The sequence below is a fragment of the Psychrobacter sp. BF1 genome (genome assembly GCF_019279065.1).
In the GTDB taxonomy this organism is placed as follows: domain Bacteria; phylum Pseudomonadota; class Gammaproteobacteria; order Pseudomonadales; family Moraxellaceae; genus Psychrobacter; species Psychrobacter urativorans.
Genome location: NZ_JAGYWV010000005.1, coordinates 115,651 through 173,321, shown reverse-complemented (window position 1 = coordinate 173,321; position 57,671 = coordinate 115,651). Strand labels below are relative to the sequence as shown.

Genomic DNA, 57,671 nt, shown 5'->3' with positions numbered 1-57,671 from the left:
GCTGATAACTGGCACAAACTGGCGCGTTATGACACTAATATGCAAGGTGAGCTGCACGCCAATCTGCTACGTAACAATGGTATTACGGTCTCTTTACAGCCGCTTAGCGCTATTCCAGGTATGAACTCTGGCATGGTGTTATGGGTAGAGAATACAGATTTTGCTCAAGCGCAGCGTATTCTAAACGGAGTCAATAATGAGGGTGTTGATGGCGCCAGTTTACTCGCCGAAATGAGCGATGCAGAATTAGGTATTATCTCAGAAAATCCATCAAACCAAATAACGAGTGATCCTAGCGCTCCAACTAACAAAGGCGGTACTCTTTAAATGTGTCAACTCTTAGGCATGAACTGTAATATTCCAACTGATATAGGGTTTAGCTTTGCAGGTTTTCGTCGCCGTGGCGGTATGACTGATAGCCACGAAGATGGGTTTGGTATTGCCTTTTTTGAGCGCAGTGACTGTAGTAATGTTGACGGCACAGATAATGCATCAACCGGATTACGCTTATTTCATGACAATCGTCCTAGCCATGAGTCACCTGTTGCTGACTTAATCAATAGTTACCCGATCAAAGCAATGAACGTCATCGCACATATCCGTAAGGCTACTCAAGGTCAAAACTGCTTAGCCAATACTCATCCTTTCGTGCGTGAAGTATGGGGCGAGCAGTGGGTATTTGCTCACAACGGTCAGATGAATAAAGAATTTATAAAACGCTGTCAGCGCTTGCAGGATAATGGCAATGCCTCACATTGTCAGCCTGTTGGCTCAACCGATTCTGAAATGGCGTTTTGTTATTTGATTAACCGCCTAAAGAGCAGCTTTAAAAGCCGCCCTGATGATCAAACGCTATTTAACTTTTTAACCACTCAATGTCGTTATTTATCTGCTAATGGCTTGTTTAATTGCTTGATCTCTAACGGCTCTTGGCAGTTGGCTTATGCTGGCAGCTTATTGTTTTATCTCACACGCCAAGCCCCATTTGGTGATGCGCAGTTGGCTGATGACGAGATATCTATCAACTTTGGTGAAGTGACTACGGATAAAGATAAAGTCACCATCTTGGTAACTATACCATTAACCAAAAATGAAAAATGGCAACAGCTAGCCGTTAATGAGTGCCTGATATTCCAAGATGGCGACATTCTATATAAAGACAGTCCGAGCCAGCGTAAGTTCTTAACTATAGATGAAGGCATTGCCATTGCACGGGCAGTTGGGGCGAGTGTTTAGGATAAATATCCACCACAACAACGCTTAAACTTCTCCCCTGAGCCACACAGACACGGCTGCTTTTGACTAATGGTCATAGCAACCGTCGGGTCTAAAAAGTACCAGCGCTCAGCTATCTTCACAAAGCTTGATAACTCATGATGCGCTTTGATGCCTTCTGCGGTATGGTAATAAGCCTTAAACTCAACTTGTGCATGACGCTTAGCGAGTTTTGGCGTATGACTCAGTATTTCTAATCCTGCCCAATTAGTCTCCTGCGCCCATGATTCAATATCCTTGATATCGAGTAATGGCTGCTGGGCGGGCACTGTAGTCTTGACGATATAACCTGCCTTTTGTAATACAAAAGCACTGTAGCGAGTACGCATTAAGCGCTCAGCGCTATCCGCTTTGGGGGTATTAGAGTCAGCGCTGTGATTCACGTCAACAGCATCGTGATAAGGCTGACAGCAGTCGCTATACGCTATCGGCGTAGTCAACAAACTCAATGAAGGCGAGACTCGGCAGGGGCATAGTGGCATATAGTCTTGGCTCTACTGATTAGTTGATAAAGTTTAGCTAATGATATTTAGCTAATAAAGTTCGATTGATAAAGTGTACTGATGGCGCAGGTTTACCTAAGTAGGTCTTCCATCATAGCTGGCAGCATATCTACTCTAAGCTGTGCCCAAGGTGCTGGATCACTTACTTGCTGTAAAAATGTCTCAAAGGGCGGAGCAAAATATACCAATACAGCCAGTAGAGCATATAAAAGCAAGTACCACCAACGGTCTTTATGCTGATAAAACTTCATTGCAGTACCCGATGAGCGCTTCATGCGCATGCCTGATAGATTGACACTATACAGCTCATCTAAGCTCAGATGCACAAGAGCACCACCGAATAAAAACAACCCGTAAAACCAGCTGGCTGTGAGCGGATTGTGCATTATATAATAACTTATATAAGTGAACCCTAAGCCTAATATAGCCATGTAGGGCACTGAATGGATGACGCCACGGTGCACAGTCATAGTAGTGAAAACATGAAATACTACATAGCGCATAAAACCATAGCCTGCCAACCATAATGCCATCAGCGCTAGCAAGCTAAGGTCGCTGCGCCAGTGCATCACTAAGCCAAAAGCAAATATAAATGAGGCTAAGTTAAAGCCAAGCTTGATCGGGGTAGAGTGATCTGAATCTAGGTCGGGTAATAGACCGCCAGCAGTACCTAAGGCTACGCACATCAAAAACCCCGAATCATCTATCAATCCTGTCTTATAGATAGTCAAAGCAGTGATACCACTAACGGCAAATGCGACATTAAGGTGAGTGTTAAAATTGGCCATAAATAAAAGGTACTCTGCTATTGCTATAAATAGGGGGTAATCTGCTGCTAAAAAAGCGCCCTATGATACCATGAGCTTAACCGCCAAATTTAATCCAATTTGCATAATAAGTTCACATAATGAAGGCTTATATCTAATAGAGATCGTTATCATGACTAGCACTACCTTTTCATCTGTAGAGTCACCTAAAACGCTGTCTAAACTAACGGTGGACTCAACGATACCTAGCCCCCTAAGCTTAGATAAAAGCTTTGCCGCTATCGATTGGCAGGCACCTTGGTTATGCCATCTAAGCGAACTAGACTATTTGAGCCAGCAGGTGCAAGAGCTCAGTGAGTCAAAAGATAATGACGACAGTTCTGGTAAACAACCAGCAACTCAGAGTAATACTGTTATTGCACAATTATTAAACACGGCACTGTTGCAGCGCCTAAAAAATGAGCAAAATCAGCCTGCACAGACCAAACCTAGTATAGGCCAGCGAGCGCACCTGTTAAAGTTTGTAGCCCAAGATGCACTGCCAGAAGGGCAGGGTTATGAGCATTTTATTGCCACTACAGGCAACATTCCGACTCGCAATAATTTGCATGACTTATTTAATGGCAGTATTTGGCTGACTTTCCCTAAGACAAAGGCATTACTTAATTATTATCATATGGATGAGCTTGCTAAGCAGGGGAATGGCGATAGTCGTGGGCGAGTGCGTGACACTATCACCGTCTTCGATGAGAATGGCGCTGTATTAGTCACTGCTAACCCTAGTATTGGCGAGGCTCTGATCGATTTTGATTGGCAGGGCAGCTTAGTGACGCCACGTGATGATTTTGATCATCCTTATCAAGCAAAACCTCAGGCAAAGGCTGCGGTCTATATCTTTGGTCATGCGTTACTAGAGCAGTTGATACAGCCGCGCAAGGCTTTGTGCGCGCATAGTACGGTTATCCACGTTGAGGCTGAGTTCTTTGCTTTGCCACTAGCCGAGCGCTTAGCCTGTCTAGATCAATATCTAGCAGATAAGATGGACGAACTCCTATCACAACAGGCCGTTACCCCACGTCAGCTTGCCCCTTTGCCTATTTTGGGTGTCCCACATTATTGGGCGCAGAATGCTGATCCTAGCTTTTATGAGGATAGCTATGTGTTTCGTAGTGGTCGTCAAAACCGTGGTTAAAACAATATGATTCCCCTACTAAACAGCTGTTTTATTTGCTATTTTGTTACTATTCACTACTTATCTAGGGTTAACAACGGTAAGGTTAATTGTTATAGTAAAAGGCAGTTGCTGTAAATCACTACGCTGGTACGGGTAAATTTTTTTAACCAGCTTATGAAATAAAGATAGAAAGTTTAATAGTAATATGTCGTTAATATATAGCCACCTGTCATAACAATAAATCATAATAATCTATGCCCTAGATTCTAAAAGTTAGAAACTATAATGTAGATAAGGAAGCTACCATGAGTGATATTTTCAACGTAAAAGATACCCTTTCGGTCAATGGCAAGGAACATGCTTACTATAGTTTGCCTGCCTTGGCTAAAACCTACGAGAACATTAATAAACTGCCATTTTGTATGAAAATCGTACTAGAGAATCTATTGCGTAATGAAGATGGTGGCCAGTCTGTCGGCAAAGCTCATATTGAAGCCGTTGCTAATTGGGATGCTGGTGCTGAAGCGTCAAAAGAGATTGCCTTTATGCCGGCACGTGTAGTGTTGCAGGATTTTACTGGCGTGCCTTCTGTGGTCGATTTAGCCGCGATGCGTGATGCGATAGTTGAGCTTGGCGGCAAGGCCGAGCAAATTAATCCGTTTATCCCTAGTGAGCTGGTGGTTGACCACTCAGTACAAGTTGATGCCTATGGCCGTGAAGATGCGTTAGATCTAAACGAGAAAATCGAATTTAAACGGAACAATGAGCGTTATGAGTTTTTGCATTGGGGCAAGAACGCTTTTGAAAACTTCGTGGTCGTACCGCCAGCGACTGGTATTGTGCATCAAGTAAACCTCGAATATCTGGCCCGCGTAGTGATGGCTGTTGCTATCGATGGTGAGCTAACCGCTTATCCTGATACGGTATTTGGCACTGATAGTCATACCACTATGATTAATGGTATCGGCGTACTTGGTTGGGGCGTAGGCGGCATTGAAGCTGAAGCCGCTATGCTTGGTCAACCGTCATCGATGCTTATTCCACAAGTGGTTGGTTTTGAGCTGACAGGCAAGCTCAATGAAGGCGTCACTGCTACGGATTTGGTACTACGCGTGGTTGAGATGCTACGGGCTCATGGCGTGGTTGGCAAGTTTGTCGAGTTTTATGGTGAAGGCTTACATAGTATGCCGCTTGCGGATCGAGCCACCATTGCCAATATGGCACCAGAGTATGGCGCAACGTGCGGGATTTTCCCAATTGACAAAATGGCGATTGATTATTTACGCTTATCAGGTCGTGAAGAAGCCCAGATTGAGCTGGTTGAGGAATATGCTAAAGCGCAAGGTTTATGGCATGATGCTGATACGCCATCTGCGACCTACTCAAGCAAGTTAGAGCTAGATTTATCTTGTGTTCAGCCAGCGCTTGCTGGGCCTAATTTGCCGCAGCAGCGTATTAATCTGTCTGATATGCACGAAAAATTTGGCGAAACTTTAGCGAAAATGACTAAAGATCGTAAATCGGAAATTAAAGGCAAAGAGCGTTTTGATGAAGAGGGCGGTGAGCAAGAGCAGGCTGATAGGCTCTATGCTAAGCCAAATGTATACTCTGATGTCAATATTAATGAGGAAAGCCACCAGTTACGTGATGGCTCAGTCGTTATTGCTGCTATTACCTCTTGTACTAATACCTCAAACCCTGCGGTAATGATTGGCGCAGGCTTAGTCGCTAAAAAAGCGGCCGCAAAAGGCCTAAAAGCTAAGCCTTGGGTTAAGACCTCATTAGCCCCAGGTTCTAAAGTCGTCACTGACTACTTAGAAAAGAGCAAGCTGATGGAAGAGCTAGAAAAAACTGGTTTCTACTTAGTTGGCTACGGTTGTACCACTTGTATCGGTAACTCAGGGCCCTTACTTGAAAGTATCGAAAAAGGCATCGAAGACAAGGACTTAGTTGCCGCTGCAGTGCTCTCAGGTAACCGTAACTTTGAAGGTCGCATTCACTCGCATGTCAAGGCAAGCTACTTAGCTTCGCCGCCTTTAGTGGTAGCTTATGCGCTGGCAGGTACTGTTGATATTGACTTGACGACGCAGCCTCTAGGGCAAGATCAACAAGGCAATGACGTTTTCTTAAAAGATATTTGGCCGACATCGAACGAGATTAATGAGCTGATTGCTAATAACATCGATGCTGATATGTTCCGCAAAAACTATGGTGAAGTCTTTGACGGTAGTGAAGCATGGAATGCCATTAGTTCAGCCGATAGTCAGTTATATCCTTGGAGCGAGGAGTCGACCTATATTAAAAATCCGCCGTTCTTTGATGGGATGACTATGGAGCCAGAAGGCATCCTAGATATCGAAGGCGCCCGTATTTTAGGTCTATTTGGTGACTCAATCACTACTGACCACATCTCACCTGCTGGCAATATCAATCCGGAATCGCCTGCTGGCAAATACTTGCAAGAGCGCGGTGTGCTACAAGCCGACTTCAATAGCTATGGCTCGCGCCGTGGTAACGATGCGGTCATGACTCGTGGCACCTTTGCTAACATCCGCATCAAAAATACGATGATGGGTGGTAAAGAGGGCGGTTATACTTATTACTTCAGTGGGGATAAAGCTACGTTACAAGACGGTCAAGAGATGGCCATCTATGATGCAGCGATGAAGTATAAACAAGATAAGCGTCCGCTGGTAGTGCTTGGCGGAGCAGAATATGGCTCTGGCTCTAGTCGTGATTGGGCAGCCAAAGGAACTATTCTACTAGGCGTAAAAGCAGTATTGACTAGCTCGTTTGAGCGTATTCACCGTTCAAACTTAGTCGGTATGGGTGTGTTGCCCTTGACCTTTAAGGAAGGCGAGAATGCAGCAACTCACAACCTTGATGGTTCAGAAGTGCTTAGCATTACTGGTCTAAATAATGGAGAGAGCAAGACGGCAAAAGTTACTGCCACTCGTGCTGATGGTTCGACTGAGAGCTTTGATGTCAACGTCATGCTACAGACGCCAAAAGAGCGCGAATACGTCCGTCATGGCGGGGTGTTGCACTATGTGCTACGTCAGTTAGCTGCCGAGAGTAAAAACGCGGCTTAATAGTTAATTCAGCTTAGTATGATAGAAAGCCCAGTCCCAGTCAAAGTAGGGGATTGGGCTTTTTTATGGCATGACCTTTACTAGTTGCCTTCAAGGGGTAGCTAATCGCACCTTTTGCTTGTCTGTGTATACCTGATAGGGGCCAAAGTATGCATTACTCATTAGGTTGGACACAGCTTGCGACCACCATCGGCTTACTATGCAATAACTATAGTTTGTAGCAATAAATAATTTTTTGAATACTTCGGTGCGCGGGTTGCACCCTACACCTTACTATCGAATGGTATTTAAACATTCAGCTTTTATTCTCAGCGAAAATTCTCGTTCCAGCTCTCATTAAAGATCTTATTTAAAAACTTTTCTTTATCAAGACTGCCGTCACTATTTATGCAACACTTATCAGCAAAAACATAATTCATCCAATTGATATCGGGAGACAGCTCATTAATCTCATTTACCATATCAACTTCACTAGCGTTAGAGAAATCTCTAGCGATCAGCTGTTCAACGAGCTTTATAATTAGAGTCTTGGTTTTATACTCAGAAGAATTTGGGTACTCAGCAATCTTCTTAAACAACTTGTCATAATTTAGGCTGACCTTTTTATTTTCGTCTTCGTCTTCATTTTCGTTGTCATTTAAATAGTCGTTACTCCAAAAGATATAGTCACTCCAAAAAGGGTCGGGAGATAACTTATCGACTTCAGCATTTATTTCTTCTTGCCTTGACTCTGAGTTTGCAGTGGTGAGTAACTCTTCAAGTAATATTGTAAGTCTTTTTTTAGTTTCATCGTTCATTGTGAACTCCTATTATTGCTTACTTGCGTCGATGGTTGTGCTGATTGAAGTGCTTATTCTGCTGGCATTTATTGAACTATTTTTAATGGTTTTAAACCGTATCTTAGTAAATAATCCTTCGATACTCTATGATAAATCCATGATTTCTTTGTTACGCTTAAGGCATATTAATGGCCATCTGCGGAGCAACAGCCTTGTCAAAAATACCTAGATTTCGTTTGCATGTTGGCTATTTGCTGTCAGCTATAGTTCTATTTTTGCTCGAAATAGTGATAGCTAACTATAGCACTGGATGGGTGAGAAGTTATTTTGGTGATATTTTAGTCATCATGCTGATATATAGTGCCCTAATGACTGTTGTTAAGCTAAATAAGCAGTTAGTGGTTTTGTTTACCCTTATATTTGCCTTTAGCGTCGAGTTTAGCCAGTATTTTAAACTGGCAGAGTTACTCGGTTTTAAACAAGGAGGTGTGGCCTATACGCTATTAGGCAATACTTTTAGCATAGAAGACTTAGGGTGCTATCTGATCGGAGGTATTATAATTTTGCTATTTGAAACTGTTTTTGTAAAAAGCACTGCTTTAGCTAGTAGTACTAATCGCCTTTTTACAAGTTTCCGTAGTTAAAGTCACATCTGCAATAGCTTTGTCGTCTATATCACGATAAGAATAAACCAGTTTATGGTTATTTGCTTGCATATACTTAGCAGGATAAAAGGATTTTATACATAAATTCTTTAGGTTGTCGGTTGAGGATAGCCATTGTTTCATTTCTGCTAATTCATCGGCAGGCAAGGCGAGCGTTAGACGGTAATCAAATCGACTATAGAAAGGGGTAGTCACTACAGCCGTATTTTCGACCAAAATATTGACTTTAATTGGTAAGGTACTAGCGAAATTATCTTCTGCAGTTTTAAAGAAATCGTTAACCAAAGTCATGTCTTTATAAACGTAATTGGCATCAACAGCATTTATCCTAACTAAGCCTTGATCAAAAGCTGAATCGGCGAATACTTGGCTAGACAGAAGCAGTCCTATCGTTATCACTAAGACTTTATTCATATAAACCTCGCTATAAATTTGCAATAAAGTAAGCATCGACAGTAATAATGCTATAAATCCATGCTGATAAATACTTGGTTTTGTAAAAATGCTGCTAGCAGAGGGGCAAATACTAACGTGGCTAGAGTCATTCACGTAGCTAAAATAGCTAAGTGCTTTTTTAAAATGACCATCTAAATGAATAGCTTGAACTTAGTGTTCTTGTCAGCTGTTTCATAGTGTTAGCAGATCAAACAATTAGGCGCGATGCCAGCATAAATAGTTCAATTAAATTTAATCACGGATCAGAGGAGCGGCTGACTTTCTATACATAAATAACAACACCTCAATTGCCGTTAAAACGTTATCATCATCGTATTTCTATAAACTAGCAGATAACAGCCAAACCGCTATCGTGCTAACTGTCTAAGTTGAGTGAGCAATGAGCAGACGCGACCTGATTATATTTTTAACTCTGTCCTTTATGTGGTCGATATCCTTTATATTTTATCGAATAGGTGTCCCTGAATTTGGCTCGTTGGCTTTTGCCGGTCTACGAGTAATATTTGCAGGGCTAGTGATGATAGTATTTTTATTCCTGAGTCCAAAAGATCGAATAGGTATCCGCAAAAAGTGGAAGGTGCTTACCATTGTAGGTCTATTCTCTGCGGCTATCCCCTTTATGCTGTTCTCTTTTTCAGCCCAATCAGTGAACGCAGGGGTATTAGCGGTACTCAATGCTGCTGTACCGATGATGAGCGGCTTTATTGCGAGTACTTTTTTTAATGAGAAGCTGGCTAAAAAGCAAATATTAGGGCTAATTATTGGGGTTATAGGTGTAGTGATTTTGATGAGTGAGAATCTATTTGCTGAGCAAGGAGCAAATGGCTTAGGCTCAAAACTGCTACCGATGGGCTATGCTTTATTAGGTGCAGTAGGCTACGCAGTAGGAGCCAACGTCACTAGAAATTACTTAGAGGATATCTCACCAGTAGCTATCACCGCAGGGTCGTTAATTATTGCCAGCTTAGTGATGCTACCCGTAGCTATTTACAACTTTCCCTATGGGGCAAGTATTAGCTTAAAAGCGTGGGGTTCAGTGATTTGTATTGGCGTATTTTCTACCGCAATTGCGCTGGTATTTATGAACCAGCTTATTAAAAGTATCGGCCCAATGCGTGCTACTAGCATTACGTTAGTGATTCCTATTTTTGCCATTATCTTAGGTTATTTTCTACTAGGTGAAGCACTAGATATTGGCGCTATTATTGGTTCAGTAGTGATATTGATTGGTACTTATTTGTCGCTTAACTTATCTTTTAACAGTTTGGCTAAGTCGTAATTTGGCTTAAGCTAATAGAAAAAGCCCGATCATAATGATCGGGCTTTTTAAATGCTTTGACTCTAATCATTGCGTTCTAACATAAGTAATTTAATTAATATAAGCTTTCTATATTAAGTTTTTTACTACTGCTTAACGAATGTTATCACCATAAGTTATGATTGGTTTAGCTAAACGATAGTTAGCAGCTGCACTTTTGGCACCCATAGTAGCGGCGATAAAAGTAAGTAGAGCACTGATTAACCAGAATAAACCACTATATAAAGCTGCTTTACGAGCAACTTCTTCAGCTTGTTGTAAGCCGTTATCTAAAGTTTGCTGAGCTTCAGCAACATACTGCTCAGTTTTAACTTTATATTCAGTGAATGACTGTTGAACTTCAGTACGAACTTCAGTTGCTTGCGCTTCAGTTAGGCCTTCAGCTTGCAGACGGTTCACTAATTCAGGACCTTTTAGCGTAGCTTCGATTGATGCCATACGGTTTTTAGCATAGTCATCAATGTTGCGCCAAGTATCGACACTAGTGAAGTCCATCTCTTTAACTTCGTTCTTAGTCTTGTTCAGCATATCGTCTAATACATTAGTCGTTGCTGCAATTTGTTTCTCATTCAAGTTTTGAGTATTTTTAGCAACCAAAGCATTGATATCTTCTTTGCTAATATTACCAGATACTTTTTGGTAAACGTCTTGCGCTGACTGTTGTACTTTTTCTACAGTACTATCAGGTGCTGCAACGGCTGCAGTACCAGCTGCTGATGTACCAGCGGCTACTACGCCACCTGCAGTTTTAGCAACTGTGCTCACAGTACTACCTACTGCATTACCAGCTGTAGCTAAAATACTAGTAGCGCTACTCATGGCAAAGAAAGTAGTTAGCAGCACGATTAGGGCTGCAGTAAGCATACCTGTCAAGCTAGCATCTTTAGGATCGATATCAGTACCATCACCGAATAGAGCTTCTGGAGCTGAGAATTTGATAGCAAAATAACCCGCTACAAAAGCGCTAACTAAAGCAGTAATTGCAGCATAAATACCACCAGCAATACTACTGCCCTTTAAATCAAAAGGTAAAAATGAGCTTAGAACTAAAGCTAAGGCAATCATTGCCATAACCACTATCAAGCCCATTACCAGACCAGCAATTACACCGCGCCATGATGGGCGACGTTGTGGTGAGTAAGTTTGTATCATAGATGTTCCTCAGTGTTATATAAATAGTATGAAATGATAGGGATCTATTCCCATATTTACATACGTTAAAATGATTATTTTAATTCATTCATTTCAGCATATTAACAACAATAGTCTGCTGTACGAATATTCGCTAATAATAGTCAATAATGTGAATTATTAATAACACTGTTAAGTAGAGAAACACTAGTTTTGTGTATATAGCAGTAAGTTTGTGTGACAAATTAGAGTTAATGTAAAGTTATGTGGGTACTAAGTTAAATTCGTTAACTATATGATATTTATGATTTTAAGCTATCTCACTCAAACCCCGAAAAACTTGCTACATCACTAATAAAAAAGCTCATGGACAATAGAGGTGAATAAGCTTTTTTTATGTCCTAACTGCTAGTATTGTAAGCACAGCCAATAAGTCCTCCTCGATGTATTAAGAGGTATCCTTAGCTTGTAAGCTTACGATTGTTTGCTAGTAACAATACTACGATTAACGCTAGTTAGTACTGATAAATAGACAGCAAAAAAAAGCCCAATCACTAAGTAGTGATTGAGCTTTTTAGAAGTGCTACTTATTAGTCTAATCTAATGCTAAGAAAACAGCTCTAAGCAAAAGTGCTAATAAGCGACGCCGAATAGTGGCGTCCCCAGGGGGATTCGAACCCCCGTTACCGCCGTGAAAGGGCGGTGTCCTAGGCCTCTAGACGATGGGGACGCATAGAGTGTTATAGCGGCTATTTTTCAATAATGCTACAACGGTACTTCACAATATCAGAGTGCTTATCTATGAATAGAAAAAGCCTTGCCTAGGTGCTGATACTGTCCTACTAGCGATATTTATGTAGTCGAGACTAAGATAAATAGATGGTGGAGCTAAACGGAGTCGAACCGTTGACCCCTTGCATGCCATGCAAGTGCTCTACCAACTGAGCTATAGCCCCTCGCTAAGAGTGTGCGTATTTTAGGGAATCACAGAGATGTTGTCAACACCTATTTGAAGATTAATTGATAAATAGTGAAATAAAAGTGAAGAAAGCAGTTTTTAGTAGCTTAACTACAGCATAAGGCTGGATTTTAAACCAATATCTATCCTCTTGCAACATTTGCAGTGTTTAGCTAATCATCAATGTGGCCATCTAGCCTAATGATCTGAGTCTAAAATCTCTAATCCTCAGTTAATAATTCATTTAATAGTGCTTTGGCAAGATTCTGTTATGAAATAGACCGTATGCTCTCGTTATTTCAGTGTTATTAGCAATTATTAGCAATTATTAGTAAGCTCAGTGCATTTTTTAGCACAAAAATTATCTAATGGTTGTTCCTCTATCCCGATAAGCAAGTCTTGCTATCGTCTTAACGGCATTGATTACGGCATTGATTACGGTATGACTATTTAGCTTGAGTATGCTTTTGCAGGAATTCAGGGATATCGTTAGCTTCTCTTGTACCTCTAGCCAACCACTCAGCTTGCCATTCTGTAATTCTCTCGCCTTTGTGGTGGAGGTAGACCCCTCGTGAGGGCTGATCGACCCATTCAAGCTGTCTGACTAAGGCCACGGGTGTCTCTGCGTTTTGAATACTAGCAGCGAATGCTAAAGCTTGCTGATAGGTGGCAAAGGCACGGTAATAAGCATGGTAATTGCTATTGCTAGCGTTATTTTGCTTATAGTCATCAGTATCTATAACTTCTGTAATGCTATTAGAACAGCACCAAACCCTATACTCTAAGACTTCATCAAAGAAATAACCACCGCCCGAATCAGCATACTCATCGTATTCTCCGACTAGACTAGGGTCTATAGCTGCTGGATAGGGCATGAGTAATCTCTCAGTGTGTAGTTATAAAAAAAACGTTGAATATTGTTTGACGATGAAGTGCCAAGAAAAATACCTAGCTTAATAATTGCAAATTAACGTGGATTTTGCTTGATAGCGATCTCTTTAATGGCTTTATCAGTAAAAAATTCTTCTTCGGTATTATCTGAGAAAATAATGGCACAACATTCAGTGGGAATATATTGCCCAGCATTTTGTCGTACTGTGCTTATACCTTTGAAGCCAACTATGTCAGATTCTTTTAATCGATCTACATCATGATTGGTATAGTTACAGTAGGCGGTATATATCCACTTTAAGTCTTCAAAGTCTTGACCTGTTGTGAGGATTAGCTTGGCATCGTATAGCTCTTTGACGATTGCATCATAGTATTTTTGCGCTTCTTTTAGGGTGTTAAAGACATAATCTTTGCTTTCTATGGTAACGGTTTTGGCGCTCATGTAAGCCTCTAATGAATAAGGAAATGTGCTAGATTGATAAATGTACAATCTAACTGGTTTATGAGTTCTTGTATCAAGGCGTTGCAGGTTCTAACTATCTGCTCTGTTTTTTAAATCGCATTGCCACCAGCACTATTCCAAGCTTTGGTGAAACCAATTACTGGAAAGTATAGTGTTTCGTTATCATATTGAATTTCGATAGGTGAAGTAGCGACCTTAAAAATATTTATGACATAGCTCTCACCACGATCTGTTTCTGGCGTTAACTCGTAGTAGTATTTATCTGCATTCGCAAATTTTTTGCACCACCGTAGCATCTTAACTGCTTGTCCATTGAATACTATTGTTGTGCTGTCAGGAGTAGAGGTCTTATATTTACAAGAATTAATGTCTTCAATATATAAGTCATTAAAATAAAGTCTTTGATTTCCTGACTTTGAATGGTTAATACTTGCTTCAAAAATTTTAATTTCTTCACTATATTCTTTACTATACGCAACTCCTGCACTTCCATCGTTGTTCTTCGTCCATGGTACAGTCGTTTGATAATCAATTGCATGAACATTTGTGAAAAAAAGACTTCCTAAAAGTAAAGACATTAATAATTTCATAAATTTCAAAGTTGTCATCTCCGAATCAATCAAAAAAAAGTTAAGCTAAACTTATAGTCTACAACATTTCACTTTTAATAAGAGACTCAACTTTTAAAAACGAAAAAGGCACGGGCTTTGCTCCCACAAAACTCATGCCTTTTTTGTATTAAATAATTTTTCTGATTATAAACTTATTGCTGGGTTAGAAACCCAGCCTACAAACTAGCGAAATACTTTACTCACCAGCCAAAAAATCAGGTAAGTCCGCAGCTGTTTTCTCAAGCTTTTTCAATTTTTTCTTACCTAGACCGCCAAGGGTATCTACCGCATGACGCAGACGTATTAACGTCATATCAGCACCAATGATCCACATAGAGTTCATCACTGGAGTCGATGAGGTGCTACCAGCAATAGCGATAAAGAACGGAGCGATAAAGTCACGCATTTTGATATCTAGCGCTGCCGAGAGGCCTTTGATAGTAGCGTAGATATTGTCTTCAGACCAAGTAGGCAAGGCTTCAAGCTGCCATATTGCTAGCTGTAGCAATTCTATAACTTGCTCATCGGAAAGCGTCTTATGGCTGAAGTCTTCGGCTTTGATCGCCGGTAAGTTTTGGAAGTAGAAGCCACCCCAATTGACAGCATCAGAAAGCAGCTCAATACGAGGTTGAATAGCAGCTGCCATAGCAGTAAGTTTGTCGCTATTATTAGCCCAATCAAGGATTCTGTTCTTCAGCTCCTCTGGCGTTAGCGCCCGTAGCCACTCAGCATTGAGCCAATTAAGTTTTTCGATATCGAAGATAGGGCCGCCAAGCGAGACACGTTGAATATCGAAGCTGGCTATCATTTCTTCTAAACTGAATTTCTCAGCTTCATTCGGCATTGAGTAACCCATACGGCCGAGGTAGTTTAGCAAAGCTTCAGGTAATACCCCAGCATCACGATAGTAAGTGATAGAGGTTGGGTTTTTACGCTTTGACAATTTTGACTTATCAGGGTTACGTAACAACGGCATGTGGCAGAGTACTGGCATCTCCCAACCAAAGTATTCATACAGCAGCTGATGCTTTGGCGCAGAGTTTAGCCACTCTTCACCACGCATGACATGGCTGATTTCCATTAGATGGTCATCGACGACGTTAGCTAAATGGTAAGTAGGTAAGCCGTCAGTCTTTAGTAGCACTTGCATATCGACTTGTGCCCAAGGGATTTCAACAGTACCCCGTAGCATATCGTCAACTTTACAAACCCCTTCGCTCGGAACCCGCATACGGATTACAAACGGCTTGCCATCGCTTACCATCTGATCAGATTCTGCACGTGACAAATCAGCATAACGACCGTCATAGCGGGGCGACTCACCTCTAGCCATTTGTTCGCTACGCATTACATCAAGCTCTTCACTAGTACAAAAACAACGGAAAGCATGATCGTTATCAAGCAGCTGCTGGGCATGTCGTTTATAGATATCGGCACGCTCGCTCTGACGATATGGGGCATGTGGCCCACCAACATCAGGGCCTTCCGCCCAATCAAGACCTACCCAACGCAGGGCGTCCAAAATCATTTGTTCAGACTGCTCAGTAGAGCGAACTTGGTCAGTATCTTCGATACGTAGAATAAACTCGCCGCCATGAGCTTTAGCAAAGGCTAAATTAAATAGTGCAATATAAGCGGTGCCGACATGCGGAAAGCCAGTAGGAGAAGGAGCAATTCGGGTACGTACAGGGCGGTTGGAGGTGGCAGTAGGATTAGCTTGGGTCATGATGGCCTCAGATGTATTATTATAAATAAAAGAATATCGCTGAAAGAATTTTATTGCAGCAAGCGAATAGCGTAAAATATCGCTCTAGTATAACAGACAGATATAATATTTTTTTCGAAAACAATAGATGGCGCTTGACTACCAGTGTATCCTTGCGATAATAACACTAGGCAATTCTTAAGCCATTTATTTCTATCTAATTTTTACTATTAATGGCCTCATTGGTCGTCATTTATTGAGTTATTTGTGTCATTATCTAAGTCTCAGCTAGACCCTAAGTTACCTCCTTCATCAGCCACTGATGTCTTGGATTCGTCGACCACGACTATTGCACCGACAGCTGATATAGCTGCGCTGGATAATTTGTCGTCGGCTAATACAGTAACGCCCGATGAATTAAGCTTTAATCATGATGCGGTATTATTATCAGAAGCTGTAGCGGCAGTATTAGGGGTCAAGTCTTTACCCGAAGACAGCCTGCAAGCTACTGGTATCTATGTCGATGCGACTTTTGGCCGTGGTGGTCATAGTCGATTGTTATTGAGCCAACTGGCAGATGATGCGCGGCTGATTGTCTTTGACAAAGACCCGACCGCTATTAGCGTGGCGCAAGCGTTGGCGAGTGAGGATAGCCGAGTAACGGTTATTCACGACAGCTTTGCCAGCTTAACCACCAGCTTAGCCACTCTGGGTATCAGCCAAGTGGATGGGCTGATGGCCGATTTAGGCGTATCCTCACCACAAATTGATGATGGTAGTCGCGGCTTTAGCTTTATGCGTGATGGCGCAGTCGATATGCGCATGGACACGAGCCGTGGTCAGCCAGTTTCAGCATGGCTGGCAGATGTCGATGATGAGACTTTAGCCAATGTGCTTTTTGAGTTCGGTGAAGAGCGTCACAGTCGCCGTATTGCGCGTGCGATCAAGGAGATGGACAGTTATACTTCTACCTTGGCGCTGGCTGAGACCATAAAAGTGGCGCATCCTAACTGGCAACGTGGCAAGCACCCAGCGACTCAAAGCTTTCAGGCGATGCGGATATTCATTAACAACGAGCTTGGTGATGTTGATAGCTTTTTGCAACAAAGTATTGCAGTGGTCAAAGCGGGTGGACAGCTGGCAGTGATTAGTTTTCACTCGCTTGAAGATCGCCGTATCAAGCAGTTTTTGCAGCGTCATAGTAAAGGTCAGTATCCCGAGGATGAGCAATTACCCATAAGGCCTGATCGCCCCCGTTATTTTAGTAAGCCAAGACGTGTTGGCCCCAGTAAAGCTGAAGTGGCTGCTAATCCACGTTCGCGCAGTGCTTGGTTACGTGCAGCTACTCGTACTGACACCGTCGCCAATCCTACAGAAGATAAGCAGTAACTAGCAAAGGGTAGTGAGTAATAGTCAGCTAGTGATTAGCAATTAGGCAGTGATTGATTATGAATGACTACGCTACTGTTAAAAAGCTGTAAATATTGGCTGCTAGGCTTTGAGCGGGTTGGTTTTAGGTTTTACTCAGTAATGGTTATGAAATTGTTATTAACAATGAAGATAAATTGTATAGATATAAATACTCTTTATCATCGGTGTGATGACTGACATTTTTATTATTGCGACTGTCTATAACAATAATTGTTATAGCCAGTCGCAATAATCTTTTATATTTAAGTTCACTTTTTTGAGATCGTCATGGCACTATCGGGTAAACCTAGCAACCAACACAAGGCCGCTGCAGCGGCAACGACTGATGTCGGCGAAATATTCGCGCAGCGCTTTAACGTGGTCAGTATTTATGTGGTGTTGCTGCTATTATTGGCAACGAGCATCGTCTGGAGCGGTATAAAAACTGCCGAGGGGATTCAACAATATCATCAGGATTACAAAACCTTGCAAGATATGAAAAAGCAACAACGCAAACTACAAGTTGAGCATCAGCGCTTGCTCATTGAACAGCAAACCTTTAGTGCGACGCCGCAGATTGCTAGTCGTGCGGTTTCCGAACTTAATATGTACACCCCAACCCTTAAAGACAAGCTCATTATCCAGTTAGGTGCTCCAGTAGCAACGGCCGAACCTAAAGCCAGTGCCCCTGTAGATACAAGCACAAAAGCTAGTACTACTGATGATGCTGCAGTAGCGGAGGTCGCTCAATGAGTGATAAAACACCCAAAACTGGCAAAGCATCTAGCAGCAAAGCTACCGCTGGCAAAGTCATCAAACCTTTGCGCCGTGCTAGTAGTGCTAAAGCTGATAATAGCACTGGAAATAAAGCCTCGGCCTCCAAAAGCACGGCTAAAACTAACTTAAAAAATCGCTCTGCTAAACTAAACAGCCGTCTAAAAAACGATAGTACAGCGGGCGCTTATACTAGTGTTAAGAACCGTAAAAAAATTGCTTTTAATAAAGCCTCTGGTGCCTCGTCACGTGGTGGTTTTGAGAGTGATAAAAACCGTTTTCGCACTATCTGGGGCATTGCGCTATTCGTCTTAGTTGCGCTAGTAGGCCGTGCCTATTATTTACAAGTCGCTAACGCTCAGTTTTATCAAGATAAAGGTAATGAGCTGATCACTAGTGTGCGTACGCAAAAGTCTTACCGTGGCATGATTACTGATCGTAATAATTTGCCACTGGCGGTTAGCGCTCCTTTAGCTACGGTCTCTTTTAGCCCGCATGATTATGCACAAGAGTACTATGAGCTAAAACGCATTATCATTGAAAATAACGATCATCCACAGATGCAAGCTCGCATGCAAAAGCGTCTAGACAATATGGATTTAACACCGCTAGCGGTCGCTGCTAATATTCCATTAGAACAGCTGAAAAAGTCGGCTGCTATTGATGCCAGCGTTGATGCGACCGACGCTGCGGCGGTAAAGGCAGCTTTACCTTCAGGGGCAGGTTCGCATTATTTACCGCTACTCAATAAAGTCACTCCTGAAATTGCGCAGAGCGTTACTAGCCTCGACTTCCCTGGAGTATACGAGAAGAACTTCTTCCAGCGTTATTACCCACAGCCGCAACCCAATTCGCAGCTGTTAGGCTTTATGGGGCAAAATGTCGATGACCCTGAAGGCGGTTATGAGGGTAGAGCAGGTATTGAGCGTCAATACGACAGCATGCTAGCGGGCAAGGATGGCAAGGTGTTGATCCTAAAAGATGCCAAACAAAACAGTTTAAGAGAGCTTAAGCAAATTGAGCCTGAAGTACCGGGACAAGATGTAGCTTTGACTATCGATTCGCGTTTACAGTATTTGCTTTACAAAGAGCTAGAAAAAGCTGGACGCTTGCAACAAGCTCGGTGGTCGACCGGTATGATAGTGGATGTGCAGACTGGCGAGGTATTGGCTTTATCGACATGGCCGTCGTTTAACTCTAACAACCTTAACGAGATGACTGGCGAGAATCAGCGTAACCGAGCGTTACTCGATGTCTTTGAACCCGGTTCAGTAATGAAGCCCTTTACCGTTGCTGCCGCTTTAGATTCAGGCAAATATACGGCCAGCTCTCTTATTGATACTAACCCTGGCTCCATCCGAGTCCCAGGCTACACGATCCGCGATCATAACAATTTGGGTACCATAAACATGGCTACCTTATTGCAAAAATCAAGTAACGTGGCCTCTACTAAAATAGCTCTATCTTTACCTGCAGATGCCATAACTAATATGCAGCATCAGTTTGGCTTTGGTGCAAAGACCCCCCTACAGTTTCCAGGGGAAGGCGCTGGTTCGGTGACTACGCCAAAAGAAAACGAAATCGCTCGCCGTGCTACTGTCAGTTATGGTTATGGCCTGCAAGTAACTTTGGCACAAGTAGCCCAAGCCTATGCTGCTTTGGCTTCAGGTGGCATAATGCATCCGCTAACCTTGAGCAAAAATACTACCCCATTGCCTAGTAAACGTATTATGGAACGTGAACAAGCGATGGACATCGTAAAAATGCTAGAGGCGGTCACTGAAATAGGTGGTACAGCAAAAGCGGCGGCTATTGATGGTTATCGAGTAGCGGGTAAAACAGGTACTTCACGACGTATCAATCCTGATGGTGGTTATTATACAGATCAGTACCGTAACGTCTTTGCTGGTATGGCTCCAGCTTCTAATCCGAAGCTAGTAGGGGTAATCTTAATCGAAGATCCACGCGGTCAGATTTATGCCGGTTTAACCGCAGCACCAGTATTTCACAATGTAATGAAAGAGGCGCTGCGTCTGTACAATGTACCTCTAGATAAACCTTTGGAGACTAAGGAAGTCAGTAACTAACTAACTGGCTTCGCTAAAAGCAGGTTAAAGCAAATATAGCCTTATATTAGGTTGCTGGGTTTTGTTTAAACATTAAACCCAGAATTTGCTATTGCTGTTATTTTTGTATATTGTTTTTTTAACTTATTTTTTGCTTAATTTTCTATGGTGTCTTTTTAACAGACGCTGTTAACGTCTATTTTCTCACTTGTTTAGGATCTGCTCATGACTGATTACGCTCATAACGCTGTGACTTTGCAGCAGCTTATCGATAATAACCAGACTAGCAAGCAGCAGCTAAGAGCCTTAAGTCAGCTGAATGACTATGCAAATTCAATCATTGATATCCCTTTTGTTCAGCTACGTCTGGACAGCCGCCAAGTCACTGCTGACGACGTATTCGTATTATTAGCTAGCCAAACTCAGTCCTATGAAGCCAGTTGCCGCTATCTGCAACAGGCCGCTAAATCGGCAGCTTTTATCTTATCTGAAATTGAGCCCAGCACTTTACTTAACACTAGCAGCTTGGTGACAGCGACTGCTGGTCAAGCTAGCAGCCCGCAAGTTGATAGTGATCAAGCTAGCAGCTCGCAAGTTGATAGTGATCAACTCGCAGCTCAACAGCAATTGGCTGAACTGGGTTGTCCCGTTATCTATGTGCCTAATATTCGTGAGCTGCTAGGTGACTTTGCCCAAGCCCTGCTACAACACTCGCAGCCAGTCAAGTTGCCTACTGTGGTGGCTGTTACTGGCACTAATGGTAAGACTACTATCAGTCAATTAGTGGCGCAATTAGGTCAACTTGCTACGATGAGTAGTGCGGTCATGGGTACGGCAGGTAATGGTAGACTTGGCGCCCTAGTACAAGCTAGCCATACTACGGGCGATGCTTTAGCGGTACAGCAGTTCCTACATCAAATGGGTACTGAGGGTGTCGAGCTACTAGCACTAGAAGCCAGCTCGCATGGACTAGATCAGCAGCGCTTGCAAGGTGTGCCAGTTACGGTCGCTATTTATACTAATCTTAGTCGTGATCATCTAGATTATCATGCGAATATGGAAGAGTACGTCGCTGCAAAAGCTAAGCTATTCAATAAAACTTATTTTCCGAGCTTAACGCACGCTATTATCAATAGTGATGATGAGCATGCGCAAGTGATGCTTGATACCGCGCATGCTAGCCAATTAATAGTTTGGACTTATAGCTTGCAGGCTTCAGCCTCGGCTACCTTTGTTACCGCTAGCATTAAGCCCAGTTTGCAAGGCGTTGAGATTGATTTAGTCAGTGAGTTTGGCAATATCAGTATCGTCAGTCCACTATTAGGCCGCTTTAATGTCGCTAATCTATTGGCTGCTATCGCGGCGGTAGTGGCGCTTGGTGTAGATATTGAACAGCTAGCCTCATTAGTAGCGCAGTTACAAGGTGCTGTTGGGCGTATGCAGCGTATCGCATCAAATGATGGCTGTTTTATCGTTGATTATGCTCATACCCCAGATGCGTTAACCCAAGTCCTTGATAGTCTTAGAACTCATTGTACTGGTGAGCTGTGGGCAGTGTTTGGCTGTGGTGGTGATCGCGATACTGGCAAGCGACCGCTAATGGCGCAAGCTGGTTTGGCGGGTGCTGATAGAGTGATATTGACAGCTGATAATCCACGTACTGAAGATCCTCAGCAGATATTGCAAGATATGCAAGCGGGCATGAGTACTGAACAATATCAGCGCACTCATATTGAGGCGGCGCGTAAACAAGCGATTGAGTATGCGGTCAGTCATGCTAGCGTTGATGATATCGTGGTGATTGCTGGCAAAGGTCACGAAACCTATCAAGAGATTCAAGGTGTGCGCCATGATTTCGATGACACTGTGGTTTTAGCAGAAGCTTTGCGACGAGCTGGACGACTGTCATTACCGACAGCAGCAAGACTATAAGCCGCACCTTAAACGGGGCTATAAATACTGCTCTTATGTACAGCCGTATTTTTGTGATAAATAGGCCCTAATTTTTCAACCGCATCACTATATAAGATAAGCCGCTACCTAAAGGTAATTACTATGACAGCCGATAACAATAATATTATACAGTCGCAGGGACTTTATGTCTGGCAAGCCGACAATCTGCTGGCAGCAACAAACACTCTCAACAGTCATTGGCAGCTACCTGGAACCCAGAATTCTACTGAGAATAAGGTGACTAGCAACCGTATCGCTACTGATACTCGTACTATTAATCAGGGCGATATTTTTTTAGCCTTGACTGGTGATAATTTTGACGGTCATGACTATATTAATCTAGCCGCTTCTAAAGGCGCTGTTGCCGCTATCGTATCACGACCAATATCGACTACTATTCCACAGTTGGTAGTCAGCGATACGCGTTTGGCTTTTGGTCAGATGGCCGCTCATCGTCGTCAGCAGCATAAAGATTTGACGGTTATCGCTATCACAGGATCTAGTGGCAAAACCACTTGTAAAGAGATGCTAGGCAGTATCTTTGGCCGTCTGGCACCAACTCTAATCACTCGCGGTAACCTCAATAATGATTTGGGTGTACCGATGATGTTGCTTGAGTTATCTGATCATCATCGTTATGCGATTATGGAGCTCGGAGCCAATCATATCGGCGAGATTGCCTACACGACCGAGATAGTACGTCCTGATGTTGCTTGTATTCTCAATATTGGCACTGCACATTTAGGAGAGTTCGGTAGTCGTGAAGGTATCTGTCAAACTAAGGCTGAAATCTACCACACTTTGAATGCTGATCAGTACGCTATCGTGCCTGATAATGATGACTTTGCCAACCAACTGCGCCGGATTGCCGAGACCCATACAAGCCACGTAATTGGCTTTGGTAATACTGATGTTAGTGCCAGTCATCTCGATGTCGAGCCTGAGCGTAGTGAGTTTCAGCTACATATTGGTACGCAAGTACAAGCTATCAGTCTACCGTTAGCCGGTGAGCATAATGTAAGTAATGCTTTGGCTGCTGCGGCTTGCGCTCATGCGCTTGGTATCAGTATCGATGACATCGTTATTGGCTTACAGAATTCGCGTCCTGCCAAAGGTCGCTTAAATAGTCAGCTGTTGGGTAATCATCGACTGCTTGATGATACTTATAACTCTAATCCGCACTCTGTACGTGCAGCAGCCAAAGTATTGGCGGCGCAAACCGGTACGCAAATATTGGTACTGGGGGATATTGGTGAATTGGGTGAGGCGGCTGTCAGCGAGCACCAAAGCTTAGGTCGCAGTATCGCCACCATTGGTATCGATGTGCTGCTATGTGTAGGCGAGTTCGCTAGCTGTACGGTGGCGGGCGCGCAAGAGATCAGCGCTAACGATGCCATTAATGCACTAGCATTTGCGGATAAAGACAGCTTGCTGGTGTATTTGCAACAATATTTACAAGTGCAACAAGCGCACCCTTGTACCGTGTTATTCAAGGGCTCGCGCTTTATGGAAATGGAAACACTTATTGACGCACTAGTAAAGGAGTAGGCGGTGTTAGTTTGGTTGTTTGAATGGCTTAGCCAGTATTATTCACCGTTTTCTGCGGTATCTTCTTTAACCCTACGAGCACTGCTTGCTGTGGTGACAGCGCTTGGCCTGAGCATGGCTTTAGGAGGTCGGGTTATCCGCCATTTGCGTGCTCTTAGATATGGTCAAGCTATTCGTAATGATGGGCCGCAGTCGCACTTAGCTAAGACTGGTACACCAACGATGGGCGGGATATTAATTTTAGCGTCTATCGGGATATCAACTCTGCTGTGGGCCCGGTTGACTAATCCTTATGTGTGGATACTGCTAGTGGTGATGGTTATCTTCGGTGCCGTCGGTTGGACGGATGACTGGTTAAAGATCAAGTATAAAGATCCTAAAGGCTTAATCGCTCGCAAAAAATATTTTTGGTTGTCGATGGGTGCCTTATTCGTTGGCATCTCTTTGTATTATATTGCGACTCTACAGCCGGATGTATCGACTACAATGGCGATGCAAGATTTATTATTACCAATATTTAAAGACTGGGTAATTCCTTTCTCAGCGCTGCCCTTAGGCATTGGCTTTATTATTTTTACCTACTTTGTAATCAACGGCTCCTCTAATGCAGTCAATCTAACCGATGGCTTAGATGGTCTGGCGATTTTGCCCGTAGTATTAGTGGCAGCAGGGTTAGGGGCGATGGCTTATGTCTCAGGCGATGTCAGATTCTCCGAATATCTGCATGTGCCTTATATCGCCTATAATTCTGAGTTGATTATCGTTTGTGGCGCTATGGTCGGTGCTGGTTTAGGTTTCTTATGGTTTAACGCCCATCCTGCACAAGTATTTATGGGTGACGTCGGTGCACTAGCTCTAGGAGCCATGCTCGGAACTATTGCGGTAATGACTCGCCAAGAGATTGCTTTTGCTATTATGGGTGGTCTATTCGTCGCTGAAGCAGTGTCGGTTATACTACAAGTAGGCTCGTATAAGCTGCGTAAAAAACGTATTTTTCGTATGGCGCCTTTACATCATCACTTTGAAGAAATCGGTTGGAAAGAGACCCAAGTGGTGGTTAGGTTTTGGATTATTGCTATATTATTAGTGATATTAGGGCTGATGACCTTAAAACTACGCTAAGCCAAAATTATATTAAGTTAATAGTATTGGCTGACCATTGAAAAAGACTCTTTAATAAGAGTCTTTTTTTGCTTTAATAGAGCTAAAACTTATTATAGATTGGCAAGATTAAGCTGTTGTTAAGTTGGCTTGTTGCTAAGGTAATAGCCTATCTAAAAGCTTATCTAACCATTTTACTTTTACTTTTAAATCTTCTGAGCTTGGTTAGTTAACTAGAGTGGCTTTTTATCGCTTATCGGCTACGATATTTGTTAAAATGCTAGCTCTACTTCTATGACGCTGAGATGCTCGTGCCTTTATTTATTTGTCCAATTTGTCAATCGCCTTTGCAGCCTGCAGTTGATACTTGGCGCTGTGATGGTAGCCTAAATGCCAAGCAAACCTCTCACCCCTTTGATGTCGCACGCCAAGGCTATGTTAATCTATTGCCAGTACAACAAAAAAACTCTAAAGTGCCTGGTGATAGTCAGCAGTCTATTGCAGCGCGGCAAAGATTTTTAAACGCTGGATACTATCAGCCACTACGAGATTTAGTCTGTCAGCAGATGGAATTATTATTAGCTAAGCGCCAAGCGGCGCAAACATTGGCTAATGAGGATAATACTGATATTGATAATTATGCTAATACTCGCTGGTTAGACATCGGCTGCGGCGAGGGCTACTATACTCAAGCTATGGCAAAGCTATTGGCTATCGATCAGTTGGTAGCAGCTGATATTAGTAAGTCGGCACTCATAGAGCTAGCAAAAGTCAGTAAGGCTAAACATATACTTTGGTACCAACAGCACCCTACAGATGTTAATCAGGAGAACAAAGATGAGCAAAAGAGCCTACAAAGCCAAGAAGATAACCAACAGCAGACGCCGCAAAAGGCTGCTGTTTACCCAATCGTTACCAGCGCCGCTCATTTACCGCTACAAGCGCAAAGCATAACTGGTATTAGTAGTATCTTTAGCCCGATATTGCCCGAAGCTTTTGCGCAGGCTTTGCAGAGTGACGGTTATCTGATTATTGCTAAGCCCGATGTCGGTCACTTAGCAACAGTACGTGAGGCGTTATTTGATGAAGTGCGTGAACATGATTCAGATAAGTTCTTACCGACTTTGGCTCAGTATTTTACCTTGCTAGATAGCCATCATGTCAGTACCAATCTCAGCTTATCGACAGCGGCATTAACTGATCTACTAACGATGACTCCTTACGCTTATCGTGCTCACGCTGAGAAGCGTCAGCAACTACTAGCGACTACTGAGACGGCTGAGTTTTTGACGGAAGCAAAGTTTGTCATTTATATTCTACAAAAACTTGCTAGTGTAGAGGGTGCTGCTGACCCTTTATCCGTAAATGATGAGGAATCGATAGAGCATAGCTAGCAGCCTCGTATTTATCTAACCACTAGCGAAAATCAGGGCAGCGTATGAGAGTGTAGCTGCTCTGTTTATTATTGATTATGATTTTATAAAACGGGTCCCATAGTAGCAACGATATTGTTCCAGATTCTATAAGGTACTGACCACTGTTCTACATGTTCACGGCGTACTTCATCAGAGGCAGTAATATACTGATATTGTCTTTCCATAATATCAGCGGTGAGGGCTTTATCGCTAATCAATACATTATTCTCATAGTTCAAATCAAAGCTACGTAAGTCTAAATTAGTCGAGCCAATCAAGCTGATTTCACCATCGATAGTCAGAGTCTTAGCATGGAGTAAGCCTGGTTTATACTCATAGATTTTGACTCCGGCCTCAAGCAGTTGCCAGTAGTAGCTGTGGCTAGTAGCGGCAACCACAAAGGAGTCGTTCTTTTTGGGGAATATCATAGTCACATCGACGCCACGATAGGCCGTCGCACACAAGATACTCACTAGAGAATAGTCAGGTACAAAGTAGGGCGTTGAAATGATCAGAGTATGCTGTGCTTGACTGATTAGTGCGCCCAAGAACTGTGGTGTCGCACCTTGTCGCTGAGTAGGCCCATCAGAGAATACTTGCGCAGCAAAGCCCTCAGGTTTTGAGTCACTAAAATACTTAAAGCTCTCCAAAGGGGTTTCAGGGTTTTGAATAAGCCAATCGCTGGCAAATAACATCTGGTTTTGTGCTACTACTGGCCCTTCAACTCTTAGCATAATATCTATCCACGGGGCGTACTTAGGCTTGACCTGAAACTCAGGGTCAGCGCAATTACGACTGCCGCAATAGCCAATCTTGCCGTCAATCACAGTTATTTTACGGTGATTACGCAAATCAAGGCGGCTAAACAACAAGGTTTTTATTAAGTTACTAATTGGTAGCGCTACGCTAACTTGGACGCCTGCCGCTTTCATTTCTTGCCATATTTTTGAGCCAATCATTTTGCGCGAACCCATACCATCGACCATAGCTCGACAAGTAACCCCACGCTTCGCTGCGCGGATGAGTGCTTGAGCGGTATCAATACCCATCCCATCAATTAGCCAAATATAATACAGTACATGGATATGATCAGTCGCCGCATCGAAGTCGGCAATCATTCGCGCTCGAGTATCAGCGGCATTCGCCATCAGCTCTGCACTATTGCCTAAAGTAGTATGAAATCCTGTTACGTTTGCAGAGTAAGCAAAAGCGGCTTGATAGGGCGGTTTGATAGCGGCTGCTAATGAGGCCTCGTTACCGAGTACTTCAGGGTTAGCTCGATGTAATCTATTAATAATTTGCCGATGCTCACGCTCAAAGTTGCGGCCTAAATGAATCTCCCCAAACATCCAATAAATGACTACTCCAATATAAGGCAGTAGAAATAATATAACTAGCCAAGCTAAGCGTGCGGGTGAAGATAAATTATGACGCGCTAGAACTCGCAAAGAAATAATGATAAGCAACACAAAGTGAACAGTTAGGAGAATATTGAGTGCCATAAAAGCAGTCCATTAGCGGTATTTTTATTGGGATTAATTATTAGCAAGTATAGCGTATTCTGTAATAATATGGGTCCATGTTGCTATTAGCTTGTGAGTGAGGCTTGTAAGCTGTTTAAAAGCTTTTTTGCTAAAACCTTTGGATAGTTTAGTTTTTGATAATTAACCTGTAACTAGTTACGATTATTTAGATATAGCTTTAACGTATTAGCTAAAAAAGGGTGTATAAGTAAGCTAGATTTTACTAATCTCAATAATGGCTACCATCCAGTCTTTATCCTCAAGCATCCTTGCTTACTTTATATTACCATTACCTCTTTAATGGACTCAGTATATGCAATTAGCCATACCCTCTAGGTTATTAAATAAGCTCACTATCGTCATTAGTTTTATCGGGGTTGGGGTAGCGTTAATCGATAGTGGTTTTACGCTAGGCACTTGGTTACAGCAGTTGTTCCACTTCTTTTATTTGTTCATCATCGCTCTAGGTTTTTCAGCCATAGTAGAGCGTTATATGCACCCAAAAACTCCGCTGGTACTGCACAAGCTACTGCTTAATAAAGTCGCCATATTCGATTTGTTTACTAGTGCGGCGATTGTCGTGCTACTGGCGTTACATTTCACTGATTTATTGCAGTCAGGATTTACTATGGCCACTGATGGATTTGCTGCCATCAAAATTGCCGTTTTTGCCACTTTTATCCGTGAAATATCCGATACTGATTTCAATCTAAAACGTACTTTTTTAAATCCGGGTCAGTTCTTTATCTTAAGCTTTTTGTCAGTGATCTTAGTTGGTGCTTTATTGCTGATGATGCCCAAAGCTACTACTCAGCCTTTATCATTTGTAGATGCGCTATTTACCGCTACTAGTGCTGTCTGTGTGACGGGGCTAATCGTCGTAGATACTGCTACTTATTTCACTACCTTTGGCCAAGTCATCATCATGGGAATGATCCAAATTGGTGGTTTGGGCATTCTGACTTTTGTAACTTATTTCAGCTACTTTTTTAAGGGTGGCGTCAGTTATGAGACTCAGCTAAGTATAGGTGAGATGACCTATGCGCAGCGGCTAGGAGATGCGGTGACTACCTTGAAGTCGATTCTATATGTCACTTTTGGTGTTGAAGCGTTGGCCGCTGTGTTTATCTATAGCAGTATTTATGATTTGCCGGGGATGAGTTTATCAGAGCGTTTATTCTTTTCAGTCTTTCATGCAGTTTCGGCTTTTTGTAATGCCGGGTTTTCGACTTTTAGTGCTGGTCTTTATGACGAAACAGTACGCTTTAATTACCCTCTACAACTAACCATTGCTACTACTTTTATCTTCGGTGGTCTAGGCTTTATTATCGTGGTTAATCTACTGCGTTATTTGCGCCACCGTAGCGAGCGTTTTATTTATCGCAATAGCCATAGTAATGAGTCGCGCTATGCCTATCAGCCGTGGTTACTTAGCATTAATAGCCGTATTACTTTAATCATGACCGGCGCGCTGCTACTGATCGGGCTAATTGGAGTAATGATATTTGAATATAACGGGATACTGGTTGAGCATAGTACTTGGTATGGTAAATTAATATCAGCGTTCTTTACCGCCGCCACCCCACGTACCGCAGGTTTCAATAATTCTGATATGGATGCTTTAGCGTTCCCCACTATTATGTTGACCATATTTCTAATGTGGGTTGGTGCCTCACCCAACTCTACTGGTGGAGGTATCAAGACTAGTACCTTTGCAATTGCGTTGCTAAATACCTTGAGCATTGCCCGTGGACAGGGCCGTGTTGAGGTGTTTCAACGTGAGATTGCTGATATCTCTATCCGTCGTGCTTTCTCTATTATGTGGCTATCATTATTGGTCATCGGTACGGGGGTGACAGTAATTAGCTACAATCAGCCAGAGCTGGAGTTAATCAAAGTAGTATTTGAATGTTTTTCCGCCTATAGCACAGTAGGTTTAAGTTTGAATTTGACCCCTGAGTTGTCAGATTTTAGCAAACTGGTAGTCGCCGTCATTATGTTCGTTGGTCGAGTAGGCATGTTAACTATCTTTATTGCACTTCTTAAAAATATGCGTCAGCGTAACTATCGTTATCCAACTGAAGAAATTACTATTAACTAAAGCATTTAAATAGCTATTAATTATCGGGGTGTAAGCAAAGTTATGAAATATATTATTATAGGCTTAGGGAGCTTTGGCTCATCATTAGGGATAGCGCTCACCAGTCAAGGCCATGAAGTTATCGGTATCGATAGCAATATGCAAAAAGTCGATGCCTATAAAGAAGTGATCTCGCATACTATCTGTATGAGTGCCACTGATGAATATACTGTAAAAGGCCTGCCAATTATTGATACTGATATTGTGATCGTCGCTATTGGCGAAGATCAAGGCGCTAACGTCATGGCTACAGCGCTATTTAAGACCCTAAAAGCCAAGCGCTTAATAAGTCGTAGTATTAATCCCTTACACGAAACCGTATTACAAGCGATCGGGGTCGACGATATCTTCCATCCTGAAAAAGAATCAGCGATGCGTTGGGCAAAAAGGCTATCGTTACGCTATTTTGTAGACTCATTTGAGTTGAGTGAGAATTTTAGTATTGTTGAGATTAATATTCCTGATGCACTGGTTGGTAAAGCTATTGGTGAGTTAAAACTTGAGCAAAAATTCAATATTAAGCTATTAAGTACCTTAGTCCACGAGCATTATAAAGATACTTTTGGACGTATGCAGAGTAAACCGAGTATTCAAGGTTTGGCGATGCCTGAGCAAATTCTACAAGATAATGATGTCCTAGTAGTCTATGGTGCTAATAAACATATTAATCAGTTTTTACGTAGCGTTGGGGTCAGGGTACATTAGATAGCTGGCAGCTTAGGACAATAGCTACTTATAATAGAAATTATTTAGCACAGTGGTTGTTTATAACCGCTATCATTGGCTATACAAACTATTTGAGATAGCGGTTACTCACCATACTAATGACTTGAAGTAACTGACTATATGAATGGACAAAGGGGAGAGTTATGAACAAGCGCAGCCTATCCGTTCTATCTATTGCGGTCTTATTGGCGGTATCGTTGTCAGGCTGTGATCAGTCGGTACAAGACCCAAATACTATGTTTTCAGAGCAACACAAAGATCCTATTAAAGAGCTTGAGATAACCTCAAATATTGATCGCAGCAAATTTAAATATAAACAAACCTTTTATGTGCCTATTTATTCAGATATCTATACGGATAGAGACAATCGCAAGGTTTTGTTATCAGCGACTCTAAGCGTACGTAATACCACTCTAAAAAAACCACTATTCATCAATAAAATCGACTACTACGACACCGCGGGTAATCTTGTAAAGCATTATCTAAAAAGCACCATTGAACTGCCACCAATGGCCACGTTGAACTATATCGTCGAAAAAGAAGAGGATAAAGGCGGCTCAGGGGCGAACTTTATTATCGAAGTAGAAGGGTTGGATGATACGGTGACGCCAGTCATTGAAGCGGTCATGATAGGTAATTTTAGTAATAAAGCCTTTTCGTTTAGTACTCAGGGCACACCAGTGATACACGACTAAGTATAAGGTCGTTGGCTGGCAATATAACAATGCCATGTATAGCTATTTATAGTCAGCTATCGGTGTTCAGAATCTCGCTGTCATGCTGTCTATTAAGGAAACAAAAACGGCGTAAGGTTTACTGATAAGCAATTTTGAGAGTTAGTTTGTGATACTAAGCGATTAATATAATAAGCCCATGCAACTTTTAAAGCGCGATGGGCTTATGGCTTACGAATTAATTATTAATCTTGCCAGTTAGAAGTTGAATCAATGACTTATTTTCTGACCGTTTTAGCCTGAGGATGGGCATTGCCATTGCCATTGGCGCTAATAGTAGTACTGATATTAGTAATGATATTGGTGACAGCAGCTTCTGGAATAGGAAATACTTTGTCATAAACCCAGTTAAACACAAAAGCATACAGCACATAAAAAGTCGCCATAGCGATGTCCATAATAAACGCCTCCCATAAGCTAATACCCAGATACCAAGCAATCATCGGCATAAACAGGATCAGCAGCCCACCCTCAAATAGCAGCGCATGGCCTACACGTATCATCAGGGTCTTATGCACATTACCGCGTAGTTTTACCATGGCATGGTCAAACCATAAGTTATAAACGAAGTTCCATACAGTAGCGATAATGGAGCCTACTACAGCGATAACTCCCATCAACTGTAGATCAAAGCCAAATACTAAGCTGGCTAATGGCGCAAAGATAAGTAAGCCGATTAGCTCAAAGCTTAGGGTATGGCGGATACGATCTTTAGTAGTACGCATTAAACTTCCTAATGGCTGCAATCGTCTGCCGATTGAGCCTCTATTAAGGCCTAGTGTGTCTTTAGGTACCGCTGTCAAAACAACTAGATAAAAGCCATGATCTTAGCATGCAAAGTATGGCCCTTATGTAGGGTTAGTATAGTTACTATCTTAGGGGCGTAGCTAATGTTACTGTGCAGCAAAAGGTATTTACTATTTAGCTCCATTACCTTGTAGGTACAAGGGTGTATGATGATTGCCATTAGTAGAAAAGTAGCAAATCCGCTGCATCTCTACAAAGCTATCAATACAAAGCTATCAATCAAACACCATTATTATTTGCAGAGAAACTTATGAATACTTTTACTCACGTTGCTGTTGGTACCAATGATTTAGACAAAGCCCGTATGTTTTATGACGCGGTCTTAGCTCCTTTAGGGCTTAAGCGCATTGCTGATCTAGGCGAAGCCGGTGCAATATGGGGTGTAGATAGCCCTTCTTTCTTTGTTATGAAGCCTATTGACGGTGAAGCCGCTACTGCTGGTAATGGGGTTACGGTTAGTTTCGTGGCGCCAAGTCGCGCAGCTATTGATGCCTTTCATGCTGCGGCACTAAGCGCAGGTGGTATTGATGCCGGCCTACCAGGCACACGTGATTGGGCACCTAATGCTTATGCGGCGTATGTTCGTGATTTGGAAGGTAACAAGTTAACGGCTTATTGCTTTGAGGCTGAATAACTGTGCTATTTGAGTGCTCATTTGTGAGCTATAAAGCTCTGTAGTAAGCAACGATAACTATAAAAATCCCACAACTATGTGGGATTTTTTGTCGTGAAAATAAAGCCAATAACGGTAAGTAAGGCTGTGTAAGTAATGCGTATTGGCTCAGTAAGGCCTAGGCTGTCAAACAACAATCTGGTGTTAGACTCTACAAAACCCATAAAAAAACAACGCTGTAATAGGAATAATTATTTTATGACTACCTTTACCAGCCAAGCAGTCAATACTAGTAATAATAAAAGTGTTGCTGCTAATACTGATTGCAATAATATCGCCAGTAATACTACGAGCTTGCTTGAACCACAGACTATAGAGCACAGCATCCAAGTTAGAGGTGCGCGTGTTCATAATCTAAAAAACGTCGATGTTGATCTACCGCGCAATGCGCTGGTAGTGTTTACTGGAATCTCTGGTTCTGGTAAGTCGTCGCTGGCTTTTGGTACTTTATTTGCTGAGTCGCAACGCCGTTACTTAGATTCAGTATCGCCTTATGCACGACGTCTGATAGATCAAGTCGATGAGCCGGATGTCGATGCTATAGAGGGCTTGCCGCCAGCGGTCGCCTTGCAACAGCAACGTGGTACGCCTTCCGTGCGCTCATCGGTTGGTAGTGTAACTACTATCTCTAACGGTCTGCGCATGCTGTACTCACGAGCTGGCGAATATCCTACTGATCAACAGATGCTTTATGCGGATGCATTTTCGCCGAATACCCCTGACGGTGCTTGTCCAACTTGCTCAGGTATTGGTCGGGTTTTTGAAGTAACCGAGAAGTTATTGGTTCCTGATGATACTAAGACTATTAGAGATAGAGCCATTGCCGCATGGCCACCAGCGTTTCAAGGTCAGAACTTAGCTCGTATTCTAATTACCCTCGGTTACGATATCGATGTGCCATGGCATAAACTGCCAAAACAGACTCGTGATTGGATACTATTTACTGACGATACGCCAACAGTGCCGGTTTATTCGACATACAATATCCAACAGGTACGTGCCGCCATCGAACAAAATGAAAAGCCTAGTTATACTGGTACTTATGTCAGTGCTAAAAACTTTATTCTGCATTCCTTTGCCACTACCCAAAGCCCGCTAACTAAAAAGCGCGTCTCGCAGTTTATGCAAATCTCAGTATGTCCTGAATGCCATGGCAAAAAGCTAAAGCGAGAGTCGCTATCAGTGAAATTTGCCGGACTAGATATCGGTGAGTTATCGCAATTGACCTTAACTGAAGTAGCCGTTAAGTTGCAAGATGCGGCGCATGCTAAACCATCTAACAATACCGTAGATCGAGAAAAAGCAATTGTCGCTCAGCGTATCGCTAGTGATATCCTCTCGCGTGTTGAAGCCTTGACGAGGTTAGGTTTGGGCTATTTATCACTTGAGCGTACTACGCCTACTTTATCTCCAGGGGAGTTACAACGTCTGCGTCTTGCTACCCAAATTCGCTCAAAATTATTTGGGGTAGTTTATGTCCTCGATGAGCCTTCTGCGGGTCTGCATCCAGCCGATACCCAAGCATTATTGGGTGCACTGGACGAGCTGATTGCTGCTGGCAATTCAGTATTTGTAGTTGAACACGATGTTAGTGTTATTAGACATGCCGATTGGGTAGTAGATGTCGGTCCTGATGCTGGCACTCACGGTGGTGAAGTGATTTACAACGGCCCTGTTAATGGATTACGCGCTGTTAAAAACTCGTACACCGGACAATATCTGTTTAATGCTGCCAGCCAAGTAAAGCGTAGTCCAAGATCGCCAAAAGCTTGGCTTAAACTGGTTGGGATTGAGCGTAATAATCTACAAGGGTTAGAGGTCGCGTTTCCACTAGGGGTGATGACTACGGTCACTGGGGTATCCGGTTCAGGTAAGTCAAGCTTAGTCAGTCAAGCGTTAGTAGAGTTGGTTTATGAAGCACTAGGGCAGCAGCCAGTGCTAGAAGTTGCAACTGGTGAAGCTGATCTATTGCAGCAAGAATTAGAGACGCCAACAGGTGGTCGAATTGTCGCTGGTATGGAACAAGTAACACGGTTAATAACTGTCGACCAAAAAGCCATAGGTCGTACGCCTCGCTCTAATCTTGCCACTTATACTGGGTTGTTCGACCAAGTGCGTAAACGGTTTGCTGCAACTCCAGAAGCCAAAGCTCGCCGTTATAATGCTGGTCGTTTTTCTTTTAATACTACTAAAGGTCGTTGCGCCAATTGTGAAGGCTTAGGTTTTGTGATGGTCGAGCTTTTATTTCTGCCAAGCGTTTATTCACCTTGCCAAGTCTGCCATGGGCAGCGCTACAATGATGAAACTCTCGAAATCACTTATGGTGATAAAAATATCGCTGAAGTACTAGCGCTAACGGTGGAGGCAGCCTATGAGTTCTTTGTTGATGAACCCGCTATCTTGCGCGCCTTACAGGCTTTATTACAAGTCGGGCTTGGCTATTTGCGTCTCGGTCAACCTGCCACGGAACTGTCAGGCGGTGAAGCCCAACGTATCAAATTAGCTACTGAACTACAGCGGACTCAACGTGGCGATACTCTTTATGTGCTTGATGAGCCGACCACCGGCTTGCATCCTAAAGATGTATCGATGTTAATGGCTCAGTTAAACGGTCTAGTCGATGCAGGTAACACAGTGATTATGGTTGAGCACGATATGCAAGTGGCTAGCAACAGCGACTGGGTTATCGATATTGGCCCTGGCGCGGGTGATGAGGGTGGACAGATTGTCGCTCAAGGATCACCTGAACAGGTAGCTTGCTCCAAAACTAGCAAAACTGCACCGTTCTTATTGGCTGAGTGTGAATCTTGAGAGCGGCCTGTAGAAAGGCGATAAATCCAAACTATTTTATTAGCTAAAAATAGAGAGTCACTGCTACTAACAGGCACTAACTTTGCGTAGATGGGCTATTGCCAATTCATAATCAATAGCGAAATACATAGCTAGCAAATCCAATGATTTGGTGGGTTGATAACCACTCTACGCAAAGCTTAAAGCTTGAATAGAGACCATTGTCACTGAATTTAAAAAGGGTTTAATGCTTACTTGTAAAAGATGGAACGTTGAGCGCAGCTAGCCACCCCTAACAGTCTGCTAGGCAATAACCATCACTTGGCAGACAAATAGTCTGTGAACCTTTCAGCGCTTTAAAGACACCCTATGATTATTTAGCTTAGTCCATCCAAGGCTTTTAAACCCGCTTTGGCAATACGCACATCCTCACTACCATGAGCGCCACCGACTCCAATACCACCGATGACCACACCTTCACTATAGATAGGCAAGCCGCCATCCATCATCAGCATGTTCTCATCCAAATATCTGACATCAGCAGGAATCGATCCATCAGCAATGCCTTGAGCAATGATCGCAGTTTCTCTTTTTTGTGAGTTGGCGGTATAAGCTTTTTTATAGCTGGCACGAATAGTATGTACCCCAGCTTGATGATCTCTTAATACAGCCAATGTCTGTCCCGAACGGTCGACTACGGTTATCGATACGGCTAACTGTTCAAGCTGTGCAGTTGCAAAGGCGGCATTGACAATAGCTTGCGCCATCTGGCCAGTTAATATAGTAATAGCAGTCATACAAGCTCCAAAGTTATAGGTATAAGGTTTCGCTTATTGTTCTTATAAGTCTTATTACTGGCACAAGATACAACGATCATACAGCACTTTATTAACCAAACGGTTAACCCCCTTATTAGCTACCTTATTAACCAAACTGACAGCTAAATTAGCAGTACGGTGATCATTATTATTGAGGGTTTTTAATGCTAAATGCTAGGCTGGCTTATACATAGCCACTAAGCTTGTATTAAATAAACAAATAAACCCACGCTTAGTGGTGGGTTTATCTAATAACTGTTTATCTAATAACTATTTATCTAATAAGCAGCTATCTAAGCAACGCTACTGCTTAAGCAACGCCACTATTTAACCCATCATTATTGACTAGTAAATTTTATGGTTTCATTAGGGGCATTAATAGTCAACTGGCTCGCTAAGATATCGCCTTTAGCATTAATTTTGTAACACTCAGTGGTCGTACCTTCAGGATCAACGTTGAGTAACATATTGGTTGAAGTATCTATGCAGAACAGGGCGGTGTTATTGCTATCTTGTGCCAAAGACCAAGACTGAGTATATCGGCCTTTGTGCTGACGTTTGCTACTATCGCTATAGACGTTTTCCGTGAGCAGTGGACTGCTATCGCCAACCTTGGCCAGTTTAGGAAGAGTGGTGGTTTGGGTTGCTACTGAGTATTCACCTGAGCTGTCAGTATAGCCGCGGAACACCAACGGATTTAGAGTGAAGTAGTTGATACTAACGGACTGATTGATCAGCTGGTTATTGGATTTAGTAATAGTATTGACTTCGGCACCTTGTGCGGACTTACCGTCGAACAGCATAGTGCCTTTGGGTGTAACTTTGATATCGGCGACTATGTCTTGATTATCGACTTTGGCCATTAACTTTTGCGTGCTCTGCTTAGTATAGATATTGATCATCGCCGTCTCAACAGGATACTGAGTGACAATCTGATTCGTGGGGCTATTGGGATTAGTACTGCCATTGTTCATACTGGCGCAAGCGCTTAGGCTCAGAGCGGCTGCGATACACAAAGCTAGTGCTTTCATAATTTAATTCCTCTTTTAATTTTGTTTCATTATTAGCTACTGCATGGATTGAAAGTACCTCAATTTAGATAAACTATCTACTGCTATAGTTTATTGTTTTATTACTAAGGCATGTTGAATCTTCATAAGCAGACAATGCTGATAGACCCTGATTTATCAAAGCGGTGCTCTAATCATCCTGACAATCACAGATCATACATATTTCTTAGTTAGATTTTTATATAGTAGGATTAAATAAAATAGCTAATTTTACATAAAAAATGCACCTATAACTTAGGTGCATTTTTAATATTTGTCCAGTGTCGGTAGTTAATAGTTTATGTTAATAGTTACGATATCTGAGTAATTGTCAGGTCTAAAGTCAGCGCTAGGTACTGTGGCGTAGACGCTTCTATTTTGAGCCGAACCAGTGCCATTAGCAGTTACACCATTCCCTACATTACTAGAGGTTGCGGTATTGCCCCATACGGTTCCATTAACCCCAGTAGTAGAACGCAGTTGATAAGGAACTTGGTTATTATTGCCAGTAGTGCCTTTCATAGCTCCCAATCCTACTGTACTACCATTTGAGGGAGCCAATCCGATATTATAAACCGTACCATTTGTGCAAGTTAAATTGATAGGATTAGTACCGACACTCTCAATATTGGTAGCACTAGATGGCTTATTACCAAAATTTATATTACTTTTAGAATTGATTAGGCATTTGCTCGGAGCAATGGCTTGAACATAAAAAGGGTTCATACGTTGAGTAGGTGTAACTCCGGGACCCAATGGTGATAATGATGTTCCACAGTCTTTGTTTAAACCAGCTACAGAAGTGACAAGGGTATTATTTATTTGATAGTTAATTTTATAAGTGCTTGGATTTCTTGTGCTTTGGTTTGCAGGAATAGCGGCATAAACTGTCATTGCACCCCTTTGTACACCGCCATTAGCAGTGACTGTGACATTGACAGCAGCTGCCTCTTTGGTTGTTGGGTTTTGTATAGATCCCCAAATATTATTATATCCGCTATCGGTATACATTTGAAAAGGAAGGTTGGTAAGGCCTGGGGTTACTGGTGTTATGGCACGTGGAGTGATTCCTTCATTCCCAAGGCTAATACAGAGGGTCAAATCCTGTGCCGCATCTCCTGTATTGGTACATGAGTAGTTCACTGTACCTGTGGTTGTGAAGCGATTATTACTGAGTAGGTCAATAGAGCCAAAGTCGATATTGCTTATCGATGCTGAACAAGTAACGATGGGGGCAGCGTTAGCATTATTGACCGGTAATAAAAAAGCCAAGGGAATCAAATAAAGACTAAAGTGCCATTGAAACAGTTTCATTACAGTACCTTTTGACAAGTAAGTGGCCCAATAAGCGGAATGCCATCACCTTGTTTCTGATAATCAAAGCTAACTTGGCAACGATCACCAAAGGGAGTTGCTACCTCTAGCACGTTATGCTCATCAAGCGTATCTAAATAGACTTCACCATCAAAACCTACGATAGATGCTGCCAATGCTTGTTGAGTGACTAACCGTACTTGACTGCCTATTGGTATAAATTCATCGTTGCTGTCTTTTAGAATAACCGAGGCAGAGCGTACTGGCACAAGATTGAATTTGACTATTGTACCAGCACGATCAGTTGGGGTGGCTTGAGCCGCTACCTTATCAATTCGTAAATCTGCCGGTAAGTTCATCGGATCGATACCAATCTTATTGTCTTGGTAAGCATTGAGTGGCGATATCAGCAAGAGCCCACGGCTATTCGTGCTACCAATGACATTATTTTGCAGTAATACAGGCACATCAGCGATACCGTTGGTTGTAACTACGGCAAAACCATCATTGATTTGTCGGGCCGCAAAGATCCCGCCACCCATCATGACTAGCGAGCCGTTGCCACTAGCATAGGTTGCGTAATCCCCATTATAACTGCTCATACCCGCTTGCACTTGGCCATAGCGACCCAGATAATTCAGCTCAGCTAGAGCGCTAGTATCGTTATGGTTATCAGTATGGCTATTCACACTATGTCTTGCTTGTGCTCGCCAGCCTAATCCACCAGCAACGGGCGCTGACTGTGAGGCGTCTGCTACTATGACATTCTGTGCATTGTTATGTTGTAGGCTACTGCTCACTGAGAGATTGCGATCGAATGAAAAAGAAGCGCCGATAGCGGCACTATTATTATCAGAATTATTCAAGTCATGGTTATAGTTGGCATTGATGCTCACACGCCGGCCTAGAGACTTGCTCCAATAGGCACTAGCAAATCGAGCGCTATCTTCCTCAGCATAATCTACTTGATTGTAACTGACCCCAAAGCTGCCCAAGGTCTGGCTACCGTAGCCGGTAGAGAGCTGATAGCTCTGGCGAATAGGGGTAGAGCCATATTGGGTCGCTACATCACGATACTCGCCTTGGGTGCCTAAAGTATTGATGCCAACGTTAAAGCGTTTATTATTCCATTGATAGCTAGCACTATATTGGGTGCCGCTTTCATCTTGGCTATTACTGCCCGCTAATGAGGCAAATAACACCCCACCTGGACCGCCCAATACCCAAGTGCCGCCAACGCCTGCATTAGCTATATCTTTGGTAGCTTCGGCATGAGTCTCAGCGGTAAAGCGGTTATTCACGCCATAACGCCAAGTGCCACTGACGGCGACATCGCTGCCATAGTCGAAGGATTTGATGCCATAGTTTTCCCGTACAGCCCCAAGCTCGACCGACCAATCTGATAAGCCGGGCTGTAGTAAACGATGGGTATCATAAAGCGAGAAGTTAACTGTAGAGCTTTGTCCTAGCGCATCGGTCAATACCAGTTGTGCATCACCCGCACCACTAATACTAGGAGCGGTATTGAGCTCAAAAGGGCCGGCAGGGACGTCACCGCTGTATTGTTTAAGACCATTCACGTATAGCTCTACCGCAGAAGGTAGGGTGGCTGAACCAAAGAATGCAGGCAATGGAGTAGTGGTCATATAAGGTTGCAAATCAAAGTTGCTACCAATTTGCAGACCGCCTAAGCGGGTAGCGCGAGTCCATGACAGAGCACCTGTAAGAATATCCCCAGCACGTACGGTTAACAGCTTATCAGGAAAGGATTGGCTCCAACTGGTGTCTAACCTCACGGTACGATGGTCCCAGTCACGGTTATTAGTAATGCTATTAGCATTGTTATTATAAAAGCGGTTACCTGTGGTTAGTGCTGTTGAGCTTAATACCCCATTAGCATTAAAAGCGCGTACTTCGCTAAAAGCGCTTAGGTTGGTGGCATTATTGTCAGTATGTGAGCCATAGATATTATAATTTAATAAGATGCCAGGCGATGAGCTGGCTTGAGTACGACGGTTATCACGGTTATTTAACACCGTAGTGTTTAGATTGAGTGTACTTAAAGGGGCGACGATAGTGACGGATTGCATGCGCGCGTTATAGTCGACCTTAATATTGGCGAAACTATTTAGCGGTACCGGGTCGGTGGTACCGAGTGGCACAATAAATCCTAGCTGCTGCAATACGGCGATACTTGCCCATAATTGCTCATCACGATAATCAAAATGAGCTAAGCCAGCGCTAGCGCCATTGAGCGTCACATCTAGGTATAAATCGAGGCCACGCGTCTGACTCGGATCCTCGTTGAGGCCGAGTTGGACGAATTCGGTATTCGCTAGGCTGACAGGAGTAGATGTGGGGATAGAAGTTACAGAAGCGCTTTGGGGTGCTGCATGGCCAGCTGAGACCACCACACCATGAATTAAAAGAACTTTAGCGAGCGGCACTGTCCAACGTGACGTTTTGAATCGTGTCAGTTCCATTAATCATTACCTTAATTCTACTGCTATTTTTTAATTCATTCGGTGGTACTTTGAGCATCCATTGCATAGTAGCACCCGGTAAAACATAACCTAATAAACCGGGGCTTATCTCAATAGTGTTACCACTAGTATCATCTATGCTGAGCTTGGCCAATTGTGCACGCCCATTGCCACTATTGCTGACACGCATAGCAACGTGGTTACCATCGGGTTGCACAGTATAAGTCCATTGCAACTTTGGAGAAGTTTCTTGCACTCCTACAGGCTGGATAAAGACTGGTAACGAATAACTTAGTGCAAACTGCAAGCCCGCCTTCTGCTCAGCAGATGGAGTAGGGAGCTCATCAATAGAGAGGCGATAGCTGCTTTCTACCGCACCAATACCGCTCGGTGGTGCAGATGCGCGGATAATGCGAATGAGTTGTTTTTCACCCGGTTGCAGTTCAATGATTGGCGGACTGGCCAACAACCCTCGTGATGCGGTAAGCTGATCGCCTTTTTCATCCTGTGACCATTGGTACACACGAACTTGCGCATGTATTACATCGTCACCAGTATTACTGAGCGTCAGGCCACTGGCATTTTGTTTAGCTTGCAAGCTGAGGGAAATGGGAGAGACCTGCAGGCCGCTCGCCATTGCCACACCGTTAGGCAGTAGCAAACCAGATAAAATAACCGGTATCGCAACACGGTGTACCCAGAGACTTAGCATTCAGATTAGAACGTTACTGAAACGTTTACAGTATCGAGGTAATCACCAGGTATAACATCTGCTGTATCAGTTACGGTGGCATAAACAGTAGTAGCAATACCAGTTGCATAGTTAGTAGCCGCTGCGGTTGTTACTGGAGTAACAGTACCCCAAGCAGGACCAGCACTTGACACAGAGGTTAATTTATAAGCAATCTCTTGACCAGCAGTAGGTCCAGAACCTTTTAATTTACCAGTACCATCGGTACTCTTACTTGAAACAGGTTGAAGTGTAATTTTAGCAGAGGAACCGACAGAACAATTTGTAGTAATAATAGTAGAACCTGTCTTTTCAGAACCTACTAGTTGCGCTTGACCTGCTGCAACAGTACCAAGACCAATATCAGCAGTAGCACCAGTTACAACGGTACAAGTCTGATCAACCTTTAGTAAAACATCGAAGCTATCACTAGTAATAGGTGCTGCGTTAGCAACAGTCAAAGAGCTAACGGCAAGTAGTAAAGTAGCAGTCAATAAAGATTTTTGAAGTTGCAAAGTAGTTCTCCGATGATTTTAAGTTTGTTATCACTTTTGATAAGCATAATAAAAACGGTTTAGACATGCACAATTTTTATCAGTCATTAGTTGGTGGCATTATTACATAAAGATTACACAAAGGGAAAATAAAACACTATAAATTTCAATATTAATACGCTTAAGCGTAACAATATATGTTACTACCGAACCATAATAAGATGGTTGAGAAAGCTTTTCCTGTTAGTGGTCAGTCCAAGCATAGCGAGAGCTTTTGGCCGCTATTAATGCTACCGATACCAAACTGTAAAAGGTCAAAGTTGAGCTTGAAAGTGCAGTAGAGTTTTATATAAATAAGGATAAAAATATAACTTTAAAATTTTTTAACGTGATTTTTACTGATTATCAGATTTTCTATACCATTCATCTGATTATCGGTTCATTTATAATTGAATTATGCGATATTGCGCGTTCTGCATACAGAATACATTCCCCTCTTTACCTCATTATTCATTCCCCAGTTACTGTTTACTTTCCCAGTTACTGTTTCAGTCAAATACTACATATTTTAGACTCTATTACTGGTATGCCTTAACTTCAAAATAGTTTTAACCATGAGATTTATATTATGAATATTTTTACAAAAGTAGCAGTAACTGGTCTAGCCTTATCTCTATCTTCTTTTGCTTCAGCAGCAATAAGTGGTTCTACAGACTTTCGTGTAACGCTACCTGAAGTTTTAGTGCTATATCACTGGGATGATGCTGTACTGAACTTGACTGAAGTTGTTACTACCGCTGCAAACGATAGCGATTTGCGCGAAATAAGCGATGCTACTACTCGTACAGGAACGGCGGTATTAGGAGCAGCTACTGCTAGCATCAATACAGATGTTAGTACTACTTCAAACACGGCTCTTGCCACTAACGTTGCGGTTACTCTAAAAAATGCTTGGGCAGTACGTAACTTATCGTCTGCTAATGGTGTTTCGCTAACATTGACTAACCCTAATACTAGTTTGAAAAATGTTGTCAATAATGCCTCTGTTATTACTACTTCAAATGCTATTTTAGTATCAGCAAATCCTTTAATCAGTACTTCTGGTACAACAACTGTAGGTATTAAATCAGGTTTTGTTCCTGTATTAGGTGATATTACTTTTAACTTAGATCTGTCTACTGCTAATAATGCCGGTGAATACAACACACGCGGTGTCACTGGCGCTTCACCTGATACAGCTACAGGTAATGGTACTGACACCTTCTTATTGACTCTTACTGGTAATGGTCCTGTTCCTATTCCATAATTGAAGAGTTTTAACGGCTAAGCCTTAGTGCTTCGACACTAGCTACATCCTAAAAAATACCAGCTATTATTGCTGGTATTTTTTATAGTTAACGACAAGACATTCTCCGAGCTGCAAATCAATCACTTTATAAGATCTTAAGTGGGTTTGCGCTACAGGCTTTGCAGCTAATTGCTAATAATTAACTAAATAAAGGCAAAAAGATGATCCTAACTGCTTACCCTAAATTATGTTTACCTAGTCAATCTACCAGTACACGTTTAGCCCTATCTATAGTTACAGGGATTGTTGTCACGTTAACAAGCATAAGCTATGCACAGGCTGAGCTGATTATCAGTAACTCAGTAAATGAGCAAGGAAAGGCTCAAATGGTGGTGCGCAATGATCGTCAAACCTCTTTACCACCAGCACAATTAGGTATTCAGCCCGGTAGTATTGACGAGACTGTGTCTCTGACAAAGGGTAAGAATCTAGCCAAACTTAATCAATCGTTAACTCTATATAATTATGGCAGCAAACCTAAAAAAATCGCTCTGAGCTTGGTTGATATGGATGCTGCTGGCAAGCCTATCGACCCTAGTGAGGACACACTAAAACCATGGGTATTGATCAACCCTACAGCGTTTACTATTCCTGCTGGTGGCTATCAGACGGTTCGTATGTCTATCCGCTTGCCTATGGATTTTGCCAAAGGTAAGTACCATGCTATGTTGTCGATCAAACAGCAAATCGATAACCCTGTTACTTATACTGCTGATGGCAAAGGGGTAACTCTTGAGCTTGGGTCACAGTATGGGTTGCCAGTGTCCATTGAGGTGCAATAGACTAATAGCCCTCAAATTCAAACTAGGAAATACTGGTATTATGATGTAATGATTACCAGTATGACTTCCCATACCCATAAAATGGATTCGCTATGGCGTTTATGATTAAAAAGTACTCGTCTTTGCGTTTAGTGACTTTAGTTTCTTTACCTTGTATGGTGATTTATTGTCCCTCAGCATTGGCTGAGATACAAACTATAGCGGCTAATACAACTTCGCAGCTATCGGCTAGCAAAGCTTACAATAAAAACAACAAAGTGCTAGTGCCTAGTTTGGTAGGGGTGTTAATCAATGGAGAGGAACAAGGGAGTACCGAAGCCCTTTATGACTCAGCATCAGATCCAGAGCGTGATGAGCAAAAAGACTGCTATTTTTTATCTATTAATGACTTAAGTGAATTAACTAAGGCTAGCTTTACTGTTGTCGATAATCAGGCTGGCTACGATGTCAGTACGCCGATAGGTAAAGTGCAGTTATCAGCCGATCAAATCTATAGTTACCAAGGTCAAGACTATGTGTCACTTAGTACTCTAAAAAAGTTAGGAATAACCGCTGTGTACAGCCAGCCAGACTTAGCTATTATGCTAAATATGGGTTGGCGTCCCGCCCAAATAAGTGTCCCAAAAGCCAACAATGAGCGTAACGCCCTACCCATTGACTATCGTTCTAGTCAAGCGGGTCTACTGGGTTTGTCATTTAATAGCACCCTAAGTACTAGCCAGAGCAATAATACCTCAAGGGATAATGCATCTAATAACAATGACAATGATACAACGTCCACTAGTCGACAAATATATGCAGACTTAGGTGCCTATGGTTACGGATTAGGTGGGGTGTGGGGTATTAAGGCTATCGGTTATGATTTCGCTAGCTCTAATGATCTGATAGAGGATAAAACAGGCAAGGTATCGGCTAATGACAGCTTTGTACGCAATGCTTTAAATGGATTTAGCTACTTGCCATCAGACTGGGATAATTGGGGAGTAGATAATCTATATTGGGCTAAATCTGGCAAACAGCTAGCTACCCGTATAGGTATTAATAGACCTAATGCGCTCAGTCAAGGGGCGCAGACCACAGGCACAGAATTCACTGGGGCTATGGTCGCCTATAGTAATCGAGATATCGGCCGTCATTTATCTTATTTTGATCAAGACAGTCGCAGTCTGTTGCAAAACACTAATCAGGATTATCAGCATTTAACTGGTATAGGTGAAGCGGGTGGGGTGGCGGAGTTGCGTATCAGTGGCCGCGCTTTGGCTCGAGTACAGATTGGATTGGATGGGCGTTACGAATTTTTGAACCTTGATGTCAGCCAATTGACTTTGACAGACAATTTAGTTGAGGTGGCAATCTATGCCTATCCATTGGCCCGCCAACCGCTTGAAGTTCGACCTATCGTACTCGGCAAACGTCGCACCAACGTCGCAACTGATGAGCTTTTGATAGAAGCAGGTATTGGTGCTAGCGGTAATTTAGTTAATAGTAATAGCCGATACGGTTTTAGAGACAATAATAGTGGTACTGCAGCACATTTATATACTGAATATGGGGTTAATAATCGCTTGGCAGTACGTGGTGGTGTTAACACTAATGCGCAAAACTTAATTAATGATAGTAAGTCAGTATCTTGGCATACAGGGGTCAACTATAGCTTATCACCCTATAGTAATTTTGATTTCAGCTATGCCGATAGTACTATTGAGCAGTTATGGCAAGCTCAACTGCAGTATCAGCGCAAAAAACTATTAGCCTACTATCAGTATCAAGCTCGGCAGTATGATAAAGCAGTATTAGAGCTACCCCTATTGGATAATAATCGAATAGATCGATTGAACGATCAGCGTCATCAACTGTTACTTAATTATAGCCCTAGTGATAGAACTAACCTCAGTCTAAGCCAGTATTATGATCAGATGGCGATTGAGACTGATTTGGATAACTATTATGCTTATGCCAGCATCAATCATCGATTCAACGATGCGCTAAATGCCGGTGCCAACTGGAACAGCCTTGATGATCGCTATAGTTATCGTATTAACTGGCAAGATATTTATAGAAACCGTACGGCTAACGATGGCAAAAGCAATACTATAGGTCTATCTGGTGATAATACTAGCGATACCTTATCAGTACGCCATCAGTTTGATTACCGTACTAGCTTTGGGCAGTCGGTTAGCGCTTTACATGATAGTAGTCGACTATTGAACCAAGGCGATATCAACTATCGTTTTGATGGGTTCAATCTGTTTGGTGCTGATGCAGATGCTAGATCTATCGGCACTAGCTCTATAGATAACTTAGTTAGCATTGGCTATAGCTTGTTTGATGGTCAGGTAGGCTGGCTAGCTGATTGGCAGCTGACCCATCGCAATGGCATTAACTTTAGCTTGGGCTACAAACATCGTTATGTAGATGCTATACCTAGCGGTCGTTACACTGACTTAATAGATGACAGCTCATTTACTAATGAACGTGAGCTACCCGCTTGGACGCAGAATAATTATCTGTTTGCTAAGCTATCATTTGATATGTTTAAGCCACCCAAGCAAAACCTAAAATTCGGTCAATATCCTCGTCAAGAAGCAGGCAGTGTAGTAGTGGACTTAACCCACCATGTTGATTCGCCAATCGACAATGAAACTTTAAGTTTTCAGTTAGACAATCAACATGTTCAGGCCAGTCTGCTTGGAACCCAAGCGAACCATAGCCAATATCTGATCAGTAATATAAAAGCTGGGGATTATACTCTGAGTATGGATGCCACCAATCTGCCTTTAGAGTATAGTGCAAGCGAGTTACAGACACCGCGTATACGAGTTAGCAATTATGCCCCTACTTCAGTGCCTATCAAGCTAGAAAAGACTTATGGTATATCAGGCAAGCTCACCACAGCAGAAGAAGGGATAGTGATTGATATCTATCAAAAAGATAAGCTGATACAAAGTGTGACAACTGGCAGTTACGGGTATTTCCAAATATTTGGCTTAGCACCAGACACTTATACTTTAAACTCTAAAGGTTATGAAGCGCAGTCTATTGAGATCACTAACGACTTTGTGTTGAAAATAGCTTTAAAACCTCTAACAAGTAGCGCTGTACCGTAAACCATAATATTAATTATATTACCCAAATATGGGTTATATTTTGAATTAAAAGCAGCTCAAAGCCGAGGTCGTTATGTCTAAAAAACTATCAATCGTTCATTATGATAAATTGTTGCTAAAAGTAAGCTTAACGGCAATAGTGGGATTACTGGGACAAACAGCATTAGCAGCCTGTCCTGATACTGCTGGTATCAATATCACTGCTGCTGCTAACCGTGTCGGTTCAGTTGGTAACACTGACATATACTTTTGTAAGCAGGATTTTCCAAACACTACTTTAAGGTTTGCCCCTACAGAGACTCAGCTCCTCAATCGCGGCAGTCAAGCTATCTCAAGAGGCAACACTATTCAGAGCTTTCCCTTGAGTAACCGTGCCGATCTAAGTGGCTTTAATGTGGCTAATTTGAACTTAAACCAGTTATCAGCAAACCTTCCAAACACCAATGGGGACTACGGTTCACCAAGCTTATTTAACTTTTATATCCGCACAGGTCGATACAGCAACTGTACTAGCGAATATCAAACCATAAGAACTTTTTTAAGAAATAACCCTAATACTTTTCAACTCAACACTTCATTCGCATCTATTGCCCCAGATAATACTTCAAATACTAGTATAGTCAAAATGACCGGAGCCAAATTAAAATCAGCTATAGACCAAACCAAAGAATTAACCGCTAACATTGACTTTTACTATACAAACCCTACTACGGGACAATATTTCACTAGTGATGTCCCGAGTTATCGTGACTGCTGGTTTGGTGTGGGTACTAGAGTGACTATTACCCCTGATAGTGCCAACGTAAAATTTGCTGGTAATTACGATCTAAGGATCAGTGTATTAACTCAATAATAATTAATGGCGAGACAAGATTTAGCTTCATAGGCTTTTCTACCTTCAAAGACTCAGACAATTAATAGCGCTAAAACTCTTCTTGCCCTAGTTTCGCCTCCCTCATTATTTCTGCACCATTTTAGAGATACTAAGTAAATCACTTCGAGTGGCCCACTTACTTAGCCTGTAACTAATATTCAATAGCCATAACTTTCTGCAAACGATAATACCCCAACACTTTAACTTAGTGTTGGCTAAGGTTAGGCTTGTCTAAAAATTGCTGATAGTCCGAATCATCAACTGTTATTGTACAGATAGGGGCGTATAGAGCTTGAGGGCAGCAATCATTAAAACGATGCTGATGGTAGTAAGTTTTTAGAATGTACGGTTCAAATAGTTATAGGTTTTGCCATTTCTATTAGCTTTGAGCAATGATATCCTGCAAAACAGCTAAGCTGTTTAAAGGGTTTGAATAAAGGGCTACTATCAGTATTCAGTGAGATAGCGACAACCCAATAAACCTCAATAACAAAAGCAAGTAGTTAACAATAACTATAATTAGACCAAGGATTAGGTATGTCTGCAACTAAAGAAGAGATCGTCGCCTTTATGGCATTAGAGTTTCCACATGCCAAATATCAAGTTGAGGCAGTAGGGAATAACAGTGCGATCATATCGCATGAGATTGGTATAAAGGAGCTACGTCCGGGTGGCACGGTTGCCGGCCCTGTATTGATGAGCATTGCTGATGTCGCACTTTATGTGGCGATACTAGGTACGATTGGCATTGTTCCGTTGGCAGTAACCACTAGCCTCAATATCAATTTTTTGCGTAAACCAACAGCAGAAGCCCGCATTATCGCTGACTGCAAATTGATAAAAGTAGGGCGCTCGCTAATCGTAGGTGAGGTATCTTTATATTCAGAAGGCTGTGATGATTTGGTGGCTCATGTGGTTGGCACTTATGCTATACCGCCCAAGCGTGACTAAGCCTGACTAGGCCCGGCAAAGCGACTTATAACTCGCTACTGTTAAACACAAGTTATCTTTTTACATAGACGTCTTGCCTCAAACCTTTATCAGTGGGATAAGTATACTCAACTCTCTTATCCAAAACCTTGCCATGAGGATCAATTACATAGCAGTCCACTGGCGTGCCAGCATCAGTAGCTACCAATATATTAGCTGAACGACTTATACATAACCAAGCACTATTATTAGTGGCTTTTGATAAAGACCAAGCCTTTAGGTAAGTGCCTATTTTCTTATTGAGACTACTATCGGTATAAACGTTTTCTGTCAAAAAAGTGCTGAAATCACCTACAGTAGCCACTTTAGGTACGCTTTGAGTTTGAGAGGTTATTGCATACCTTTCAGCACCTGAAAATCCATGAAATACTAGAGGATCAAAACTGTAGTAGTTGTCTTCTATAGAGGTATTAACGTTCTGATTATCGATATATATAGTGGAAGTGATTCGACTGGCATGCACCGGCTTGCCATCAAAAGTCACTGTGCCTAAGGGCAAAGTGACCACTTGTACAGCCAGTTGCAGTTGGTCATCCACAAGGTAGGAAGTATAGTTAGAAGGCTTGGAGTAGATATTGATTAAAGCGCGCTCAATGGGATATTGGGTGATCATCTTATTAGCATGACTTGTCAACATGCTACTGCTTATGCCAGTTGTACAAGCACCTAAACTAAGGGTGGCTAATAGACACAATCCTAGGGTTTTCATCGCTTAACCCCTTACCTTATAGGCTTAGTTTAATTGGCTTATATCACTGTCTACTATAATCTTATTTTTAAGCAATGACATCTCCCAACTATCTTAGACCCTGCTATCATTACCTCATTATAAAAACTCATAACTTTGCAAAGTATTAAGGAATAAAGAATGCCCGCCAGCACAGTTAATCAGATGACCAATAAGATTAATCAAGACGATATTAATAAAGCGGTATGGAACGCCTGTGACACTTTCCGTGGGGTCATCAGCGCCGATACTTATAAAGACTTTATCTTAACTATGCTGTTTTTGAAGTATATCTCTGATGTCTATAAAGACGAGTACCACAAGTTGGTTGAGCAGTACGGCGACAACCCAGAATTGATCCATGCCATGATGTCCAAGCAGCGCTTTGTATTGCCTGAAGGCGCAAGCTTTTGGGATTTATACGAGCAGCGTCATCAAGCCGGTAACGGTCAACGTATTGACCAAGCCTTACATGCGCTAGAAGAAGCCAACGGTACTAAGCTTAAGAACGTCTTCCAAGATATTAGCTTTAACACTGATAAGCTGGGTCAAGACAAACAAAAGAACGAATTGCTGCGTCACTTATTAGAAGACTTTGGCAAAGATATCCTCAATCTAAGTGCTGAGCGAGTCGGCAGCTTAGATGTGATTGGTAATGCTTATGAATTCTTAATCAAGCACTTCGCTGCCGGTAGTGGGGCGACTGCTGGTGAGTTCTATACGCCACCCGAAGTGTCTGATCTGTTAGCGACAATCCTCGCGCCTGTTGAGGGCGATCAAATCTGTGATCCCGCTTGTGGTTCGGGTTCACTATTGATTAAATGCGGGGCAATGGTACGCAAAAACTGTGGCTCGAAAAAATATGCGCTATTCGGTCAAGAAGCCATTGGCTCGACGTGGGCATTGGCCAAGATGAATATGTTCCTGCATGGTGAGGATAACCACCGTATTGAGTGGGGCGATACTATCCGTAATCCGCTGCTACTCGATAAAGACGGTAAGCATCTATTACAATTCGATGTGGTGACTGCTAACCCACCGTTCTCACTAGATAAATGGGGTCATGAGGATGCCAGTAGCGATCCCTATGGTCGCTTCCATCGTGGTGTACCGCCGAAGACCAAAGGCGACTATGCCTTTATCAGTCATATGATTGAAACGTTAAAACCTACGACTGGTCGTATGGGTGTGGTGGTACCGCATGGCGTGCTGTTCCGTGCCTCTAGTGAAGGCAAAATCCGTCAGCAACTCATCGAAGAAAACTTACTTGATACGGTGATTGGTTTACCTGAAAAGTTATTCTTTGGTACGGGCATTCCAGCAGCAATTTTGCTATTTAAAAAGAAAAAAGCTGATAACACCGTTCTGTTCATAAATGCAGATAAAGAATTTAAAAAAGGGACGAATCAGAATCAGCTAACCTTTGATAGTATTCAAAAGATAATTAATACATACAAAGCTCGCGTAAATGTTGATAAATACGCTTATCTCGCCACGTTTGATGAAATTAGGGAAAACGACTTTAACCTAAACATTCCGCGTTATGTTGACACCTTTGAGGAAGAGGCTGAGATTGATTTGCTAGAGGTACGTTCTGAGCGTTTGACACTAAAGGCTGAGCTAGAAGCATTAGAGCTTGAGATGGCCGGGTATTTAAAGGAGTTAGGTTATGATAATACCTAATGAATGGAAAAAAAGTTCTGTTTCTGAAATCTGCAAACTTCAAAATGGTAATAGCTTTAAGCCTCAGGATTGGGATACAAAAGGCCTTCCTATCATAAGGATACAGAACTTAAATGGTAGTGATAACTTTAATTATTTCTCAGGCATTCCCCAAGAAAGATGGATAATCGAAACTGGTGATCTGTTGTTTTCTTGGGCAGGTACTAAAGGAGTTTCATTTGGTCCATTTGTGTGGAGGGGTATCAAAGGAGTTCTGAATCAACATATCTATAAAGTTCAGGCACAAGACTCTATTGATGAGGAATGGTTATTTTACGTATTGAAGTACGTGACAATTAAAATTGAAAATAAAGCTCATGGCTTTAAGAAAACTTTGGTACATGTAAAGAAAAAAGATATTGATGATCAGGTTATATCACTTCCACCTCTCCTAGAACAACAAAAAATCGCCAAAATTCTAACCACTTGGGATAAAGCGATTAGCGCTACTGAGCGTTTAATTGACAATAGTACGCAGCAGAAAAAAGCGTTGATGCAGCAATTACTGACGGGTAAAAAGCGGTTGCTTGATGAGTCGGGTAAACGGTTTGAGGGTGAGTGGGAAGCATTAACTATAGGTGATGTTGTCGAACTATTTAATGGGTATGCCTTCAAAAGTAGCGATGCTTTAGAAAAAGGTTATAAGTGGTTAAAAATAGCTAACGTAGGTATAGGTGAAATAAAATGGGATAGTTCAAGTTACTTACCAGAGGGATATGAGGATGAATATAATAGGTTTAATCTCAAGGTAGGTGATGTTGTTGTTGCTATGACACGTCCAACATTAGGCAACCAACTTAAGATTGCAAGACTAAAAAATAAAGCTGATGAATCACTTTTAAACCAGCGAGTAGCTAAACTGTTATTTTCTGAAAAAGTTAGCAGTGAATATATGTACCAGTTGCTATCAACGATAGAGGTAGCTCTTAAACTTAACCATGCTTTGCTAGGAACAGATCCTCCGAACTTAAGCACAAAAGTGCTTCATAAAATTAGTATGGAGCTACCACCATTAATCGAGCAACAAAAAATCGCCACCGTATTAACCAATGCCGATAAAGAGATTGAGTTACTTGAGCAGCAATTGGCTGATTTTCAGCAAGAGAAAAAGGCGCTGATGCAGGTGTTGTTGACGGGTAAGAAGCGGGTGGTGGTTGATGGAGATAATTCATGATCGTTCGTACATTTCATCCTGTAGGGCAAGGTGCTTTTTATTCAGAGCGCTATAATGACTTTAATATTGTGTATGACTGTGGAACTATGTCTCCAAAAAAAGCAAGACTTGTAGTTGAAGATGCATTTAGAGATGAAGTGGTAGATGTTCTTTTTATATCGCATTTCGATAAAGATCATATTTCATCCATACCTGATCTAAAAAAATCAGCAACAAAGATTAAAGTGGTTGTTCTTCCCCTTTTAAATAATCAACAAAGGAACTTGTTATTAAACTTCTATAGCAAATTTTCAGTAGATCTGAAAAATATAATTAATGACCCTGAATCTTATTTTGATTCTGATACCATTATAATCCGGATTCAACCTACCACTAATACTTTTAATCTTGAAAGACGATTTAATCCTCGTGACTTAAGAGAGTTAATAAATAACAATTCAAACGAGTCGATTGAAATTGAAAGCGGTACTCCTTTGAATATTACATTAAATGCTGGTATGAAGACAATACGATGGTGTTTTATTCCTTATAATTATGAAGATGAAGTACGTAGAACTGAAGTGGATAGAGAGTTAAATAAAGTAAGCATCAGTACAAGCAGGTTGATGAATGATCCTAACTATACTCTTAGCAATTTAGAAAATACTGCTCTCAAGAATAAGATGAAAAATATTTACGATAAGCTCCAAGGGAAAATTAATGAGAATTCTATGCTGCTGTATTCGGGTCCAGATTTATCTGGTGACATAAGAAAAAGCCAACACTTTTGTACAACATTACTTATTGATATAAACCACTGCTATACATGCCTTTGTATGTCTGGCTGTATTTATACAGGGGATAGTGACTTCAAATGCTTCAAATTAAAAGACATATACGCGGGCTATGTTGATTATGTCGGTATTATTCAAGTACCACATCATGGATCAAAGTATGATTTTGATCTGCAAGCGCTTGAAGGCTTTAGCAGAACGATTATGCCTGTTTCTCATAGGACTACTTCAAGCAAACATCCTGATGCAGAAGTTATTAAAGAACTGACTATAAATGGCTTTCATGTAATTTCCATTAATGAGAATAAAAATTCTAAATTTAGACAGTTTATTTAGATGCGTAGCCTGTGTTAAAAATCTAATCTGCTTAACCAAATAACAGTTACGTAGAGTTTGAGAGCAAGCCTTATCTAATTAAAATATCATTTACAGAAAGACCTATGAAATGCTACGTACTTAAATAATTAGTGTTGTTAGTAGCGTTAAATATATGTTTTAATTGTCATAATGAATAACCTCATAATAAAGAAATTCCGAAATATTCTATCTTTCAAAAACCTCCCACATCTTATTAAAAACTAGGTAGTATTATGAACAATAAAAACGAACTATGTAATATACATCAGACATACTATGGTTTTATCACCCTTAACCCTTTAAATGAAAGTACTACAGAAGACCAATGGAAATGCTTTAGTAAAATCTTAATGGAAAACAACGAAAAAGAAAAAGATGAAAAAGATACTCATTTACACTTCTTCAAAATCCAAGAAAATAACTTTAACTGGCAAGTAAGAGTTCAATTAACTTCTAGTAAGAGCGAAGCTGAAACCCATATCGTGTTAAAACTTAAGAATGCATTTCTTGCCTCAGATATTAAAAATGTAGAAGTAGCCATTCTTCTCTCACTTCAATACTTAAACACTAATCCACCTACTGGTGAATATGGCGGAGCATTCGATGACAGGATTGACTATAGTATAATTCGTTCAAACACATTTGATGTAGACTCAGTATTGAAGCCAGCAGGCTCCATGCTACTCAAGTGGAATGATAGAAATTTTCAACAACTTTAACATTAACTGCAAAAAAAATATCAAAATTGAAGTTTTATTAACCTAGCCTTTCATATAACCGTCACGCTTAGTGCCCTTTGGGTAACGCGCAACCTTGGCGGTTTTTTGTTGCCTTTTTTATGACAGTATCGGCTACAATCATAATCACTAAACAAACGCTATGTCTAAAGTGGGCAGATATGACCAATCCAATCTCTAATATTAGCGCCAGTGCAAGCATCAACTTTGCCGAAGAATTTAGCTCAAAAATCCCTGCCTTAACTTTGCTCAGCACGCTGGGCTATCGGTTTGTTCCACAGTAATTATTGACAGGTAAGAGGCGGGTAGTGATTAATAGCTGACTTGGGATAGGGCGCGATGTGTAGGCTGGGTTTTTAACCCAGCTTCAAGACTTTACAGAATTACGATGCTGGGTTAAAAACCCAGCCTACTAAAAAACAGCCTATGAAAAACTTGAAACCATCAAAAGCTTAAGAATGCATATACCGTCGTCTAGACAAGAACAACAAAAAATCGCCACCGTATTAACCAATGCCGATAAAGAAATTGAATTGCTTGAGCAGCAATTGGCTGATTTTCAGCAAGAGAAAAAAGCGCTGATGCAGGTGTTGTTGGCGGGTAAGAAGCGGGTGGTGGTTGATAGCTGATTTGGAATAGGGCGCGATGTGTAGGCTGGGTTTTAACCCAGCTTCAAGACTTTGTAGAATTAAGATGCTGGGTTAAAAACCCAGCCTACGAAAAAACAGCCTACGAAAAACTTGAAACCATTAAAAGCTTAAGAATGCATATACCGTCGTCTAGACAAGAACAACAAAAAATCGCCACCGTATTAACCAATGCCGACCAAGAAATTGAATTGTTTGAGCAGCAATTGGCTGATTTGCAGCAAGAGAAAAAAGCGCTGATGCAGGTGTTGTTGACTGGTAAGAAGCGGGTGGTGGTTGATGGGTGATAGTTTATTTAAGTGGAAGATAGAGCATGCGGTTATTAAAAACTCGTTTCACGATTCAAGTCATCGTGGCAATAGTATCTTTTGGAATAGGCTTGTCTGCTATGGCGTTAGATAGTAAAGAGCAAACAATATTAGCCAATCAGGGTGATGCCAGTGCTCAAAATAAACTCGGGTTTATATATGAGAGGGGCTTGGGCGTTCAGCAAGACTATGACGAATCTATAAAGTGGTATTTAAAGGCAGCCAATCAGGGTAATGCCAGCGCTCAAGCCAATGTGGGAATGATGTACCGTGACGGTCTAGGGGTTCAACAAGATTATACCGAAGCCTTCAAATGGTATCTGAAGGCAGCTGATCAAGGCAATTCCAGAGCACAGTTTAGCTTAGGACTATTGTACAAGGACGGTCTGGGTGTTCAAAAAGATTATGCCAAAGCTATAACATGGATGACTAACGCTGCCAATCAAGATGATTCTAATGCGCAAAATAGCTTGGGACTCATGTATAAGGATGGTCTGGGTGTTCAACAAGATTATGCCAAAGCTATAACATGGATGACTAGCGCTGCCAATCAAGATGATTCTAATGCACAAAATAGCTTGGGACTCATGTATAAGGATGGTTTGGGTGTTGAGCAAGATTACAGTGAGGCGGTCAGATGGTATTTAAAATCAGCGAATAAAGGTGATGCTGCTGGCCAAAGAAATTTAGGCTTGATGTACAAAGATGGTTTGGGTGTCGAGCAAAGCTACAGCGAAACAATCAAATGGTATTTGAAGTCAGCCAACCAAGGCTATGCTGATGCACAAAACGACTTAGGAATAGTTTATTCCCAAGGTTTAGGCGTTCAAAAAAATTATATTGAAGCACATAATTGGTATTTAAAGGCGGCTAATCAAGGACATGCCCATGCCCAAAAAAATCTTGGCTTAATGTACGCAAATGGCATAGGTGTCCAACAAAACTATACTGAAGCGGTTAATTGGTATAGCAAATCATGTGAAAATGGCAATCAGGATGCGTGCAAACATTATAAAATTTTGAAAAAATCAGGGTATTAACGACACGAGTTATCGTACTGACGCTAACCGCCATGCTACGCTCTTTGGGTAACGCGCAACCTTGGCGGTTTTTTGTTGCCTTTTTTATGGCGTCTTTAGTATAGATTTGGGCTACAATCGATAAAACCAAACAAGTAATCAAACAAACAAACGCTATGTTTAAAGTGGGCAGATATGACCAATCCAATCTCTAATATTAGCGCCAGTGCAAGCATCAACTTTGCCGAAGAATTCGGCTCAAAAATCCCTGCCTTAACCTTGCTTACCACGCTGGGCTATCGGTTTGTTCCACAGTAATTATTGACAGGTAAGAGGCGGGTAGTGATTGATAGCTGACTTGGAATAGGGCGTGATGTGTAGGCTGGGTTTTTAACCCAGCTTCAAGACTTTGCAAAATTACAATGCTGGGTTAAAAACCCAGCCTACGAAAAAACAGCCTACTAAAAAACAGCCTATGAAAAACTTGAAACCATCAAAAGCTTAAGAATGCATATACCGTCTTCTAGACAAGAACAACAAAAAATCGCCACCGTATTAACCAATGCCGATAAAGAAATTGAGTTGCTTGAAGCAGCAATTGGCTGATTTTCAGCAAGAGAAAAAAGCGCTGATGCAGGTGTTGTTGACAGGTAAGAGGCGGGTAGTGATTGATAGCTGACTTGGAATAGGGCGTGATGTGTAGGCTGGGTTTTTAACCCAGCTTCAAGACTTTGCAAAATTACAATGCTGGGTTAAAAACCCAGCCTACG

At 42.0% G+C, this 57,671-nt stretch carries 51 protein-coding genes and 2 tRNA genes (1 of these 53 running past the window's edge); 33 read left to right on the top strand and 20 right to left on the bottom strand.

Annotated elements, in window-relative coordinates:
- Nucleotides 1-327: the 3' portion of a hypothetical protein gene (locus KZA12_RS07970; RefSeq protein WP_227677266.1), read on the top strand. It extends 12 nt beyond the left edge of the window; only the last 327 of its 339 coding nucleotides appear in the window; its start codon lies off the left edge, out of view; the stop codon is at nt 325-327.
- The gene (locus KZA12_RS07965) at nt 328-1,236 is read left to right on the top strand and encodes a class II glutamine amidotransferase (RefSeq protein ID WP_201623369.1); all 909 of its coding nucleotides are present in this window, start codon (nt 328-330) and stop codon (nt 1,234-1,236) included.
- Here the strand turns inward: KZA12_RS07965 and KZA12_RS07960 are convergent.
- Together KZA12_RS07960 and KZA12_RS07955 are read right to left on the bottom strand one after the other, a co-directional pair.
- Entirely contained in the window at nt 1,233-1,757 is a 525-nt protein-coding gene (locus KZA12_RS07960) for a YchJ family protein (RefSeq protein ID WP_218689857.1), read from the bottom strand. The two genes, KZA12_RS07965 and KZA12_RS07960, sit on opposite strands and share 4 nt — an antisense overlap.
- Before the next feature lie 92 nt (nt 1,758-1,849).
- Nucleotides 1,850-2,566: a metal-dependent hydrolase gene (locus KZA12_RS07955; protein ID WP_201623367.1), complete on the bottom strand. Its 717-nt coding sequence runs from the start codon at nt 2,564-2,566 to the stop codon at nt 1,850-1,852.
- Nucleotides 2,567-2,717: 151 nt separating this feature from the next.
- On the opposite strand from KZA12_RS07955, the gene KZA12_RS07950 reads away from it, so the two are divergent.
- Entirely contained in the window at nt 2,718-3,737 is a 1,020-nt protein-coding gene (locus KZA12_RS07950) for a DUF3025 domain-containing protein (RefSeq protein WP_218689856.1), read from the top strand.
- 287 nt (nt 3,738-4,024) lie between these two features.
- Entirely contained in the window at nt 4,025-6,811 is a 2,787-nt protein-coding gene (gene acnA, locus KZA12_RS07945; RefSeq protein ID WP_218689855.1) for an aconitate hydratase AcnA, read from the top strand.
- A gap of 308 nt (nt 6,812-7,119) precedes the next feature.
- On the opposite strand, the gene KZA12_RS07940 is transcribed toward acnA, so the two are convergent.
- Nucleotides 7,120-7,608 (bottom strand): hypothetical protein, encoded by a 489-nt coding sequence (locus tag KZA12_RS07940; RefSeq protein WP_218689854.1) that lies wholly within the window; start codon nt 7,606-7,608, stop codon nt 7,120-7,122.
- Between the two features lie 170 nt (nt 7,609-7,778).
- On the opposite strand from KZA12_RS07940, the gene KZA12_RS15055 reads away from it, so the two are divergent.
- Complete coding sequence (locus KZA12_RS15055) at nt 7,779-8,234, top strand: DUF2809 domain-containing protein (protein WP_218689853.1); 456 nt, start codon at nt 7,779-7,781, stop codon at nt 8,232-8,234.
- Here KZA12_RS15055 and KZA12_RS07930 read toward each other — a convergent pair.
- A complete protein-coding gene (locus KZA12_RS07930; RefSeq protein ID WP_218689852.1) occupies nt 8,190-8,669 on the bottom strand; it encodes a hypothetical protein in 480 nt (159 codons plus the stop codon). The two genes, KZA12_RS15055 and KZA12_RS07930, sit on opposite strands and share 45 nt — an antisense overlap.
- 421 nt (nt 8,670-9,090) lie before the next feature.
- On the opposite strand from KZA12_RS07930, the gene KZA12_RS07925 reads away from it, so the two are divergent.
- Nucleotides 9,091-9,990 (top strand): DMT family transporter, encoded by a 900-nt coding sequence (locus tag KZA12_RS07925; protein WP_218689851.1) that lies wholly within the window; start codon nt 9,091-9,093, stop codon nt 9,988-9,990.
- Nucleotides 9,991-10,122: 132 nt separating this feature from the next.
- Here KZA12_RS07925 and KZA12_RS07920 read toward each other — a convergent pair whose 3' ends face one another.
- The 7 genes from KZA12_RS07920 to gltX form a co-directional block, all read right to left on the bottom strand.
- Nucleotides 10,123-11,181: a hypothetical protein gene (locus KZA12_RS07920; RefSeq protein ID WP_218689850.1), complete on the bottom strand. Its 1,059-nt coding sequence runs from the start codon at nt 11,179-11,181 to the stop codon at nt 10,123-10,125.
- Nucleotides 11,182-11,814: 633 nt separating this feature from the next.
- Nucleotides 11,815-11,890, bottom strand: a tRNA-Glu gene (locus tag KZA12_RS07915).
- A gap of 150 nt (nt 11,891-12,040) precedes the next feature.
- Nucleotides 12,041-12,116, bottom strand: a tRNA-Ala gene (locus KZA12_RS07910).
- A 448-nt stretch (nt 12,117-12,564) separates the two neighbouring features.
- On the bottom strand, nt 12,565-12,993 hold the full coding sequence (locus KZA12_RS07905; protein WP_218689849.1) for a hypothetical protein: 429 nt from the start codon (nt 12,991-12,993) through the stop codon (nt 12,565-12,567).
- Nucleotides 12,994-13,085: 92 nt separating this feature from the next.
- Nucleotides 13,086-13,451, bottom strand: coding sequence for a hypothetical protein (locus KZA12_RS07900; RefSeq protein WP_218689848.1), 366 nt, complete (start codon nt 13,449-13,451; stop codon nt 13,086-13,088).
- Nucleotides 13,452-13,561: 110 nt separating this feature from the next.
- A complete protein-coding gene (locus tag KZA12_RS07895; protein ID WP_218689847.1) occupies nt 13,562-14,080 on the bottom strand; it encodes a hypothetical protein in 519 nt (172 codons plus the stop codon).
- Between the two features lie 199 nt (nt 14,081-14,279).
- Complete coding sequence (gene gltX / locus KZA12_RS07890; RefSeq protein ID WP_218689846.1) at nt 14,280-15,809, bottom strand: glutamate--tRNA ligase; 1,530 nt, start codon at nt 15,807-15,809, stop codon at nt 14,280-14,282.
- Between the two features lie 363 nt (nt 15,810-16,172).
- Here gltX and rsmH point away from each other — a divergent pair, with 363 nt between their 5' ends.
- From rsmH to KZA12_RS07855, 7 genes are all read left to right on the top strand, one after another.
- Nucleotides 16,173-17,177 carry a 16S rRNA (cytosine(1402)-N(4))-methyltransferase RsmH gene (gene rsmH / locus KZA12_RS07885; protein ID WP_373416603.1) on the top strand — a complete coding sequence of 335 codons (1,005 nt, stop codon included), beginning with the start codon at nt 16,173-16,175 and terminating at the stop codon, nt 17,175-17,177.
- Nucleotides 17,178-17,486: 309 nt separating this feature from the next.
- Complete coding sequence (locus KZA12_RS07880; protein WP_201623355.1) at nt 17,487-17,951, top strand: cell division protein FtsL; 465 nt, start codon at nt 17,487-17,489, stop codon at nt 17,949-17,951.
- On the top strand, nt 17,948-20,059 hold the full coding sequence (locus tag KZA12_RS07875; protein WP_218689844.1) for a penicillin-binding protein 2: 2,112 nt from the start codon (nt 17,948-17,950) through the stop codon (nt 20,057-20,059). The genes KZA12_RS07880 and KZA12_RS07875 overlap by 4 nt, the downstream gene beginning before the upstream one ends.
- A 204-nt stretch (nt 20,060-20,263) precedes the next feature.
- Nucleotides 20,264-21,970, top strand: coding sequence for a UDP-N-acetylmuramoyl-L-alanyl-D-glutamate--2,6-diaminopimelate ligase (locus KZA12_RS07870; protein WP_218689843.1), 1,707 nt, complete (start codon nt 20,264-20,266; stop codon nt 21,968-21,970).
- A gap of 123 nt (nt 21,971-22,093) precedes the next feature.
- Nucleotides 22,094-23,539, top strand: a complete 1,446-nt coding sequence (gene murF / locus KZA12_RS07865; RefSeq protein WP_218689842.1) for a UDP-N-acetylmuramoyl-tripeptide--D-alanyl-D-alanine ligase — start codon at nt 22,094-22,096, stop codon at nt 23,537-23,539.
- A gap of 3 nt (nt 23,540-23,542) precedes the next feature.
- Entirely contained in the window at nt 23,543-24,661 is a 1,119-nt protein-coding gene (gene mraY / locus KZA12_RS07860) for a phospho-N-acetylmuramoyl-pentapeptide-transferase (protein WP_201623351.1), read from the top strand.
- Nucleotides 24,662-24,945: 284 nt separating this feature from the next.
- Entirely contained in the window at nt 24,946-26,034 is a 1,089-nt protein-coding gene (locus KZA12_RS07855) for a putative RNA methyltransferase (RefSeq protein WP_218689841.1), read from the top strand.
- A gap of 83 nt (nt 26,035-26,117) precedes the next feature.
- Here the strand turns inward: KZA12_RS07855 and cls are convergent, their stop codons facing one another.
- The gene (gene cls, locus KZA12_RS07850; RefSeq protein WP_218689840.1) at nt 26,118-27,557 is read right to left on the bottom strand and encodes a cardiolipin synthase; all 1,440 of its coding nucleotides are present in this window, start codon (nt 27,555-27,557) and stop codon (nt 26,118-26,120) included.
- 334 nt (nt 27,558-27,891) lie between these two features.
- On the opposite strand from cls, the gene KZA12_RS07845 reads away from it, so the two are divergent.
- From KZA12_RS07845 to KZA12_RS07835, 3 genes are all read left to right on the top strand, one after another.
- The gene (locus KZA12_RS07845) at nt 27,892-29,679 is read left to right on the top strand and encodes a TrkH family potassium uptake protein (protein ID WP_201623348.1); all 1,788 of its coding nucleotides are present in this window, start codon (nt 27,892-27,894) and stop codon (nt 29,677-29,679) included.
- Between the two features lie 42 nt (nt 29,680-29,721).
- Nucleotides 29,722-30,423, top strand: coding sequence for a TrkA family potassium uptake protein (locus tag KZA12_RS07840; RefSeq protein WP_201623347.1), 702 nt, complete (start codon nt 29,722-29,724; stop codon nt 30,421-30,423).
- Between the two features lie 164 nt (nt 30,424-30,587).
- On the top strand, nt 30,588-31,139 hold the full coding sequence (locus tag KZA12_RS07835; protein WP_218689839.1) for a DUF3124 domain-containing protein: 552 nt from the start codon (nt 30,588-30,590) through the stop codon (nt 31,137-31,139).
- 257 nt (nt 31,140-31,396) lie between these two features.
- Here the strand turns inward: KZA12_RS07835 and KZA12_RS07830 are convergent, their stop codons facing one another.
- The gene (locus KZA12_RS07830; protein WP_218689838.1) at nt 31,397-31,903 is read right to left on the bottom strand and encodes a PACE efflux transporter; all 507 of its coding nucleotides are present in this window, start codon (nt 31,901-31,903) and stop codon (nt 31,397-31,399) included.
- A gap of 332 nt (nt 31,904-32,235) precedes the next feature.
- Here KZA12_RS07830 and KZA12_RS07825 point away from each other — a divergent pair, with 332 nt between their 5' ends.
- Together KZA12_RS07825 and uvrA are read left to right on the top strand one after the other, a co-directional pair.
- Entirely contained in the window at nt 32,236-32,619 is a 384-nt protein-coding gene (locus KZA12_RS07825; RefSeq protein ID WP_218689837.1) for a VOC family protein, read from the top strand.
- Between the two features lie 237 nt (nt 32,620-32,856).
- Nucleotides 32,857-35,469 carry an excinuclease ABC subunit UvrA gene (uvrA, locus tag KZA12_RS07820; RefSeq protein WP_218689836.1) on the top strand — a complete coding sequence of 871 codons (2,613 nt, stop codon included), beginning with the start codon at nt 32,857-32,859 and terminating at the stop codon, nt 35,467-35,469.
- A 356-nt stretch (nt 35,470-35,825) separates the two neighbouring features.
- Here uvrA and KZA12_RS07815 read toward each other — a convergent pair whose 3' ends face one another.
- From KZA12_RS07815 to KZA12_RS07790, 6 genes are all read right to left on the bottom strand, one after another.
- Entirely contained in the window at nt 35,826-36,245 is a 420-nt protein-coding gene (locus tag KZA12_RS07815; RefSeq protein ID WP_201623342.1) for a heme-binding protein, read from the bottom strand.
- 359 nt (nt 36,246-36,604) lie between these two features.
- Nucleotides 36,605-37,297 (bottom strand): hypothetical protein, encoded by a 693-nt coding sequence (locus KZA12_RS07810; RefSeq protein ID WP_218689835.1) that lies wholly within the window; start codon nt 37,295-37,297, stop codon nt 36,605-36,607.
- Nucleotides 37,298-37,606: 309 nt separating this feature from the next.
- Nucleotides 37,607-38,629 (bottom strand): spore coat protein U domain-containing protein, encoded by a 1,023-nt coding sequence (locus tag KZA12_RS07805; RefSeq protein ID WP_218689834.1) that lies wholly within the window; start codon nt 38,627-38,629, stop codon nt 37,607-37,609.
- Nucleotides 38,629-41,112: a fimbria/pilus outer membrane usher protein gene (locus KZA12_RS07800; protein ID WP_218689833.1), complete on the bottom strand. Its 2,484-nt coding sequence runs from the start codon at nt 41,110-41,112 to the stop codon at nt 38,629-38,631. Before KZA12_RS07800 ends, KZA12_RS07805 begins: the two co-directional genes overlap by 1 nt.
- On the bottom strand, nt 41,063-41,824 hold the full coding sequence (locus tag KZA12_RS07795; protein WP_218689832.1) for a molecular chaperone: 762 nt from the start codon (nt 41,822-41,824) through the stop codon (nt 41,063-41,065). The genes KZA12_RS07800 and KZA12_RS07795 overlap by 50 nt, the downstream gene beginning before the upstream one ends.
- Nucleotides 41,825-41,829: 5 nt before the next feature.
- Entirely contained in the window at nt 41,830-42,357 is a 528-nt protein-coding gene (locus KZA12_RS07790) for a spore coat protein U domain-containing protein (RefSeq protein WP_218689831.1), read from the bottom strand.
- Between the two features lie 607 nt (nt 42,358-42,964).
- On the opposite strand from KZA12_RS07790, the gene KZA12_RS07785 reads away from it, so the two are divergent.
- The 5 genes from KZA12_RS07785 to KZA12_RS07765 all read left to right on the top strand — a co-directional run bounded on the left by KZA12_RS07785 (nt 42,965) and on the right by KZA12_RS07765 (nt 49,398).
- Entirely contained in the window at nt 42,965-43,642 is a 678-nt protein-coding gene (locus KZA12_RS07785) for a hypothetical protein (protein ID WP_218689830.1), read from the top strand.
- A gap of 203 nt (nt 43,643-43,845) precedes the next feature.
- Nucleotides 43,846-44,466 (top strand): hypothetical protein, encoded by a 621-nt coding sequence (locus KZA12_RS07780; RefSeq protein WP_256932888.1) that lies wholly within the window; start codon nt 43,846-43,848, stop codon nt 44,464-44,466.
- Between the two features lie 92 nt (nt 44,467-44,558).
- Nucleotides 44,559-47,573 carry a collagen binding domain-containing protein gene (locus tag KZA12_RS07775; protein ID WP_256932887.1) on the top strand — a complete coding sequence of 1,005 codons (3,015 nt, stop codon included), beginning with the start codon at nt 44,559-44,561 and terminating at the stop codon, nt 47,571-47,573.
- Nucleotides 47,574-47,646: 73 nt separating this feature from the next.
- Nucleotides 47,647-48,426, top strand: a complete 780-nt coding sequence (locus tag KZA12_RS07770; RefSeq protein ID WP_218689829.1) for a hypothetical protein — start codon at nt 47,647-47,649, stop codon at nt 48,424-48,426.
- A gap of 558 nt (nt 48,427-48,984) precedes the next feature.
- Complete coding sequence (locus KZA12_RS07765; protein WP_218689828.1) at nt 48,985-49,398, top strand: PaaI family thioesterase; 414 nt, start codon at nt 48,985-48,987, stop codon at nt 49,396-49,398.
- A gap of 52 nt (nt 49,399-49,450) precedes the next feature.
- Here the strand turns inward: KZA12_RS07765 and KZA12_RS07760 are convergent, their stop codons facing one another.
- On the bottom strand, nt 49,451-50,146 hold the full coding sequence (locus tag KZA12_RS07760) for a hypothetical protein (RefSeq protein WP_218689827.1): 696 nt from the start codon (nt 50,144-50,146) through the stop codon (nt 49,451-49,453).
- Nucleotides 50,147-50,329: 183 nt separating this feature from the next.
- Between KZA12_RS07760 and KZA12_RS07755 the strand changes: the two genes are divergently transcribed.
- The 10 genes from KZA12_RS07755 (at nt 50,330) to KZA12_RS14880 (ending at nt 57,507) form a co-directional block, all read left to right on the top strand.
- Nucleotides 50,330-51,847, top strand: coding sequence for a type I restriction-modification system subunit M (locus KZA12_RS07755; protein WP_218689896.1), 1,518 nt, complete (start codon nt 50,330-50,332; stop codon nt 51,845-51,847).
- Nucleotides 51,834-53,060: a restriction endonuclease subunit S gene (locus tag KZA12_RS07750; RefSeq protein WP_218689826.1), complete on the top strand. Its 1,227-nt coding sequence runs from the start codon at nt 51,834-51,836 to the stop codon at nt 53,058-53,060. The genes KZA12_RS07755 and KZA12_RS07750 overlap by 14 nt, the downstream gene beginning before the upstream one ends.
- On the top strand, nt 53,057-54,169 hold the full coding sequence (locus KZA12_RS07745) for an MBL fold metallo-hydrolase (RefSeq protein WP_218689825.1): 1,113 nt from the start codon (nt 53,057-53,059) through the stop codon (nt 54,167-54,169). Before KZA12_RS07750 ends, KZA12_RS07745 begins: the two co-directional genes overlap by 4 nt.
- Before the next feature lie 254 nt (nt 54,170-54,423).
- Nucleotides 54,424-54,909: a hypothetical protein gene (locus tag KZA12_RS07740; protein ID WP_218689824.1), complete on the top strand. Its 486-nt coding sequence runs from the start codon at nt 54,424-54,426 to the stop codon at nt 54,907-54,909.
- Nucleotides 54,910-55,088: 179 nt separating this feature from the next.
- Complete coding sequence (locus KZA12_RS14895; RefSeq protein WP_256932886.1) at nt 55,089-55,211, top strand: hypothetical protein; 123 nt, start codon at nt 55,089-55,091, stop codon at nt 55,209-55,211.
- Nucleotides 55,212-55,370: 159 nt separating this feature from the next.
- The gene (locus KZA12_RS07735) at nt 55,371-55,556 is read left to right on the top strand and encodes a hypothetical protein (protein ID WP_373416602.1); all 186 of its coding nucleotides are present in this window, start codon (nt 55,371-55,373) and stop codon (nt 55,554-55,556) included.
- Nucleotides 55,553-55,861 (top strand): restriction endonuclease subunit S, encoded by a 309-nt coding sequence (locus tag KZA12_RS14890; RefSeq protein WP_256932892.1) that lies wholly within the window; start codon nt 55,553-55,555, stop codon nt 55,859-55,861. Before KZA12_RS07735 ends, KZA12_RS14890 begins: the two co-directional genes overlap by 4 nt.
- Before the next feature lie 26 nt (nt 55,862-55,887).
- Nucleotides 55,888-56,922 carry an SEL1-like repeat protein gene (locus KZA12_RS07725; RefSeq protein ID WP_218689821.1) on the top strand — a complete coding sequence of 345 codons (1,035 nt, stop codon included), beginning with the start codon at nt 55,888-55,890 and terminating at the stop codon, nt 56,920-56,922.
- A 174-nt stretch (nt 56,923-57,096) separates the two neighbouring features.
- On the top strand, nt 57,097-57,219 hold the full coding sequence (locus tag KZA12_RS14885) for a hypothetical protein (RefSeq protein ID WP_256932885.1): 123 nt from the start codon (nt 57,097-57,099) through the stop codon (nt 57,217-57,219).
- A 189-nt stretch (nt 57,220-57,408) separates the two neighbouring features.
- Nucleotides 57,409-57,507 carry a hypothetical protein gene (locus KZA12_RS14880; protein ID WP_256932884.1) on the top strand — a complete coding sequence of 33 codons (99 nt, stop codon included), beginning with the start codon at nt 57,409-57,411 and terminating at the stop codon, nt 57,505-57,507.
- Nucleotides 57,508-57,671: the final 164 nt, after the last annotated feature.

Coding starts and splice junctions, on each gene's coding strand:
- KZA12_RS07965 (WP_201623369.1), top strand. CDS start 328: ATGTGTCAACTCTTAGGCATGAACTGTAATATTCCAACTGATATAGGG.
- KZA12_RS07960 (WP_218689857.1), bottom strand. CDS start 1,757: ATGCCACTATGCCCCTGCCGAGTCTCGCCTTCATTGAGTTTGTTGACT.
- KZA12_RS07955 (WP_201623367.1), bottom strand. CDS start 2,566: ATGGCCAATTTTAACACTCACCTTAATGTCGCATTTGCCGTTAGTGGT.
- KZA12_RS07950 (WP_218689856.1), top strand. CDS start 2,718: ATGACTAGCACTACCTTTTCATCTGTAGAGTCACCTAAAACGCTGTCT.
- acnA (WP_218689855.1), top strand. CDS start 4,025: ATGAGTGATATTTTCAACGTAAAAGATACCCTTTCGGTCAATGGCAAG.
- KZA12_RS07940 (WP_218689854.1), bottom strand. CDS start 7,608: ATGAACGATGAAACTAAAAAAAGACTTACAATATTACTTGAAGAGTTA.
- KZA12_RS15055 (WP_218689853.1), top strand. CDS start 7,779: ATGGCCATCTGCGGAGCAACAGCCTTGTCAAAAATACCTAGATTTCGT.
- KZA12_RS07930 (WP_218689852.1), bottom strand. CDS start 8,669: ATGAATAAAGTCTTAGTGATAACGATAGGACTGCTTCTGTCTAGCCAA.
- KZA12_RS07925 (WP_218689851.1), top strand. CDS start 9,091: ATGAGCAGACGCGACCTGATTATATTTTTAACTCTGTCCTTTATGTGG.
- KZA12_RS07920 (WP_218689850.1), bottom strand. CDS start 11,181: ATGATACAAACTTACTCACCACAACGTCGCCCATCATGGCGCGGTGTA.
- KZA12_RS07905 (WP_218689849.1), bottom strand. CDS start 12,993: ATGCCCTATCCAGCAGCTATAGACCCTAGTCTAGTCGGAGAATACGAT.
- KZA12_RS07900 (WP_218689848.1), bottom strand. CDS start 13,451: ATGAGCGCCAAAACCGTTACCATAGAAAGCAAAGATTATGTCTTTAAC.
- KZA12_RS07895 (WP_218689847.1), bottom strand. CDS start 14,080: ATGACAACTTTGAAATTTATGAAATTATTAATGTCTTTACTTTTAGGA.
- gltX (WP_218689846.1), bottom strand. CDS start 15,809: ATGACCCAAGCTAATCCTACTGCCACCTCCAACCGCCCTGTACGTACC.
- KZA12_RS07880 (WP_201623355.1), top strand. CDS start 17,487: ATGGCACTATCGGGTAAACCTAGCAACCAACACAAGGCCGCTGCAGCG.
- KZA12_RS07875 (WP_218689844.1), top strand. CDS start 17,948: ATGAGTGATAAAACACCCAAAACTGGCAAAGCATCTAGCAGCAAAGCT.
- KZA12_RS07870 (WP_218689843.1), top strand. CDS start 20,264: ATGACTGATTACGCTCATAACGCTGTGACTTTGCAGCAGCTTATCGAT.
- murF (WP_218689842.1), top strand. CDS start 22,094: ATGACAGCCGATAACAATAATATTATACAGTCGCAGGGACTTTATGTC.
- KZA12_RS07855 (WP_218689841.1), top strand. CDS start 24,946: ATGCTCGTGCCTTTATTTATTTGTCCAATTTGTCAATCGCCTTTGCAG.
- cls (WP_218689840.1), bottom strand. CDS start 27,557: ATGGCACTCAATATTCTCCTAACTGTTCACTTTGTGTTGCTTATCATT.
- KZA12_RS07845 (WP_201623348.1), top strand. CDS start 27,892: ATGCAATTAGCCATACCCTCTAGGTTATTAAATAAGCTCACTATCGTC.
- KZA12_RS07840 (WP_201623347.1), top strand. CDS start 29,722: ATGAAATATATTATTATAGGCTTAGGGAGCTTTGGCTCATCATTAGGG.
- KZA12_RS07835 (WP_218689839.1), top strand. CDS start 30,588: ATGAACAAGCGCAGCCTATCCGTTCTATCTATTGCGGTCTTATTGGCG.
- KZA12_RS07830 (WP_218689838.1), bottom strand. CDS start 31,903: ATGCGTACTACTAAAGATCGTATCCGCCATACCCTAAGCTTTGAGCTA.
- KZA12_RS07825 (WP_218689837.1), top strand. CDS start 32,236: ATGAATACTTTTACTCACGTTGCTGTTGGTACCAATGATTTAGACAAA.
- uvrA (WP_218689836.1), top strand. CDS start 32,857: ATGACTACCTTTACCAGCCAAGCAGTCAATACTAGTAATAATAAAAGT.
- KZA12_RS07815 (WP_201623342.1), bottom strand. CDS start 36,245: ATGACTGCTATTACTATATTAACTGGCCAGATGGCGCAAGCTATTGTC.
- KZA12_RS07810 (WP_218689835.1), bottom strand. CDS start 37,297: ATGAAAGCACTAGCTTTGTGTATCGCAGCCGCTCTGAGCCTAAGCGCT.
- KZA12_RS07805 (WP_218689834.1), bottom strand. CDS start 38,629: ATGAAACTGTTTCAATGGCACTTTAGTCTTTATTTGATTCCCTTGGCT.
- KZA12_RS07800 (WP_218689833.1), bottom strand. CDS start 41,112: ATGGAACTGACACGATTCAAAACGTCACGTTGGACAGTGCCGCTCGCT.
- KZA12_RS07795 (WP_218689832.1), bottom strand. CDS start 41,824: ATGCTAAGTCTCTGGGTACACCGTGTTGCGATACCGGTTATTTTATCT.
- KZA12_RS07785 (WP_218689830.1), top strand. CDS start 42,965: ATGAATATTTTTACAAAAGTAGCAGTAACTGGTCTAGCCTTATCTCTA.
- KZA12_RS07780 (WP_256932888.1), top strand. CDS start 43,846: ATGATCCTAACTGCTTACCCTAAATTATGTTTACCTAGTCAATCTACC.
- KZA12_RS07775 (WP_256932887.1), top strand. CDS start 44,559: ATGGCGTTTATGATTAAAAAGTACTCGTCTTTGCGTTTAGTGACTTTA.
- KZA12_RS07770 (WP_218689829.1), top strand. CDS start 47,647: ATGTCTAAAAAACTATCAATCGTTCATTATGATAAATTGTTGCTAAAA.
- KZA12_RS07765 (WP_218689828.1), top strand. CDS start 48,985: ATGTCTGCAACTAAAGAAGAGATCGTCGCCTTTATGGCATTAGAGTTT.
- KZA12_RS07760 (WP_218689827.1), bottom strand. CDS start 50,146: ATGAAAACCCTAGGATTGTGTCTATTAGCCACCCTTAGTTTAGGTGCT.
- KZA12_RS07755 (WP_218689896.1), top strand. CDS start 50,330: ATGACCAATAAGATTAATCAAGACGATATTAATAAAGCGGTATGGAAC.
- KZA12_RS07750 (WP_218689826.1), top strand. CDS start 51,834: ATGATAATACCTAATGAATGGAAAAAAAGTTCTGTTTCTGAAATCTGC.
- KZA12_RS07745 (WP_218689825.1), top strand. CDS start 53,057: ATGATCGTTCGTACATTTCATCCTGTAGGGCAAGGTGCTTTTTATTCA.
- KZA12_RS07740 (WP_218689824.1), top strand. CDS start 54,424: ATGAACAATAAAAACGAACTATGTAATATACATCAGACATACTATGGT.
- KZA12_RS14895 (WP_256932886.1), top strand. CDS start 55,089: ATGACCAATCCAATCTCTAATATTAGCGCCAGTGCAAGCATCAACTTT.
- KZA12_RS07725 (WP_218689821.1), top strand. CDS start 55,888: ATGCGGTTATTAAAAACTCGTTTCACGATTCAAGTCATCGTGGCAATA.
- KZA12_RS14885 (WP_256932885.1), top strand. CDS start 57,097: ATGACCAATCCAATCTCTAATATTAGCGCCAGTGCAAGCATCAACTTT.
- KZA12_RS14880 (WP_256932884.1), top strand. CDS start 57,409: ATGCATATACCGTCTTCTAGACAAGAACAACAAAAAATCGCCACCGTA.